This is a genomic window from Winogradskyella thalassocola (assembly GCF_900099995.1).
Taxonomy (GTDB): domain Bacteria; phylum Bacteroidota; class Bacteroidia; order Flavobacteriales; family Flavobacteriaceae; genus Winogradskyella; species Winogradskyella thalassocola.
Genome location: NZ_FNCZ01000012.1, coordinates 55653 through 113323, shown reverse-complemented (window position 1 = coordinate 113323; position 57671 = coordinate 55653). Strand labels below are relative to the sequence as shown.

Genomic DNA, 57671 nt, shown 5'->3' with positions numbered 1-57671 from the left:
TTAAACATAAATATTTGTCTTTCGTAGGATAAAAACTAAGCATGCTATTTTTTTTTATAGAATTGCAATGCTCTTTTCATATAAATAGATTTTTATAATTTGATATTTTCGTCTTTAAGTTATAAGTGTAACTTAGTCTTTTAAATTTAACTGATATAATAAAATTGTTACATATGAGTATTAATACTAAATCAAAAATTATTCAGCAGATTGCTAGAACGTTAGGTGATGTACTTGTATTTCTTCGACCAAAAAAGGCACGCGAACTATCAGAAAATAGAATAACGCTAGTACATATGAATAAAAAGAATTTGACCACTCAGGAAAGGTTAATGCGTTATGTACTTGTAAATAAACTTGAGAAAATACAAGATCATGAAACAATAGCAAAATTGAACGTTGATTTTTGGCGTAATAATAAAGCTACAGAATTATTTGTAGAAACGGAAGATTTATTTGAGACTCACTTTTTACCGAATTGTACATTTATATTTGATTTACTTAAAGAAGAGTTATCTAGTCAATCAGTAGAGTTTAATACCTTAGTAGAAATAGGAACAGGTAATGGATATGTTTTGAATTATTTATCCTCAGAATTTCCTAAAATTAATCGTTTTGTAGGTATTGACCTTAGTGAGAAACAGGTAGAAAAGAATAATAAAAAATTCAGCTCTAACAAAAAGCTCGAGTTTGTAGCTTCAGATGCATTAGATTGGATTAAAAGACACGGTCAGGGTAATACCATTTTTGTGACGAGAGATGTCTTAGAATATTTTTTAGAACCAAATTTACAGGAATTTTTTAACGAAATAAACCGATTGAACAAAACTATCTTTATAGCGATAGAACCTAATGGTAGCGATCATAATTTTGAAACAAACCCTAACTCGCAGCTTTATGGAAATGAGCCTTCATTTTCGCATAACTATCCTAAGCTTTTTAAAAACGCAGGATTTAATTTATGGCATTTCTCACAAAAGCCAGTATCTAAAGGTGGTACTCAAACTTTTATTGGAGCAAAATATTCATGTTAGAAATTCGATAATTTTGGTTTTTTTTGCTTCCAAGTTAATATAATTTCATTTCAAGTATTGAGCTCATTAAGCTTGATAAGAACAGATAATGGGCAATTCTATTCTAGTTTTAGGTTAGAAGTCATGATCTTGTATCAAAGTGTTTCTATAATGATAGCTGCTTTTTGATATCTATTATTTAACTTTAAATATTAGAATACTAATTTTAAATGTATTCAGCATGGTTTATAACCAATTAGCTTCTGTGAATGTTCGAAAATCTCTTGGATAGCTACCAAATAATCTATTTCCTTTTTTATTAATAGCAAATAATTTTCAGTTTTATATACTCTTGAAAACGTCAGAAAATATGTCTGGTTTTCTTTAAAATCATTATGAGTTATTTGTATTGATTGAAAAAATAAGAATTCGATAATGTAAGAAATTTAAAACACAATTAATTAAAATCCGTATGTAAAGTGCTGTCTGTTAACTGTTTATTTGTTAAAAAGTCAATTTAATTAAATTTAATTGACTATGTTTGAATCAGTAACGATTAGTAGCGAATCATTCTAAAGCATTACCTTATTATTAATGATGTTAATAGGGTAGTAATTATGTTAAAAGGTTAATTTTTTTGTATAATTAAAAACTTATAAAAATGAAATTTCGTACTAATATATCCAAAATAGATAGATGTAGTGGTCTGTCTAAAAAAGCATTTTATAATAATTATGTAAAATCTTCATTACCTGTTGTAATTACTGATAAAGCTGAATGGACATCATCAGAAAAGTTCACACCCGAGTATTTGAAGTCTAATTACAACCACTTATCTAAAACCATAGACGGAAAAATCTATTCATTATCAGAAATAATTGATTTATGTAAAGCGTCAACGCCAGAAAATAAAGCTCCGTATCCAATTACTTTTGATGCTCTTAAAGATTTCTCTGAAAACTTTGGCGGTTTACCAGAAATATTATTTGGCAAATCAAATAGACTAAATAGTCGTCTTTTAAGTAATTTTTTTGCCAAACACACTAATAAACATGAATTGTTTTTTGGTGGATATGGATGTTCCTTTCCAACCGTGCATTTTGATTGGCTCGGAGTACATTCTCAAATTACACAAATAAAAGGAGAGAAAGATGTTATCTTATATTCACCCGACCAGACCCCTTATTTTTATCCAGATAAAAGACACCACCATCGCAGCCCAGTCGATATAGTGAATCCTGATTATGACAAATTCCCATTATTCAAGAACGCAAAAGCTATAAAAACGACACTAAAACCCGGAGAAACCTTATTTGTACCTGCAGGTTGGTGGCATACAACTTATATGCATGATTTTAATCTTACCGTAGCAGTCTCTCATGTAAACGCATTTAATTGGAATTTCTTTATGGATGAATTATATTTAAACACGAAAATCCATTATCCTAAACTAGCATGGATGGTTAAGGTTTATAAAGTGGTCATGTCAAAAATATTCAATCTTAAGGAGTCTTTAGTTAATTGAGTCGATCATAATTTTACCACATTCTTTATAAAAAAATATGACAGTTCCTGATTTTTTTTAGGAACAGCTGTTCTTATATACAAAAAAAAAATATATTCGTTGAAACTATTTTAATTATGCGCGTTTTTATTAGAAAATATGAGATTTGGATCTTTCTAGTACTTGGCCCTCTATCCAATTTAATTTTTGTTCAGGCTAGGATCAACGATATGATGTCTCGTTCTATATACAATACAGGTCGATTTATTCTTCTATTGTTTATATTAATTTGTATAATAAAATTTACTAGAGGCAATAAGGGCATTAGAGATTTATTTAAGCCCATGCTAACTTGGAAAGTGCATCCAAAATGGATTTTTTTGTGTTTAATTTTTCCTACAACTATAGCTAGTATTACATTACTATTAAAGGCTCTTTATTTTGATGTTGAATATTCTACGTTTTTTGTTCTCATTACTACAACCTTTAGAGGTTATATGGCCAATTTAGTTTGGGCTTTCCTAGGAGAAGTTGTTTGGGTCAGTTATTGTATTCGGCAATTGTCAAAATTCGTGAAGCCATTTTATGCAAGTCAAATTATTGCTGTTTTTTGGACTTTATGGTTTATTCCCATAATACTTCTTGGGGAGGGGACATTTCCTGAAATCCCAATTTTACCTGCATTTATATTTTTTATGGGACTTGCTGGTATGTGCGCTTTTGTCTACAAACATACTAAAAGTGGCCTGTGTGTTCTTCTATTACAGACAATGGTAAATTATACTGCCGTATCACTACCAATAATGCCAACAACTGGAGGCACCCCTACATACATTACCTTTGCTATCATATATTTTCTAACGATGTTAGGAATATGGGGTATGGAGTTTCTAATTACAACAATCAAAAACAAAGAATTAATACAGGGGATTGAACACTAAAAAATTAATAACTTTTTATATATGGTATTAGCTAAAATCTAAATTCATTGAAAAACTAGCCCGTTACTTAGGATATATCGTTGTACTTCCAAGACCGAAAAAAGCTTTTCAATTATCATAAATTTGAATGACTTTAGTAGATGATTGCAGAAATTTCATTTTATGTGAGATTTTGATTTATGAATTGTTTGAAGCGAACGTAATAGATTTGTTCTTACCTCTGAAGTATACAATCGCACTGCTGTAGTATATAATATCAATCTTCATTGATGTTATAAAGCTGTAATGGTTTATAATTATTGCTTTTGACTAATTTTAGATATACTAACGGTTAGTGGAATTTTATGAATTAAAATTTCTAATAGTTTATTATTTAAGCCTTAACCAACTATTTTTCTATCGGAGACTAATCTAATAGCGATATGTACATTTATGGTGTTAGATATTGATTTTGTTTGTTTTATGAACTGTAATTTTTAATAATAAAACCTATTTGTTTTGTAAAAGAGATTATATTTTAACTTATGTTTGATGTTTTAATGGCAAAAATTCAAGAGGTTTTTGATATTGATGAATTTTATTGGTTTTGAACGACAAAAGAAACGATTTATCTAATATTTGTTATGTAGGTTTAAAAGTTTTTTTAAATTTCGAAAAATTTCCCCTCAAAATTTAACTAATTACAGTCTAGTCTTTTCCCTTGATTCTAAGACTAATAAAAGCGTAGTTAATATTAAAAATATTATATCGTACTTAAGAAACAATAAATTGCATAAAAGTGTAGTAGAAGTATTTTAATATTTACAATAATTAAATTGGAAGAAAATGAGTAACCATAGCCAAGTTTATCTACTTTTTGAAAAGGCAGCGAAATCTTATCCAGATGATATTTGTATAATAACAGAAACAGATAAGCTAACCTATAGACAAACAGAGGAAGCGGTCTCAAAAATTTATAATACAATTTTGAGTCATGCTAAAGATGAAGAAATTATTGGTGTACCTACAACACGTTGTGTTGAACAAATAATCTTCGTATTAGCAATTTTAAAATCAGGTAAAGCCTATCTACCAATTGATTTCGGATATCCTAAAAAAAGGCTTGAAGGAATTATTTCTAATTCAAAACTTTCATTTTGTTTAACAACAAAGGCGGATGAAAGTAAAGTGATAGCAATTGGACTTAAACCATTAATTAATGGACTTAAACAATCTATCGATAAAGGGGTAAATGAGTCAAGTTCTAAAAATACAGCTACTTATATATTGTATACTTCAGGTTCTACAGGTGAACCAAAAGGGGTCTGTATGGGTGAAAAAGCCATGGTTAATCTTATTAATTGGCAGAATAAAAATTCAACATGTAAAAATGGTTCACGCACCTTGCAATTTGCACCATTAAGTTTTGATGTCTCATTTCAAGAGATTATGTCAACCTTAAGCACAGGAGGAACACTTGTTTTAATTCGCGATGATCAACGATTAGATATGTTCGCTCTTATAAGATTAATAGAGAAACATGCTGTCAATCGACTTTTTCTTCCTTTTGTGGCATTACAAGCTTTAGCAGAGGCAGCAGTAAGTTTGGCGCTCTTCCCATCGTGTTTAAAAGAGATAATGACGGCTGGTGAGCAATTAAAAATCACCAATCAGTTACGTACGTTTTTTAATGCACTAGATAACTGTAAACTGTTTAACCAATATGGTCCTACAGAATGTCATGTTGTTACAGAATTAAAACTTGAAGGGGATCCTGATGATTGGCCAGCATTGCCTACAATAGGAAAACCAATTGATAATACAACTATATATATATTAGATAAAAAACAACAAGAAGTGCCAAAAGGTAAACTTGGAGAACTTTGTATCGCTGGTGTATGTTTAGCAGAAGGATATTTAGGAAATGAAGCTCTAACAAACGAAAAATTTTCATTTATAGAACTTTCAGATAAAGGTGAAACCCGAATGTACCGTACTGGGGATATCGCGCGCTACTTGCCAGATGGTAACATTGAATTTCTAGGTCGTGAAGATGAACAAGTAAAGATTAGTGGTCATAGAATAGAACTTGGCGAAGTAGAATTAGCGCTTAATAAATTACCTAATATTCAGCAAGCCGTAGTAATAGCTAGTAATCATTTGTCAGATCAATCACAGTTAATAGCATATTTGCAATCGGATAATCCACCAGAGGACAATACAAGTTTTAAAGAACAGGTTAGTGCTGTATTGCCTGATTATATGTTGCCAGCCTATTATATTTGGGTAACAGACTTTGCTAAAACATCAAGTGGTAAAATTAACAAGAAGCTATTGCCATTACCTGAATATAATAGGCCAAGCACAGCTCCATTGTTTAAGAAACCAGTAACTGAAATACAGAAAAATATAACTAAAGTTTGGGCTGATCTATTACGAATTCCTGAAATTGGCATTTTAGATAATTTTTTCGAAATGGGTGGTACGTCGTTATTAGCTCAAAAAACGGTTGCAACTTTACGACAAAATTATAATTATGAAATACCTATTATAAAGCTATATCAACATCCTACAATTTCAGAATTATCCAATTATTTAGAACCTCTAAAAGAATCTAAGTTTAAACCTAGTGTAACTAAAAAACGAAAAAATGGAACTTCTGATGTTGCAATTATTGGAATGGCAGGACGATTTCCTGGTGCCAATTCTATTCAAGAACTCTGGGAAGTTTTAAGAGATGGTAAGGAAACGATTTCATTCTTCACACCAGATGAACTAGATCCTTCTATTCCTGAAGCACTCCGTAACGATCCGCTTTATGTTGGCGCGCGTGGTGTTGTGCCTTCTGTAAAAGAGTTTGATGCTGCATTCTTCGGAATCAATCCAAAAGTTGCAGAAGCGATGGATCCTCAGCAACGATTATTCTTAGAAATAGCTTGGGAAGTATTGGAGCAATCCGGTCATTTACCGGTACATTTTGATGGAAGTATTGGTGTATATGCAGGTACAGGAATGAACACTTATTTCAAGAGTAATATACTTCCTAATAAAGACCTTATAGATAGAATAGGTGCTTTCCAAGCTAGTACAGTTAATGAGAAAGATTATATTTCAACACGAACAGCTTATCATTTAAACCTTAAAGGACCAGCAGTAAGTGTGCATTCTGCATGCTCCACATCCTTACTTGCTATTGCGGAAGCAGCAGATGCGATTAGACATGGTCGCTGTGATATCGCTTTGGCCGGAGGCTCTAGTATTACAACTCCTATTAATAGTGGACATTTGTATGAAGAAGGTTCAATGATGAGTCCAGATGGGCATTGTCGTTCTTTTGATGAAAATGCGAAAGGAACTGTTTTTAGTGATGGGGCTGGTGTTTTATTGCTTAAGAATCTAGAAGATGCAAAACGAGATGGTGATATCATTCATGGTATTATTAAAGGTGTTGGTATTAATAATGATGGTGGTGATAAAGGAAGTTTTACAGCTCCCAGCATAGAAGGGCAAGCTGGCGCAATTGCTAATGCATTATTTGATGCAGATATTGATCCATCTGATATAAGTTATATAGAAACTCATGGAACAGCAACACCTGTTGGAGATCCTATTGAAATAGAAGGACTTAAACTGGCCTTTGGAAAACAAGCTGTCAACGGTTATTGTGCTATTGGTTCTATTAAAAGTAATATGGGACATCTTACAGCAGCAGCAGGTGTTACAGGTGTAATTAAGACGGTACTATCACTTAAAAATCGCCAAATCCCTCCGTCTTTAGGTTTTGTAAAACCAAATCCTTCAATCGATTTTGAAAACAGTCCATTTTATGTCAATAATAAATTGTCTCCTTGGAACTCTAAAAGCACCAGAAAAGCAGGAATTAGTTCGTTTGGTGTTGGTGGAACAAATGTTCATATCGTAGTTGAAGAATATGAAAATCAGCAGAGAATTTCAGATGAAGGACGCCCTGTTCAGCTTTTAACGTGGTCTGCCAAAAAAGAAAATAGTTTGGTTGGCTACCAAAAAGCATTAGCGAACTATTTAGATTCATCTACTAACCTTTTGCTTGCAGATGTCGCGCACTCTTTAAGTAGTACTCGAGAAGCTTTTGCACATAGAAGTTTTGCTGTATCCAAAGATGTCGTTGAAGCTAAAGAAAAATTATTGTCTACAGATAGTAAAGGTATTAAATCTAATGTGTTGAAGTTGGTACCAAGTGAATTGGCATTTTTATTTCCAGGGCAGGGTTCACAATACCTTCAAATGGGTAAAGCGCTATATGATGGTGAAAAAGTATTTAGAGATGCTGTAGATCAATGTGCGGAATTATTAAAATCTGACTTAAAATTAGATATAAGAGCTATAATTTATCCTGAAGAAAATTCAACAGAAGCAGAAAGTAAATTAAAAGATACCCAATATACGCAACCAGCATTATTTATTATTGAATACGCACTTTCACAACTATGGATGAGTTGGGGCATAAAACCGACATTATTATGTGGTCATAGTATTGGCGAGTTTGTAGCAGCGCATTTAGCTGGTGTATTTACTTTAGAAGACGCCTTACATTTGATTACAATGCGTGGTAAACTAGTAAGTGAATTACCAGGTGGAAGTATGTTATCTGTTCGGACAACTATAAATGACCTAAAGAATTTAATTCCAGAAGAACTATCCATTGCAGCTATCAACTCAGATAATTTAATAGTAGTTTCAGGACCTGATAATGATGTTGAAAATTTCGTAAAAGTCTTAGATAAAGAGACCATTGCAAACAAGATTCTACTGACTAGTCATGCTTTTCATTCAACTATGATGGATCCTGTATTAGAGGTTTTTGAAGCCGAAGTTAATAAAGTTACATTGAATGTGCCTCGCTTACCTATAGTATCCACAGTAACTGGCGATTTTCTTACTGATGCAGAAGCAACGAGTTCTAAATACTGGACAAATCATTTAAGATCAACCGTAAATTTTTCTGGCGCAATGGAAACCGTTTTAGGTTTAGAAGATCCAGTGTTACTAGAAATAGGGCCTGGTCGTGCTTTAACAACTTTATCAATGCAGAAAAAAGGTCTAAAATCTTTGGCCTCTATTGCAAGTTTATCATATCCTAAGGAAAATGAAAGTGCATACCATACCGCATTATCAGCACTTGGTGATTTATGGTTAAACGGTGTAGAACCCGATTGGAAAACGTTTTACGGAGATCAAATTAGAGAGAAATTATGGTTGCCATCCTATGTGTTTGATCGCAAGCCATGCTGGGTAGAGCCTTTAACGGTAGAACCAACAATTAGTAACCTTATCAACAAAACAGAATATATAGAAGATCAATATATTGATCCTTTACCTAACATCAATACCAAGTTTATGAGAAAACCTATAATTCTTAATAAAATATCAGAGATCATAGAAGAGAACTCTGGAGTTGAAATTGACGCTAATGATTTTAATCTAAGTTTCTTAGAACTTGGTTTAGACTCTTTAGTGTTAACTCAAATGGCAATAACATTTAAAAAAGAATTCGATACACCTATTACATTTAGACAGCTGAATGATGAATTTGGGTCTCCAAACTTATTAGCAGATCATTTAGATAAAGTGATACCTAAAGAATTTTATGCACCTGCACCAACAGTTAACCACGTCCATACACAGGCACCTCTAAGTAATGCTTTGCCAAATAGACCTGCTCAACAATCTGTAAACGTTGTCAATAACCAGACACAAAATACGGCATTAAGCTTAATAGCTCAGCAATTACAATTATTAGGGCAACAAATGGAGTTACTTCAGGGAACAGGTAATGTTGCTGCACCAATGACTATGGCTCAGGAAAGTAAACCTATAATGGCATCAGCACCAGTTGTAGCTTCAACAGAGGATTTATCTGAAGATGAAAAGAAAGAGCATCAAAAACCATTTGGTGCATCGCCAAAAATTGAAAGAAAATCAACAGGATTAAACACTAATCAAAAAACATTTTTAGATAATTTAATTCTTACCTATAATAAGAAAACAGCAGGAAGTAAGGCTTATGCCCAAAAACATCGCTCACATATGTCAGATCCAAGAGTGGTCTCTGGTTTTAAACCTTTAACAAAAGAATTGGTATACCCTTTGGTCGTTGGTAAGTCTTCAGGAAATAAACTTTGGGATATAGATGGTAACGAATATATAGATGTATTAAATGGTTTTGGTTCTAGTTTGTTTGGTCATCAACCCGACTTCATAAAAGAAGCATTACATGAACAAATAGAAAAAGGTTATGAGGTTGGGCCTCAACACCCTTTAGCAGGTGAAGTTTGCCAATTACTTTGCGAGTCCACACAACACGATCGTGCCGCATTATGTAATACAGGATCAGAAGCCGTTTTAGGAGCGATGCGTATCGCAAGGACAGTTACTGGAAGATCTTTAATTGTTGCTTTTTCAAGATCCTATCATGGCATTACTGATGAGGTTTTAGTAAGAGGTTCTCGAATGAAGAAATCTTTCCCTGCGGCTCCAGGTATTATGCCAGAAGCGGTTAAAAATATGCTGATATTGGATTATGGAACTGAAGAAAGCTTACAGATTATACGGGATAGAGCTCACGAATTGGCAGCTGTTCTCATTGAACCTGTCCAAAGTAGAAGACCAGAATTTCAACCTGTAGAGTTTGTAAAGGAAGTTAGTAAGATTACTAGATCTTCTAATACTGCAATAATTTTTGATGAAGTTATTACAGGTTTCCGTATGGGGCCTCAAGGTATGCAAGGGATCTACGGAGTAAAGGCTGATTTAGCGACTTACGGCAAAGTTATAGGTGGTGGATTGTCTATTGGGGCCATAGTGGGTAGTTCAAAATATATGGATGCACTCGATGGTGGGCATTGGCAGTTTGGAGATGATTCCTTTCCAGAAGTTGGAGTTACGTATTTTGCTGGAACTTTTGTCCGTCATCCCTTAGCTTTAGCAGCTTCAAAAGCGTCATTAATTCATTTAAGGGAAAATGGGCCAAAACTTCAAGATGATTTGGCGGCTATGACAGATCGTTTTGCAACAGAATTGAATATTTACTTCAAAAAACAGAGTTTACCTATTCAAATCAATCATTTTAAATCGTTATGGAGATTGTCTTTTTTAGAGGAAGTTCCTTATTCTGAATTGGTTTTTGTTCTAATGAGATTAAAAGGAATTCATATCTGGGATGGTTTTCCATGTTTTATGACAACAGCGTTTAAGGATGAAGATGTTACGCATTTAATTAATACCTTTATCGAGTGTGTTGAAGAGCTTATTGGCGCAGGTATTTTTAAATCAGAAATGAATACAGATGATATTGTAGATGCAAATATAAAAGCTTCTGAAGATTTGAATCAACCTCCAGTTTCAGGAGCGCGTTTAGGTATGGATGAATCAGGTAATCCTGCTTGGTTCGTTTCAGATGCTAAACAAGCGGGTAAATTTGTAAAAATAGATTTATAAAATAAAACGTAATTATGGCTACAAAAGTTATAGAATTAGTTAACAACGGAAGCATTTCTGTAGAGAAAAAATATGGAATGTCGTATGAAGAATTTGCCAATGATCACCTTTTTGCCAATTACCCTGTCGTTATAGGAGATGCTTGTAAAGATTGGTCAGCAAAAGACAAGTTTACACCTGAATTTTTTAAATCGAAGTATGGTAATAGAATGGTTGAAATTCAGGGGAACCAATATAAACTTGGGGACTTTATTGATATGATGGAGATTGCTACACTTGACAACCCTGCTCCATATCCTTGTAAGCTGCAAATTGACAGAGATTATTCAGAATTACTACCTGATATTAATCCTCGATTCGCATTTGCAAATCCCGACTGGAGCCATAATACTTTGCTTAAGCCATTTTTAAGAGGTGCAGATACATATGAAATTTTCTTGGGTAGTCCTGGAGGGCAATTTCCTTATGTGCATTATGATTATATGGGACTTCATGCGTATATTACGCAATTGTATGGAATCAAGGAGTTTACAGTTCTTCCTCCAGATCAAACGCCATATGTTTATCCTAAGAAAAATAACACATGGGTTTCCGACATACCAGATATTAAGAACATCGATTTAGAAAAATTTCCATTAAGTGCTAAGGCCACTCCAATTACTTTTAGCGTTGGTCCAGGAGAAACATTATTCATTCCTAATGGATGGTGGCATACAGCCCATTCTTTAACCAGTACAATATCTGTTGCACAAGATTCATTAAATGCTTCTAATTGGAATAGATTTACTGCAGAGGTGTATACAAAGGTTGCGAAAAAAAGTAATGTCATTGCAAAAATGACCAAGCCTTATCTCTCAGTAGTAGGAAGTTTGTTAGGGGCTTCTCAAAGATAAAAAGAATTTTACTCTAGAGTGAATTAAATGATGATACTGCCTAATATGCAGTTTTTTGAAATCAAATTGATGAAAGACACTACTTTATTAAATACTACGGATAATTTTAACCCATTTAGCGGACCCGTAATAGAACGGGTAATTTATACCACTCAACCACAGGCAGAAATTTGGATTGCGTGTAAGCTAGGAGATAAAGATGCAAACAGAGCGTATAATGAATCCATATCCCTAATATTAACAGGCGGTTTAAATAAGTCTGCACTTGAAAACGCTATCCAAAGTTTAGTCGATCGTCACGAAGCGTTGCGAGCTGTTTTTAGTACAGATGGTAAATTTATGAGCATCTTTAAGCAACTGTCACTTACAGTTGATTATCATGATGTATCGAAATCAAATGATGTAGAAAAAGATAAATTTATAAAAGGTTATTTATCCTCAGAAGCTAATTATATTTTTGATTTATTAAAAGGTCCGCTTTTAAAAGTTGGATTAATTAAGAAGTCGGAAACGGAGCATCATTTGATCCTCACAGGACACCATATCGTTTGCGATGGTTGGTCTTTAGGGATTATGCTTCAAGAATTGGGAAGCCTCTATTCTTCAAACGTTAATAATACCGCTCACAATTTACCAAAGCCAGAAAGCTTTTCTGCTTATGCAGATGAACAACATAAATATTTAGCGAGTAATGCACATACCATCAATGAAAATTATTGGCTCAATCAGTTTCAAGATGCTGTTCCTCAACTGACTTTACCCACGGATTTTCCAAGACCTCAATTTAGAACGTTCAAAAGCGAACGTCTCGATTTGCCAATGCCAATGGATCTGGTGGATGCCCTTAAAAAAACAGGGGTAAAAGCTGGTTCTAGTTTTGTAACGACGCTATTATCGACATTTGAGATTTTTCTATACACACAAACAGAGCAAGGCAACATTGTTTTGGGATTGCCATCAGCTGACCAAGCAGCAAGTGATAAAACCCAAATGATTGGACATTGTGTAAATTTATTGCCTTTACGTAGTAAAATTGATTCAAATATTAGTTTCAGTAATTACCTTAAACAACGTAAATTTCAACTATTTGATGCCTATGAACATCAAAAATTTAGTTTTGGAGAATTATTACAAAAGCTATCTATTGCAAGAGACCCATCAAGAGTTCCATTAGTACCTGTTGTTTTTAATATTGATATGGGAATGGACAATGATGTTTCCTTTTCGGGTTTGGATTATGTCTTAAAAAGCAATCCTAGAGCTTATGAAATATTTGAGCTTTTTTTGAATGCTTCGGGATCAGAAAAAGAACTTGTTTTAGAATGGTCCTATAATTCAAATCTATTTAAATCGGAAACAATTCAAAATATGATGACTTCTTTTCAAGATATCATCGCAACTGTTGTTGACAATCCTGATATTAAAATTGGTGATATTGTAAAAGTAGATGATTCCCAGTATAATACTTTAAATAGTACTAAAGTAGATTATCCGCAATCAACTTTGCATCAACTTATATCAAGGCAAGCCCAAGCTTCACCAGAAAAACAAGCTTTAAAATATGGAGAATCTGAAATTTCTTATCACGATTTAGAAAAACAAGTTAATCAATTAGCACATCGTTTAAAAGAAGAAGGTATAAATCCTGGTCATGTTGTAGCGGTGGCTTTGCCGCGTTCTATAGAGCTTGTTGTGAGCTTACTGGCTATAATGCAGTGTGGGGCAGCCTATTTACCTTTAGATCCGAGTTATCCTCAGCAGCGATTAGATTTTATGATAGAAGATTCACAAGCTGAGGTTTTAATTTCATCTAATGAATTTACGCTATCATCAGAGTCAATTCCGAAGATACTAATGCTTGAAGATCTATTTTTAGGTCTATCAAAATACTCGTTATCACCATTAAATATTTCAATAGCTTTAGACGATATGGTCTATTTGCTTTATACTTCTGGCTCAACAGGTAAACCAAAAGGTGTTCAAGTAACTCACAAGAATCTTGTTAATTTTTTATATGGTATGTTAAAAGAGCCTGGTATAGAAGAAGCAGATAGACTTTTATCCATAACAACGATTTCTTTTGATATAGCTGGACTCGAGTTATTTTTGCCATTGTTAAAAGGAGCAACGTTGGTCGTTGCTAGGGATGAGGTAGCTAAAGATCCTCGTTTAATGTTAGATGTTCTTAAAGAAGAACGTATAACAATGTTGCAAGCAACACCAACTACGTGGCAAATGTTGCTTGATGCAGGTTGGCAAAACCGCTTACCTCTAAAAGCACTTTGTGGAGGTGAGGCACTGCCATTGAGCTTAGCCACTAAACTATTCAAAAGAGTTGATGAAGTTTGGAATATGTATGGTCCTACTGAAACTACTATTTGGTCTGCTGTAAAGCAAATTATGCCAGATGATGAGTTAATAACTATTGGGCATCCCATTGCAAATACGCAATTATACATACTTGATGAAAACGGTGCATTAGTGGTACCTGGTAAGATTGGAGAATTGTGCATAGCAGGAGATGGTGTAGCAAAGGGATATTGGAAGCGTCCGGACTTAACAGCTGAAAAATTTCTGAAAAACACTTTTAATATAGATGAAAACGCCTTTATTTATAGAACAGGAGATTTGGGTAAATTATTACCTACTGGAGAAATTCAATGTTTAGGTCGTATTGATCAACAAGTTAAAATTCGTGGTCACCGTATAGAGCTTGGAGAAATAGAAGAAGCTATAAATACAATAGACGGAATAGAGTCCTCTGTAGTAATAATAGATGAAGATCGTTTAAAAACATTTGTCATTACTAATAATTTAAAAAATGCAACTCAGGTCTTAGAACAAAATTGGAAGGCGTATTTAAAAGAACGACTTCCATTATATATGGTGCCTCAGGAAATGATTACTTTAGATAAATTTCCTACGACTTTAAATGGGAAAATAGATCGCAAAAGTTTGATCACTTCGGCATCAATAAATTCACAAAAAGCAATTTTAACTTTTGCTCAAAGTAATTCAGAACAACTTGTTGCTACGATTTGGCAAGAATCTCTTGGAATTGATAAAATAGATGTTGATAGTAACTTTTTTGAATTAGGGGGCCATTCTCTCATCGCAGTCAAAGTTATGACTCGGTTAGAAAAAGAGACTGGAAATAGGTTACCGCTTGCTGCGTTATTGGAGCAACCAACAATTAAGAAACTGGCAGCATATTTGGATAAGAAATATATTACCTGGGATTCGTTAGTACCCTTAAAAACTAATGGCCATAAAATACCAATATTTATTGTTCACGGAGCAAATCATAATGTGTTGGTTTTTAAGAATTTATCAGAAATATTAGGTGGTAAACACCCTATTTATGCCCTACAAGCTAAAGGTCTTAGCGGTGATATTGAACCTCATGATTCTGTAGAAGCAATGGCAGCTCATTATATATCAGAAATTAAGACTATAAATCCTGATGGACCTTATGCCATAGGAGGATTTTCGTTTGGAGGTATTGTAGCCTTTGAAATGGCAAAACAACTAAAGGCTGAAGGAAAAGAAGTGAAAAATTTAGCACTCTTTGATAGTTATGCTTATCCTCATTATTCCTATTCAAATCCTGCAGTAAAACGGACAATTGCTCGTCTTTATAATATGGGTCAACTTTTTTTCATGCTCTTTAACATGTTTAGTAGTGTTAAGAATTTTAAACGTAGGGTTGAATTACTTAAAATAAGTTTTTCAGGATTATATTTAAGATTAAAATATGGAAGAGAAAAACAATATCAATTACAATTCAATCGCACCTCTAAGATTGACGAGATGCACGCCGTGGCATTTCTACGTTACAATTTAATTCCACAAGATATACAAGTAGATTTGTTTAGATCAACTGAAGATATTTATTTCACTCACGATTATAAGAATTTAGGTTGGAAAAAAATCGCGAAGGGAGGAATTCGTAAGCACATGATTCCTGGAAATCATTCAGAAATGTTTTTACCACCTGCAGTTGATGAGGTGAGTGAACTATTAGAAAGCGTGTTAAGTGATGGAGAATAATAATTCCAAATGTAACATTTTTAGTAAAACTTCTGAAATCTTTGATTTTAATATAGACGAAGAAAATAATACCGATTCATATATTAAATTATTCAAAATTGAATTATCTAAGTATTATGGAATTGTCGATATTTTATTAAAAAGATTAACTATTTCTGAGATTCAAAGAGCAGAAAGATATCGAGACGTTAAAGACAAAAAGAGATTTGTCATTTGTCGTAGTATCCTAAAATATGTATTAGCTAAGGAAAAACAAATACATATTTCAGAAGTCCAATTCGAAAAGAATAGCAATCATAAACCCTATCTTAAAGCTGATAAAGCTTTGTTTTTTAACGTTTCTCATGCAGGTGATTTTGCTCTAATCGCAATTGGTAATTGTGAGTTAGGTGTTGATGTTGAGTATATAAATCCTCAATTCGAATATGAAGAAATCCTGCCAATAGTGTTTAGTGCTGAAGAAATAAATTTCATTCATAATTCTGAATTTCAAAGACATACATTTTATAAATTCTGGACAAGAAAAGAAGCTATTGTAAAGGCAACAGGAAAAGGTATTGATGACGAATTTTTGAAAATACCTGTTAGAGATGGATCCCATTTAGTATCCTCTTCATTGGTTCAAGATTTTAAAAATGTCAATGTTTATAGCTTCAATTTAAATGCTAGTTATATTGGTTCAATAGCTATTACAGAACAATATAAAATATTGCACTTTTATCCACCACCAAAACCTGAAGCATTAATAACCTTACTTAAAGTCTAGGGATTGTAACATATGTTACCTTTTATCTGAATTAATCATCTTAATTTTATTCAAACTTCGTTCCGAATGAAAAATAATATTGTATTAATTGTTTTAGCGTTAATAGTTGTGAGTTGTAACTCCAACAGTAAAGATAATACGGCTTATAGTAAAGTTAACCAAGTTACCGTTACTAAAGAGCATCCTGGCAAAAAATTAATGGAAACCAATTGTTATGTTTGTCATAGTCCTACGGCAACTCAAGCCGATAGAATTGGTCCTCCAATGATTGCCATTAAAAAACATTATATTAATAGTGAAACTAGTAAAGAAGACTTTATTGCTTCAATGCAAGCTTGGATTAAAAATCCAAATGCAGTTGATGCTAAAATGTATGGAGCTGTAAAACGATTTGGTGTGATGCCTAAACAGGCATTTGCAGAGAAAACTATAGAACAGATTGCAGATTATATGTACGATAATCATATAGAACAACCAGAATGGTTTCAAGAGCACTTCAATGAAGAAAGAGGCAAAGGCATGGGAAATGGTCAAGGTAAAAAGCATGGTATGCAACAAGCCCAAACTAATTTTGAAGACTTATCTTATGGAGAGAGAGGTTTAAAATATGCTTTAGCTACAAAAGCGGTTTTAGGTAAAAATTTGATGGGTACTATTCAGAAAAAAGGAGTGTTAGAAGCCTTAACATTTTGTAATGAACGCGCGTATCCTTTAACGGATAGTATGTCAGTGGTGCATAATGTGATTATAAAACGTGTTTCAGATAAGCCAAGAAACCCTAAAAATAATGCAAATTCAGAAGAATTAGATTATATAAATACATTTAAAAAGGTTATCGCTAATAATGAAGAGGCAAGTCCAATTGTAAAAGAATTAGATAATAAAGTAAGGGTTTATTATCCAATTACGACAAACACAATGTGTCTTCAATGCCACGGAAAACTGAATGAAACTTTAGAAAACACAACATTAACACGAATTAAGAGTCTATATCCATTAGATAAAGCTATAGGTTATAATAGTAATGAAGTAAGAGGCATTTGGAGCATTACTTTTGATAAATAAATTCAAGTCAGGTATGAGCAAATTTTCAGAAATAATAAATCAAGATCAACCCGTTTTAGTTGATTTTTTTGCAGATTGGTGTGGCCCATGTAAAATGTTGAGTCCAATTTTAAAACAAGTAAAAGAGACTATGGGTGAGGATATCAGCATCATAAAAATAGATGTTGATAAAAATCAAGCTTTAGCTTCAAAGTACCAAGTTAGAGGGGTGCCAACCATGCTGTTATTTAAAAATGGCAAACAAGTATGGAGACAGTCTGGTGTGCTCCAAAAGGATGATATTATAAATGTAATAAAATCATCTCATTAATTTTTAGAAGAATTATTTGCTATTTTTTTTAGATGACAAATATCATATTTATTAAAAATATAAGTAGCTAAATTTACACCTAGAAAAAAAACAGATAATTTATATGATTAATTCTTCAATAGCATTGTATAGTTGGACAAATGGAGTTGTAATGATTGCAATCTTCGCAGTAGTATGTATAACTTTAGTTGGCATTCTTATTAATTTTATGTCAACAGGAAAAAAGAATGATGAGTCTGATCATATAAGTGAAGATGATAATATAGAAAATTAACTTTAAATAAATTATATATTTAAAAAGAGGGTAGTCAATAATTAACTACCCTCTTTTTTTGTGTAGTGATACTAAAATTTATATTGTAAAAATGCTGAAAAATTTCTACCAGGTTCAGTAATTGGTGTGCTTCCAAAATCTGCTTGGTTGGTAAAAGAGAAGTTTAAATGATTATTGTAAGCTTCATCTAAAGCGTTAATTACAGCGACTCCTAACGTAATATTCTTAATTGGTTTAACTCCTAATCTAATATCTAAGGTTTGGTAACCATCTGTTTCTGTTTCACCGAAACTTCTTGAAATGTTATCTTGCTTAGAGACCATATTGTATTGAATATTTGCCCAATATTTGGTTTTATTTATTCCAATAGATACTCTTGTTGTAAATGGAGGTGTAAGCGGAAGCGATTCTCCTAAATCCTTGTTTTTAGCATACACATAAGAAAATTCAGATTTAAAATAATAATGATCTAAAAAATCAATTCGCGCCATGGTTTCAAATCCAGTTTTATAAGCTTCATCAAGGTTTCTAAATACTTTAGGATTTCTAGGCTCTGCCATAGGGTTAAACTTTCGTGTTAGCGTTTCATCTACAATACCAACAATATAGTTTTCGAAAAATGAATAGTAGAAAGAGGTTTCATATCTAAAACTATTAAAGCCGTTTTTTAGTGGTTCATTGCTTTTAAAGCCAATTTCGAACTGATTATTAACTTCAGCCTTTAAATCTGGGTTACCTATATATTCATAAGGATCTTGGCCTACCGTAAAGTGATTAATAAAACGTTCTATCATATTAGCAGAGCGTACCCCACGACCATAAGCAGTTTCTAAAGTGAATTTATCTGACACTCTTTTTTTAACAGAAACAGTGCCACTGATGTTATGTTCTGTTCGTTTTTCAAGGTCGTACATGGCTTCAAAATCGGCTTCAGGATCTTGTATGTCTGAAGTCACATTATCATATCGCAATCCAGCAGCAAAAAAAGTATTAGCACCTAAACTATATTTGGCTTCTGTAAATACGCCTATATCTGTAATATAAGAATCTTGCCAAACTTTATCATTAAACTCCACAGGTGTTGGTAATGGATTACCATTCATCACTTTTACTAATCGTGTTCGTTTTCCATCTCTAGCAATATACATGGCATCTAATCCAGAAAAAATATTCAATTTCTCAAAAGGTTTCCAGTTGAGTTCTATTTTTCCTCCTGCTGTTATTGCATCAACGCCAGAGGCAGCTTCCATCATTCTAAAAGAAGGTCTGTTGGTATTGGTCATTAAGTGATCTACGTAACTATAATACGCTTTAGCAGTTAATGACTTTACGGTTTTGCCAATATTATCTAATGAGTAATCTAAAGAAATAATACTGCTATTATCATATTCCGTATCCATTGGTAATGCGGCATGCAACACATCACGACCAAAAGATTGTCTCCAATGGGCTTGTAAGCGTTGGTCTTCAGAAAAATTATAACCTATTCTAACACCATAATCTGTGCTTCTAAATGACGAAGGGATTTCTATGCCATCTCCATCTTCATAATTTCCAAAATCTCTGTATCCTGCATTAGCAACAATATCGTATTTATCTTTAATGTATTGTAACTGTATAAGATTAACCAAAGAATTTCCATTGCTTTCATAGCCTCCAGAAACTTTACCATGTAAGCCATAATCCTCAAAGTCTGGTTTTTGAGTGACAAGATTTACAATACCGCCAAAAGTAGCACCATATCGTACTGTGTATGGTCCTTTTATAATTTCAATTTTTGAAATTTCTTCAGGAATAATATGTGTAGTTATAGGATCCATTCGGTTAGGACAAGCATGCATCGCTTTTGTGCCACCATCGTATTGAATATTGAGTTGCTCATATTGTGCGCCTCTAAATGATGGGTCTATAGCATAATTTCCTCTTTTTATAACCGAAAAGCCATTGATGTTGTTGAATAAATCGGCAACGTTTTTAGGTTGCACAATTTTTTCGTCATATTTATTAGAAACAATAGTAAGTACAGGGTCAGTTTTTAAATTTCCGGTAACAATGACTTCTGTAAGTTTAGTTGTTTTTTGTTTCGTAGTATCTTTTTTGGTCTCTTTTTGTTCTTGGCCATAAGATACAGCTGTGATTAGTGCACATAAAAGCACACTGTATAATGTTTTCATAGTATAGTTCTATTTTATTTAAATCAAATAATTGTGATAGCAATCGCTATCAATCAGTAAATAAAAATTAAACTCTAGGTGGATGAAAACAGTCGTTAGTATTATTAAAAGTATATAAGTTAAGGTAATGCGATGAAAAGTATTGTCTTCTAATTGGTGTGTATTGAGTTAATTGAAAAGAAGTATTAGGACTTAGGTATAAAATAAGTTCTTTAAAGTCAATTATGCTTTCTGGAGTATTTTGATCACTATTTTGAGATTCAGCAACTTTCATTAATTGGCATTTCCCGTTACACTGTAATTCGGGTTTGTCTTTGTTCTCACATAGGTTTTCTATAAATCCTATTGGGTCTAATTCGTAATAAGCATAAGTCAAGGATGCTTTAGTACTATTGAAAATAATCAATAATAAAAATAATAGAACAAAAACATGTTTGTGTATCTCCATTTATAAACTATAGAATAGCCCTTTAATTATGGTACTGATCCAAATCATTGCCTATAATTATAATAGAAACTAATTTTAGTATCTAATATCAAAGTTCACAAAAAAAAAGTCTTGATATGGTAACATAGGTTACATAGTTAAAAACTATTAAAAACTACATTTGTTATAAATTAATTAAATACTTGTAATTATGAATACTACAGAAACTATAAAAGAAGAGCAAACATTTACAATGCCAAGAATTGGTGACAAAGCACCAGAATTTAAAGCGGTAACAACACAAGGAGGCATTAATTACCCTTCAGATTATAAAGGGAAATGGTCCATACTATTTAGTCATCCAGCAGATTTTACACCAGTTTGTACATCTGAGTTTATGACATTTGCGCATTTGGAAGAAAAATTTGAAAAGGCCAATTGTAGCCTTATTGGTTTATCTATTGATGGTCTTTACAGTCATATTGCATGGTTAAGAACTATTAAGGATAAGATTGAGTTTAATGGTATGAAAAACATAGAAGTAAAGTTTCCTTTAATTGAGGATATTTCTATGGAAGTTGCCAAAAAGTATGGTATGATTCAACCAGGAGAAAGCAAAACTCAAGCCGTTAGAGCTGTCTTTTTTGTTGATCCAAATGAAATAGTTAGAGCCATTATTTATTACCCATTAAGTTTAGGTCGTAATTTCGATGAGCTATACAGAGCCTTAATTGCCATGCAAACAGCAGATAAATTTAACGTTGCAACACCTGCCGATTGGAATCCGGGAGATGATGTTATTGTTTCTCCTGCAGGATCTTGTGGTGTGGCAGAAGAACGCATGAGTTCTACAGAAGGTTTAGACTGTAAAGATTGGTTTTTCTGTACTAAAAAATTAGATAAAGATTTAGTATTAGATTCAATCTTAAAGAAGTAATATGATTTCAATTAAAAAGAGCCTCTAATTGAGGCTCTTTTTGTAATTTAAGTCATTATGGATTGTTAATTCTGGCCTAAAATTGATAAATACAAGAATGGTTCAAATTTTTAGTTTTAAATTTATAAGTGTTTTGAATAGTTTATCATAAAGTTCAATATTAAGAGAAAAATTATGAAAGTTATACAGTTTGAAGACAAACCATTAGCACATTATTCATACGCTATTATTAGTGGTAATGAAATGGCTTTAGTAGATCCAGCAAGAGACCCTAAACCTTATTATCAATTAGCAGAAAAACATAAAGCAAAAATTAAAGCCGTTTTTGAGACGCATCCGCATGCCGATTTTGTAAGTAGTCATTTGCAAATACATAAAGAAACAAGCGCAACAATTTACGTAAGTAGATTGGTAGGAGCCAATTATCCACATGAAGCTTTTGATGACGGTAACTCTGTAACAATAGGAAAGACTATATTTTCTGCCATAAATTCACCTGGACACTCGCCAGATAGTATTACAGTGATTGCTGTAGATGAAGAAAATAATCATGCCATGTTCTCAGGAGACACCTTATTTATTGGTGATGTAGGAAGACCAGATTTGAGAGAAAAAGCGGGTAACATGAAAGCGAAAAGAGAAGAATTAGCACAAAGTATGTATCATACAATGCAGCATAAATTTAATTATTTACCAAACGCAACAATCGTTTATCCAGCGCATGGTGCAGGTTCGTTATGTGGTAAAAATATGAGTACCGATTCTCAGAGCACTTTGGGAAGAGAGCGAAAAGAAAATTGGGCTTTTAAAAATCTTACAGAAGAACAGTTTGTAAACCATATATTAAAAGACCAACCTTTTATTCCTTCGTATTTTGGCTTTAATGTAGATATCAATAAAAATGGAGCAGAAAATCTTCAAACTAGTATTGCAAAACCAATATTTAAATTTAAGATAGATAATTCTAATTTAGAAAATGCTTTAGTTGTTGATACACGACCAAAAGAAGAGTTTAATAACAACCATATCCCAAACAGTATTAATATTATTGCGGAAACTGACGATGATAAATTCGAAACTTGGTTAGGGTCTATAGTAAATCCAGAGGAATCGTTTTATCTTGTTATAACATCTATTGATAATAGAGATGATATGTTAAATCGTGTTGCTAAAATAGGTTACGAAAAGCAACTGCAAGGTATAATAACTTTAGACGCTGTGAATTTTGAACAATCAGAAGAGCTTAAGCCTAATGAGTTTGAAGGTCATTTAGAGAATTATACCATTATTGATATTAGAAATAAAAGTGAAGTAGAAGAAGGGAAATTTTTTGAAACTGCGATTTCTATTCCTTTAAATGAGTTAAGAGAAAGTAAAGCGCAGATACCAACAAACAAACCTATTGTAGTGCATTGTGCTGGTGGTTATAGAAGTGCTGCAGGACGAAGTATAATTAGTAATCTAGTCGAAAACGTTCCGGTTTATGATTTAGGTGATGAGGTCACTAAATTTAAAAAATAATTATAAGTATTAACCCATTGAATAAACTCGGAAAGCCAACTATAAAGGATTATCTATATGTAAGTATTCAACTTGTGTTGTTTTTAGTTTATGCTTTACCAGTTGAATTATGGGTTTTACATTTTGCAGAATGGTTGAGGTATTCAGGTTTAGTTTTAGCAATTTTAGGTCTGGTTTTAGGAATCATGGCATTAATACAAATAAATACTAAGATTTCACCATTTCCTACACCCGTATCGAAGAGTCAATTAATAACCAATGGTGCTTTTTCAATTGCCAGACATCCCATTTACACGAGCGTTATAGCTATGACTTTAGGATACGCAGTATTCGACGCATCGCTTTTTAAATTTATAATATGCTTAGCGTTATGGTGGCTTTTTTATTTCAAATCAATCTATGAAGAGCAATTGTTAGTTGAGAAATTCCCACAGTATTCAGACTATAAACAACAAACTAGACGATTTATTTAATAGCAAATTATGAAGAACAATCCAGCAGATTTTTGGAACGAGCGTTTTGGGAGAGAAGAATTTATTTATGGCACAGAACCTAACATTTTTTTTAAAGAACAGCTAGACAAATTAGAAACAGGAACGTTGCTTTTACCTGCCGAGGGTGAAGGTCGTAATGCTGTATATGCAGCCTCTCAAGGTTGGGAAGTTTCTGCTTTTGATATCAGTGAACAAGGAAGAGAAAAAGCAATGCTTTTAGCTAAGCAGCACAAGGTTAACATCAGCTATGAAATTGCAAGTGTGTTAGATTATACAAGCCATAAACAATTTGATGTCATTGCATTTTGCTACACTCATTTTCCAATTGATACCCGAAAAACAGCGCATAAACAAATGTTACAACTATTAAAAAAAGGCGGAACAATTATTTTTGAAGCGTTTGCAAAAGCCCAATTGAATAACGATTCTGGTGGACCTAAAAATGAGGCTATGCTATTTTAATTAGATGAAGTTAAGCAAGAATTTACCGGATTAGATTTTAAAATATTAGAAGAAAAAACAATAGAACTCTCAGAAGGGAATTATCACAAAGGTAAGGCTCAAGTCATAAGATGTATTGGTGTAAAAAAATAATAGCGTAGTTAAGATTATATGATCTTAGGTATTGATTTATTTTATCCTCATTTTTTTTTAAAAAGAGTCCAAATTTGTAACTCTTGTAACATAGGGAGCTTGTCAAAAAGCATAACTTTGTAAAATCCAAAATTAGATATATGGAAGACATGATCTTTTACGATAGATTGCAATTTGCATTTACTATCACATTCCACTACATATTTCCACAATTAACCATGGGATTATCATTAATGATCGTCTATTTTAAGTGGAAATTCCTCAGAACTCAAGTTGAAAAATATAACAATGCTGCAAAGTTTTTCATGAAAATCTTTGCTATTAATTTTACTATGGGAGTGGTGACAGGAATTCCTATGGAATTTCAATTTGGTACCAATTGGGCAAAGTTCTCAGAACTTACGGGTGGCATTATTGGTCAGACTTTAGCTATGGAAGGCATGTTCTCATTCTTTCTAGAATCTTCATTTTTAGCCCTATTTATTTTTGGAGAGAAGTTAATGGGACAGAAGCTACACTTTTTAACTGGCTTTTTAGTATTCTTGGGCTCTTGGGCAAGTGGTTGGTTTATTTTAGCCACCAATGCTTGGATGCAACATCCTGTTGGCTACGAAATTTTAGATAATGGTAAATTTGTATTAGAAAACTTTTCTGCTCTTTTTACCAATCCTTGGTTACTGCCAGCTTTTTTACATAATCAAATGGCGTCTGTTGTGACCTCTGCTTTTGTGATGGCTAGTATAGGGGCGTTTTATATTTTAAGAGATAAGCATTCAGAATACGGTAAACTGTTTCTAAAAACAGGTGTGGTATTCGGATTAATTTCTAGTGTGTTAGTTGCTTTTCCGACAGGAGATTGGAATGCTAAAAACGTCGCAAAATACCAACCAGGAACATTTGCGGCTATGGAAGGTATTTTTGAAACCGAAGAAGCAGGAGCCGAAATTGTTCTAATTGGACAGCCTAACATGGTTGAAAAAAAGTTAGATAATAAGATTGCAGTTCCTAATATATTAAGCTTTTTGACCTATCAAGAATGGGACAAACAAATCCCTGGTATGGATCAGTTTGATGCCGATGAATTGCCAGATAATATTCCTGCCTTATATTATTCGTATCACATAATGGTAGGTCTAGGAACTATATTTATTGGTGTTATGGCTTTAGCGCTGTTCTTTTTATGGCGAAAAAAACTCTACAATATCAAGCCATTACTTTGGACGATTATGTTTTTAGTGCCCTTTCCATATATCGCAAACATTACGGGTTGGTACACAACAGAACTGGGCAGGCAACCGTATTTAGTTTACGGCTTATTAAGAACAAGCGATGGTATTTCGCCTACAGTATCATCTGGGAATACCCTATTTACTTTATTAGGGTTTGTGGCTTTATATATGCTACTAGGCTTATTATTTTTAATCCTAGTTGGTAAAACAATTAACCAAGGTCCAACGCCTCAAAAACATTAATTATGGAAATATTTTGGTACATCGCAATAGGAATTGTTCTAACAGTATTTTTTGTTTTAGATGGTTATGATTTTGGCACAGGAATCATTCATTTGTTTTTTGCAAAAAAGGAGAAAGATAAAGAAGTCATTACTAAATCTGCAGGTTTATTTTGGGATTCCAACGAAGTGTGGTTGGTTGCTGCTGGCGGAATGCTTTTTATGGCGTTTCCAACCTTTTATGCGTCCGTTTTTAGTGGTTTCTATTTGCCTTTAATAATCGTTTTGTGGCTAATCGTTTTTAGAGCTATTGGACTAGAATTTAGAGGGCAGTTTAAATATCAAATGTGGAAAGATATTTGGGACGTATCATTCGGAGTTTCTAGCTTATTATTAGCCTTGTTTTTTGGTATCGCTTTAGGTAATATTGTTAGAGGCGTTAATTTAGGTGGTGTAGAAAATGGAGTTTCTGCTCATGAAGGTCATTATTTTTTCTTGCCCTTATGGGATAGTAGTTTTAGTCCTTTAACTGAGCACCCTGGCGTTATAGATTGGTTTACAATTATTATAGGATTAATAGCTGTGGTAACCTTAGCAATTCACGGTGCTAATTGGGTGATATTAAAAACTAATTCATCGATAAATAGCAAGCTAAAAGGTGTAATTTTTAAATTGAATATTACGCTTGCTGTACTTACCTTATTTTCTTTATTCGTATGGCAGAAAGTGAATCCTAACTCGTTAGATAATTTTAGTGATAAACCTTATCTGATGGTATTTCCTCTTATTTATTTTACAGGATTAATCGGATTATTTTTTATAAATAAAATCAAAAAAGACAGTCATGCATTTGTATTATCAACCTTAATAATTGTTGGAGGAATTACATCGTCTTTAGCATCATTATTTCCGGTTATATTGCCTTCTGTAAATGATACTCATGAGCATTTAACTATTTACAATACAGCTGCAGAAAGCTATGGTCTATCAGTAGCTTTAAATTGGGCTATTATTGGTTTTATTCTTTTAATTGTTTACTTCATAGTTCAAAAAAGATTAATGGGAGGGAAGGTAGATCACATGGATTATGGACATTAATAAAACGATGTTACTATGACAGGCACTTTAATTTCATTAATTAGTATTCTAATAGGCATTGTTAGTGCCAATCTATTTGGCCGTTATAAGAGAGTATACACGTTTGGTTTTAAGGGGAATACTTTAGTTGGTGTTTTTGGAAGCATTTTATTAATCAAAACTTTTGGGAGATTAGGTTTTGATCCTTGGTCTATAATGAATGATGGGGATTTTGATGGACTAAGATTAATTATCAACATGATTGTGTCGGCCTTTGGTGGCGTTTTAGGACTTATAATTGCGAAAAAGATTTACATAAAAATGAATAAAGAGCGCTCATAAAATGATGCTCAAAAGTTAAAAAATAATCAAATCGAACTTCGTTTGATTATTTTTTGTAAAGTTATTAACCATTTGGTTAAACCATATAGTTGAAATGAAAAAAGCAAAAGACGAAAATACAGAAGAGCAAATATTAGTTGCCGCTAAAAACGTATTCCAAACGAAGGGAATGGATGGAGCGCGAATGCAAGAAATTGCAGATAAAGCCGGAATAAATAAAGCGATGCTTCATTATTATTACAGAAATAAGCAGCTATTGTTTGAAGCGGTTTTTAAAAATGCATTTTCATTATTAGCCCCACAATTAAATGCTGTCTTAAATGATGATTCTTCAATTGAAGATAAGATTAAAAATTTCACTTCAAATTATATAACATTCATTGTTAAGCATCCTTATTTGCCAAATTTCATTATTCAAGAACTCAATAGAAATCCGGATTTTATTTTAAAAATGAAAGACAATCCAGCGTTTCCAAATATTGAAAAGTTTAAGATTCAAGTTGATGATGAAGTTGCCAAAGGAGTTATAAAGCCGATTAGTGCAGAACAATTATTTATTAATATAATGGCTCTGAATATTTTTCCTTTTGTCGCTAAACCATTGATTATGGCATTTACAAGTGCAAATGATAAACATTATCAACAACTCATGGAAGATCGTAAAACGGAAGTTGCCAACTTTATAATTAATTCCATAAAGAATTCATAAAATGAAACAGTTCATAGTCATTTTCGCAATCTTATTAACCTTGCCAAGTGTTGCTCAAAACAGCATCACATTAGAAGAGTGTTACCAATTAGTGAAGGATAATTATCCATTAGCAAAACAATCGCAGCTATTGGGTGCTCAAAACAAATTAGATGAAGAGGTGGTAAACACTGCAAAATTACCACAGTTGAGTTTAGATGCTCAAGCCACTTATCAATCCGATGTAATAGAATTTCCGCTTGCAATGTCTGGAATAGAACCATTAAATAAAGACCAATATCGTGCGACACTTTCAGTAAATCAACTAATTTATAATGGCGGATTAACCGAGGCATCTTTAAATTTAAAATCGGCTCAACTAAAAACCAAACAGAAACAAGTAGACGTCAATTTATATCATCTTAAACAGCAAATCAACCAACTCTATTTCTCAATTTTATTGGCACAAGAATCCAAATTGTTATTAAACGCAAAACAGACTCAGTTAGAGGCTAAACTGAAAGAAGTAAAATCAGGAATTAAATATGGAGTAGTTTTACCGTCTTCAGATAAAGTTCTAGAAGCCGAATTACTGAAATTAAGTCAGCAATTCCAAGAATTAGAATCAAATAGAATAATACTTATTGAAACACTTTCGAGCTTAATAAATCAACCCTTAAATGTCGAAACCGAATTTCAGAATCCTCTTGTTGAAACGAAACTAGATTCAGAATTAACACGACCTGAGTTAGAGTTGTTTCAATTCAAAAAAGAGGAAATAGAACATTCTGAAAGTTTAATAGCGAAACAAAATTATCCTAAGCTTTTAGGTTTTGCAACTGGTGGCTATGGTAATCCAGGGTTAAATATGTTAGATAATTCCTTCCAAACATTTTATACTGCTGGTGTGAAGTTGAATTGGAATGTGTTTGATTGGGATTCCAATAAAAAACAACGTCAATCCTTAGCCATAAACAAAGATGTAATAGATACAGAGACTGAAACTTTTAAATTAAATACTAATATAGAACTGAATCAGCAACAAAAAGACATTGCTAAGATTGAAGGTTTTATGGCGTCAGATTTAGAGATTATTAACCTGAGAAAAGAAGTGCTGAAATCAGCAGATTCGCAACTTAAAAATGGTGTAATTACATCATCAGCTTACATTACAGAACTGACGAATTTATATGAAGATCAAAATGTGTTAGTAAAACATAAAATTCAGTTACAACTCGCAAAAGCAAATTATAATATCATAAAAGGGCAATAAATAAGACAGATGAAAAACTACAATTATATATTAGGAATAAGCGTCATAGTATTTGGTTTATTTTCCTGCGGTGACAATAACGGCAAAGCAGATGGTTATGGAAATTTTGAAGCTACGGAAATCACTATTTCAGCTGAAAACAATGGAAAATTAATACAGTTTAAGCTTGAAGAAGGAGACCTGCTTAAACAAGATCAATTTATAGGTTACATCGACACGATTCCATTGGCATTGCAACGAGAACAATTAGAAGTTTCTAAAGCTGTTATCAGTTCAAAATCTAAAGGGGTATTATCGCAAATAGCTGTTTTGAACTCTAGATTAAAAACTGCTAATACTAATAAATCTAGGGTTGAAAATCTGATTAAAGATAACGCAGGAACACAAAAACAATTGGACGATGTAACCGGAGAAATCGATGTGATTAGAAACCAGATGAGAAGTGTTGAAATTCAGAATGCACCTGTGGTTAACGAGCTAAAAACTATTGATGTACAGATAAAACAAATAGATGACCAAATACAAAAAAGCAAAATTATAAATCCTGTAAATGGAACAGTTTTAACCAAATATGCGGAACCAAACGAGATAACGGCTTTTGGAAAACCATTGTACAAAATTGCAGATTTAAACACCATGCAACTACGTGTTTATATCAGTGAAACAGAATTAGCAAATATCAAAATAGGACAGGAAGTAACTGTTAAAATTGATGATTCAGATAGCATGAAATCATATAAAGGAACTGTGACTTGGATAGCGTCGGAAGCTGAATTTACTCCAAAAATAATTCAAACCAAAGAAGAACGCGTAGCTTTAGTATATGCCGTAAAAGTAGACGTCATAAACGACGGAAGTTTAAAAATAGGAATGCCAGCAGAAATGTGGGTAAACAATTCAGAAGTAAATAATTAATAATTATAATAAAATGGATAAACATATTTATAACGTCGATATCAATTGGACGCAAGACAGAAAAGGAACCATGTGTTCACCAGAATTAAAAAATAATGACACACAAGAATTAAATTGTGTAGAAGTAGCAACACCGATAGAATTTCCTGGAGGAATGCCAAACATTTGGTCACCAGAACATTTGTTTACGGCAGCAGTCAGTAGTTGTTTAATGACAACATTTTTAGCGATAGCTGAATTTTCAAAATTAGAATTCATCAGTTTTAAATGTGGCTCTAAGGGTATTTTAGAAAAAGTAGATGGCAAGTTTGTAATGAGTGAAGTGTTATTATTTCCTGAAGTTGTAATCTCAGAGGAGTCCAAAAGAGAACGTACAGCGCGCATTGTTGAAAAGGCTGAAAAAGCCTGTTTAATTTCAAATTCTATTTCCTCAAAAATTACAATGGAAACAAAAATCATAGTTAAAAACTAAAGTGTAGTGAGTATTTCCGTTAGCCATATCAGTAAATCTTATAAAAAAGTTAAAGCCTTACAAGACATTTCATTTGAAGTAAAACCAAATGAAATTTTCGGACTTATTGGTCCAGATGGTGCAGGTAAAACGACGTTGTTTAGAGTTTTAACAACCTTATTATTTCCAGATGAAGGAGTGGCTAAGGTTATGGATTATGATGTGGTTAACGATTATAAAAAAATTCGAAATTGTGTTGGCTATATGCCTGGTAAATTTTCATTGTATCAAGATTTAACTGTTGAAGAAAATCTAACCTTTTTTGCGACCATTTTCGGAACAACCATTGAAGAAAACTACGATTTAATCAAGGATATTTATGTTCAGATAGCACCATTTAAAGATCGTAGAGCAGGAAAATTATCTGGCGGAATGAAGCAAAAACTCGCTTTATGTTGTGCCTTAATTCACAAACCACAAGTGTTGTTTTTAGACGAGCCTACAACAGGAGTTGACCCCGTTTCTCGGAAAGAATTTTGGGAAATGCTAAAGCGTTTGCAACAAAAAGATATCACTATTTTGGTGTCTACGCCATATATGGATGAAGCTGCTTTGTGCGATAGAATTGCATTAATTCAAGATGGTAAAATCTTAGAAATAGATACACCTGAAGCGATTGTAAAACATTATCCTAAACAAATTTATAATGTACGAGCTAACAATATGTACAAACTGATAAACAGTTTAAAAGATTACGAGTATAACCATAGTGTGTATCCTTTTGGCGAGTTTGTACATTACACAGATAGTAGAACCAATTTTAATCCCAAAGATTTAATTAGGTATTTAGAAACTAAAAATTTATCGAACATTCACATTGATAAAACAGTTGCAACTATTGAAGATACGTTTATGGAATTAGCAAAATAAAAAATATACCTCTCAGGCTTTTAGAACCTGTAGGTCTTAAAGAAAAATGAAAAATAACAACGTCATACACATAGAAGGGTTAACCAAAATGTTTGGGGATTTTGCAGCTGTAAATGCTATAACATTTGAAGTCGAAAAAGGCGAAATATTTGGTTTTTTAGGAGCCAATGGCGCAGGAAAAACTACAGCTATGAAAATGTTAATCGGTATTTCTAAACCAACTTCTGGCGATGCTAAAGTAGCAGGGTTTGATGTGTTTACTAATGCAGAAGATATCAAGAAGAACATTGGTTATATGAGCCAAAAATTTGCATTATATGATGATTTAACGGTTAAAGAAAATATTACATTTTTTGGAGGTATTTATGGTTTATCTAGACAACGAATCAAAGAAAAATCAGCAGTTTTAATTGAAGAATTAAGACTAGAAGATGTCGCAAATAAGTTAGTTGGGTCATTACCATTAGGCTGGAAACAAAAACTATCCTTTTCGGTGTCTTTACTTCACGATCCTAAGATTGTGTTTTTAGATGAGCCAACAGGTGGAGTCGATCCCATAACGAGACGTCAGTTTTGGGAAATGATTTATAAAGCAGCCAATCAAGGGACAACCGTTTTTGTAACGACTCACTACATGGACGAAGCAGAATATTGCGACCGCGTTTCCATTATGGTTAATGGGAAAATAGAAGCTTTGGATACACCGAAAAAATTAAAAGAGCAGTTTAAAGTGGATAATATGAATGATGTGTTTTTAAAATTAGCAAGAGGATGATTAAATATCCCACAGATTTCACAGATTTACGCAGAATAAACTAAAATTATAACGTTTAAAAATCTGCGATTATCAGCGTAATCTGCGGGCATAAAATTAATTAATTATGAAAGAAAAAACAGAAAATGAAATTTCATATCTAATCAGAGGAGCAATTTTTAAAGTCTATAATGAATTAGGTCCAGGTTTATTGGAATCTGTTTATGAAACTGTTTTAAGTTATGAATTAGAAAAAGAAGGGCTGTCAGTTAAACGGCAATTGGGATTGCCAATTTTTTATGATGATATTGAATTAGAAACAGGCTTTAGGTTAGATTTAGTAGTAAATAATAAAGTAATAATAGAAATTAAATCTGTTGAAACTTTAGCAAAAGTGCATCATAAACAAGTTCTAACCTATTTAAAAATGTCAGGATTAAAACTTGGCATTTTAGTAAATTTTAATGTAGATGATATTACAAAAGGAATTTTCAGAAAAGTAAACGGATTATAAAATAACTTCCCGCAGATTTCACAGATTTGCGCAAAAATGTAACAGAAAAAATCTATGATTATCTGCGGAATCCGCGGGAAACAAATAGAGATTATCTACAAAGGAAAACAAATATTAATAACTAAAAAGATTCCCGCTTTGGCAGGAATATATTATGAAAAGATTCATAGGCTTCATAAAAAAGGAATTCTACCACATTTTTAGAGATAGACGCTCATTGTTTATACTCTTCGGAATGCCTATTGCCCAAATTATGCTATTCGGTTTTGCCATTACCAATGAGATCAATAATGTAGATATTGCCATTTTTGACCATTCAAACGATGCCTCCACCAAAGAGATTATCATTAAAATTTCAGCATCAAAATATTTCAGTATTAAACAAATGATAACCTGTGAAGCAGATATTGCTTCGGTTTTTCAAAAAGGTCACGTAAAAGCAGTTTTAAATTTCGAAAAAGACTTCAGTAAAAACCTCATAAAAAGTAATAAAGCAACAATTCAAATTATCACAGATGCCACAGATCCAAATACCGCAAATACTATTAGTAATTATGTAAATGCTATTCTTCAGAAATATCAAAAAGACTTAAACAAAGACATCACAGTCGCCAATCAAATTGTACCACAAACAAGAATGGTTTATAATCCAGAATTAAAAAGTGTGTATATGTTTGTTCCTGGTGTTATGACCATTATTTTAATGTTAGTTTCTGCAATGATGACCTCCATTTCTATAACTAGAGAAAAGGAATTAGGAACTATGGAGATTCTTTTGGTCTCTCCCTTAAAGCCCATTCAAGTTATTGTAGGTAAAGTATTTCCATATATTTTTCTATCTATAATTAATGCCGTAGTTATCGTCTTGCTAAGCATATTTATTTTTAAAATGCCAGTACAAGGCAGCTTGTTTTTGTTAGGTTTAGAAAGCGTATTATTCATAATTACCTCCTTAGCTTTAGGGATATTAATTTCAACGATTTCAGCCACGCAACAAACGGCAATGATGATTTCGCTAATGGGATTAATGCTTCCTGTAATATTATTATCAGGTTTTATTTTTCCTATTTCAAGTATGCCTCAACCATTGCAAGTGATTTGCAATATTATTCCTGCTAAATGGTTTATCATCATTATTAAAGGTATTATGCTAAAAGGTGTTGGATTACAATATGTATGGAAAGAAACCTTGATTTTAGTTGGAATGACCATCTTTTTTATTGGCTTAAGTGTGAAAAAATATAAAATTAGATTAGAGTAAATAAGTTAGTCATCCTACAAGGTTTTAAAAACCTTGTAGGTATAAATCAAAAAAAGATTCCTGCCTACGCAGGAAGTGATATGAAAACAATTCTATACATCATTCAAAAAGAGTTCAAGCAAATCTTTAGAAATAAAGGCATGCTTCCTATCATTTTTGTTTTGCCATTATTACAACTCGTTATTTTATCAAACGCAGCGACTTTTGAAGTTAAGAATATTAAATTCGGGTATATAGATAACGATCATACGTCAACGTCGCGAGCATTAGTTGAAAAATTTAATGCATCGACGTATTTTAATGTATTAACCGATTTTCCATCAGAAGCATTGGCAAGTGCGTCGATGTTAAAAGGAGACGTAGATGTGCTATTAGAAATCCCACAACATTTTGAACGCGATTTACAAAAAGAAAAACACAATAGTTTAGGCATAACGATCAACGCCATAGATGGCGCAGCCGCAGGAGTATAAAATGTATATGTCACGCAAATAGTACAAAACTTCAATCAGAATTTAAAGGTCGATTTATTACAGGTTTCCGATAAACAAATTCAACCTATAATGATTGAAACCATTCCTCTATTTTGGTATAACGAAACTTTAAACTATAAAACCTTTATGGTTCCTGGTATTTTAGTTTTATTGGTTACAATGATTACGTTATTTCTTTCGGGTATGAATATCGTACGCGAAAAAGAAATAGGAACTTTAGAGCAAATCAACGTGACACCCATTAAAAAAAGTCAATTTATAATTGGGAAACTTTTTCCATTTTGGGTTATTGGTATGGCTTTATTAACGGTTGGATTGATTTTAGCCAAATTGATATTCAATATCCCTATGATTGGTAGTTTGGCTCTCATGTATTTCTATACCTCCATTTATATTTTAGTGATTTTGGGTATTGGTTTATTCATTTCTAACTTTACCGATACACAGCAACAAGCGATGTTTATCTCTTGGTTTTTTGTTGTTATTTTTATTTTAATGAGTGGTTTGTTTACACCAATAGAAAGCATGCCAAAATGGGCACAAATTGTTACAGAATTTAACCCAGTGAAATACTTTGTAGAAGTCATGCGTATGGTAATGCTTAAAGGGTCTGGCTTTAATGATATACTTCCTCAATTATATAAAACAGCACTCTATGCTTTTATTATGAATGGCTTGGCTGTTTGGAGCTACAAGAAAACGACATAAACCTTATGTAACCAAAGTTACGCTCCAGTTGTAAAAAGCGAATTACCTTTAATGAAAATTAAGGTCATGGCTAAAATTGTCATTTTAGGTGCTGGTATTTCCGGACACGTCGCTGCAACACATTTACGTAGAAAACTATCAAAAGAACACGAGGTTGTAGTCGTCTCGCCTAACAGTAATTACCAATGGATTCCGTCTAATATTTGGGTGGGAATTGGCAGAATGAAATCTGAAAAAATCTTATTTCCTTTAGCGCCGTTATATAAAAAGAAGAACATAGAATTCAAACAATCTAAAGCCATTTCGTTTTTTCCTGAAGGAGATAAAAACGAGAACAAGCCTTATGTGTTGTCTGAATATGTACTAGGCGATAACAAAGGACAACAAGAAAAAATAACTTATGATTATTTGATTAATGCCACAGGACCAAAACTAAATTTTGAAGCCACTGAAGGCTTAATTCCTGGTGAAAATAAAGCCTATTCTGTATGTACATATACTCATGCAGATCATGCTTGGGAAGGTTTAAAAGCACTAATTGAAGAAATGAAAGCTGGTAAAAAAGCTAAAATTTTAATTGGAACAGGTCATGCAAAATCAACCTGTCAAGGTGCTGCTTTTGAATATATATTAAATGTAGAACAAGAATTGTGTCGCCATAATGTGCGTGATATGGCAGAAGTCACTTGGATTGCAAACGAACATAAATTGGGCGATTTCGGAATGGATGGTATGCTATTAAGTTATGGTGGTATGACTATGAAATCGAGTGAAATGGTAGAGATGATTTTTGAAGATAGAGACATTAAATGGATCATTGGGGCAGGAGTTAACAAGATTGAAGATGGTTTAGCGCATTACGAAACTTTAGAAGGGGATTATAAAACAGAAAGTTATGATTTTGCGATGCTAATTCCTGCGTTTTCTGGACATGGGTTTAAAGCCTATGATAAAAATGAAAACGATATTACAGAAAAGCTTTTCAAAGGGTTTATGTTAGTGGATGCAGATTATACTCCAAAACCGTATGAAGAATGGTCGGTTAAAGATTGGCCAGAAACGTATCAGAATCCGACTTATAAAAACATATTTGCGCCAGGAATTGCCTTTGCACCACCACATGCCATTTCTAAACCTAGAAAAAGCAGAAACGGAACCGATATTTCACCTGCACCTCCACGTACAGGAATGCCATCTGGTATCACGGCGAAGTTAGTAGCAGATAATATTATTGATACGATTAAAAACGGTAAAGAATCTTTACACCATAAAGGTTCTATGGGAAATATGGGGGCGGCTTGTATTGCTTCCGCTGGTTACGGATTAACAAAAGGAAGTGGAGTAAGTATCACAACGTTTCCAATTGTTCCTGACTATGAGAAATACCCAAAAACACAGGGAAGACAGTTAGGGAAAACCTTTGGAGAAATAGGGTTGGCAGGTCATTGGCTAAAATTAGCCTTACACTATGCCTTCATTTATAAAGCTAAGATGCGACCATTTTGGTGGTTGATTCCAGAATAAAAACAAAATATTATGACACAAAGAATTTCAAAATATCAAAGATTTAAAATGATGAATCCTGTCATTCAGTTTTTCAAATTCATTTATTTAAGTATAAAAATAATGCTTATTGTAGCTGGAGGACATGGAGGAACAAGAAAGGTTAACTGATGTGGTTATCAGTTTTTTTTGGTTGGTTAGTAAAAAGCATTCATGTTACAGTGAATGCTTTTTTTAGTGCTATATTTTATTGGTACTAAACAGATCTAGATGTTACAATTTGAATTCCTTTAGCAATCATTTCCTTTTTAAGCGTTTCAAATTCTTTAATATCTAATGACTTTGAAGCATCATCAATAAAAAAGCAATCAAATCCTTCGTTTAAAGCATCAATTATTGAAAAATAAACACAGATATCTGCAGCTAAACCACAAACATACAATTGGGAAGTTCGTTTTTCCTTTAAATAGCCTGCTAATCCAGTTGATTTTAAATGGCCATTATCATAAAAAGCACTGTAACTATCAATAGTTTTATCTGTTCCTTTTCTAAAAATAGCTTCAAATTTTTCAGTATTTAAGTCTGGATGAAATGCTGCGCCTTCTGTGCCTTGAACACAGTGATCTGGCCATAAAGTTTGTGGTTGCCCATGAATTTCAATTTCATCAAAGACAGATTTTTCATCATGATTACTAGCAAAACTGATATGGTCTTTAGGATGCCAATCTTGTGTGCCAATGATTAAATCAAATTTATCTTGAATCTTATTAATTACTGGAATAATTTGATTGCCGTTGGGAACAGGAAGAGAACCGTTTGGTATAAAATCGTTCTGCACATCAATGATTAATAGCGTTTTCATGAGTAGAATTTAATTTTGAATCTAATTTTTAACATCGCTTAGTTTAGAATTTATGCTTATTAATTAAAGTGTCACGTTCTTTCTTAAGTGTTGAACTCAGTCCAATTTTATAGATATGTGGATTCTGAAAACGTTTGTATTCATTAGGAAGTTGTTTTAAACGTGATTGCGAATATTTCGAAATTTCAGTAACCGAACGAGAAGGAAGTACTCTTTTTCCGTTTTTCATCACCAGTTCAAGTAAAGGCTCATGCTTAAATGAATTGAGCTCTAAACTTTTTGTGGTATCAAAAGGATGTTCCATTAGCGTAACATTACCTTCAGAAAAAAGAGCAATGGCATCTGCTCCGTAGAACATTCCATTGTCGTCTACCATTCGGTAAACTTGCTTTTTAAAAGGAAGCGAGATTTTAATAATATTTTCAGAAAGTTTAATTCTTGGTGTATCATTATATTCTGCTAATTTATAAACGCCATCTAATGCAGCATCTGGTTTTCCTGTGACTAGGTTTGTACCAACACCAAAAATGTCAATGGACGCACCTTGTTCTTTCAAACTTTTTATAACATACTCGTCCAATTGGTTAGATGCTACAATTTTTACATAACTCAAATTGGCATCGTCAAGTATAGCGCGCGTTTTTTTAGATAAATAGGCTAAATCACCACTGTCTAAACGCACACCTAACAGACGGTCGCCTCGTTTTTCCATTTCTTTGGCTACAGTAATAGCATTTGGCAGTCCACTTTTAAGGGTATTGTAAGTATCTATTAAGAAGACGCAATTCTCCGGTCGCATTTTAGCAAAATCTCTAAAAGCTTGCAGTTCTTCATCATAACTTTGAATAAAAGAATGTGCCATAGTACCTGTGGAAGGAATGTCGTAATCTTCGGCAGCTTTAACATTACTTGTACTGTCAAAACCACCAATGGCTGCAGCTCTAGAGGCATAATAGCCACCTGTAGCATGTGCACGACGTAAGCCCATATCTAAGAGAATGCCGTCTTTAGCACTAAATTTTATTCTGCTTGCTTTTGTAGCAATTAAGGTCTGAAAATTAAGAATGTTTAGTAAAAGCGTCTCAATAATCTGAGCTTCTATAATATTGGCTTCTACTTGTAATATTGGTCGGTTAGGAAATACAACATCACCTTCTTTACTCGAATAAATGTTTCCTTTAAAACGGAAATTCTTTAAATACTCTAAAAAATCACTTTCAAATCCCTTTTGTTCTAAATATGAAATATCTGATGATGAGAACTCAAGAGTTTCAAGAATATCTAAGACATCTTTTAATCCTGCAAAAATGGAATAGCCACTTTTAAAGGGATTATGTCTAAAATAATAATCAAAGACCGCTCGTCCATCTGGTTTTGTACCAAAATAAACTTGAGCCATTGTGATTTGATAGAGGTCGGTATATGCAGCTGTAATATTCATTAGAATTTGGATTATATCTCTAGAAGAGATCCAAAAATAAAAAGATGTCTTGTTGAGAATTTTAAAAAAAATAAAGCCAATAAATTTAAGCATATTTTGCCACTCGGAGAACGAAGACGCAAGAAAGATTGTGTTTGTTTATTTAAAAAAAGAGCAGTTTTAATATAATTCACTTTTGTTGAGTAACATTAGTTACTGAGTGTTATTATATGTTGATTTATTTTTGTTGTAGCTAGTGTTTTTTTGTTCGACTTTAATGAGAATTTTAGAGTTGATTTCAATAATTACGAGAGCATCAATATGACGGAAAGAATTTCAAAATATCAAAGATTTAAAATGATGAATCCTGTCATTCAGTTCTTCAAGTTTATTTATTTAAGTATAAAAATAATGCTTGTTGTTGCTGGAGGGCATGGAGGCACAAGAAAGTTTAACTGATGTGGTTATCAGTTTTTTTGGTTGGTTAGTAAAAAGGCATTTATAAGTTATTATAGATGCCTTTTTTTCTCACTTTATAGAATTGAGTTTTTATTCAAAAATTTTCTAAAAAATACACAAGATTTTTTTGAGTAACATAATTTGCATAAGGTTTTAAGAATGATGCAGGTCATTGTGAAAAGTAGAATAGTTTAATACTTTCATAACATTATTAATTAAATTCTAATAAAATGAGAAAAATGGTATTAACTATAGCTTTTGTTGCTTTAGGAGCAGCGGCTATAATCGCGCAAGAGAGAGATCAAGATAGGATTCAGGATCAAGATCGCATTATGTTGGTTGATGGTGACGTACTTCAAATTAGAGACCGTGATCAAATACGTTTAAAAGACAAAGTTACTTTAAATGATGGTACAGTAGTAAATCCAAATGGGACTTATCAAACTAGAGATCGTGACCAGTTGCGTTTAAAGGATGGTGAGTGTTTAGATAAAGATGGAATAAAATATCGTAACGAATATCAATACAGATACAAAGTTCAGCAAGAGAATAAAGGTTTATCTCAAGCTCAAGCTCAAGAGAGAAACCAAAACAGAGTTCATTATATGTTGGTTGATGGTGAAATGGTACAAATTAGAAACCAGTCGCAAAATAGATTACAACAAAAACTTAATCTTAGTAATGGAACTACGATAAATTCAGATGGTACATACCAAACAAAAGATCGTAAACAATTACGACTTAAAGATGGTGAGTGTTTAAATATGGATGGTGAAATGTTTAAAAACACCTATCAACATCGTAAAATGGTGAATAAGAAAACAACATTGAAGAAAAAAAATCAAAAAAAGCCCAAAGTTCAAAAAAAGGTCAATAAAAAAGGGTAATTAATGTATTATTAAATGAGGGCTTTAAAACATAAAAGCCCTTGTTTATTTTAAAATTTAAGACCATGAAACATTCCAGTTATAATTCAATATTAAAAATAGCATTGATTTTGTTTTGTAATCTAGTTATGAGCCAAAGTGACGAAGTGATTGAAAATATTGAAAAAGTTAATGACTCATCCTATATATCATTAGACTTAAATTATATAAGTGATGCTGTTTTTATGGGACGAAAAGATTCTATTTCAAGTCCGTATTTATGTTCTTCAATTACCTACCATCATAAATCTGGGTTTTATGCTACAGGCTCGGTGTCATATCTTACTAGAGCTGACGAAGGTCGAATAGATTTGTTTGTGTTAACAGGAGGTTTTGACTTTACCTTAAAAAAACTTGATGGTGATATATCTGTAACAAAATATATTTTCAATGAAGATAGTTATAATGTGATTTCTCAAGTTGAAGCAGATATAACAGCGCAATTGATATACGATTTCAATGTTGTTAATTTAGGAATAGCAACAAGCGTTTATCTCAATTCTGATAGTAATTCTGATATCTTTTTGTCTTCAGAAATAAGTCATGATTTTGTTTCCAGAAACGAAAAATTTCAAATATCACCAACAGTAGGTGTGTATTTAGGCTCACAAAATTTTTATGAGCAATATTATATCAACAATCGTTTTGGTAATGGAAGAGGTCAACAAGGAGGACAAGGTGGTCAGACGATTATAAATATGATACAAGCTACTGATATTGAATTTGAAGAAAGTGAAAAGTTTGGACTCATGGCAATTGAATTTAGTTTACCAATGTGGTATGTTAATGAACCATGGGTGTTTTCAGTTTTGCCAACCTATGTATTGCCTCAAAATCCAGCAACATTAACAGTAGATGATGTTGTTTTTGAAGAAGATTTAGAAAATACTTTTTATTGGATGGTTGGAGTGGCGCATAGGTTTTGAAAGAAGATTTTCTTAATAATTTACTAACTACAGATTAATAGTGAATATCTAGAATAAGGATAACGTTATTTGATAAAATGTATGTATTCTTTATTTTTGAAAATAGGGTTATTTTCTTCGTTATCTGACCTAAGTCATTGTGGCACTTCTTCCTAATCGATACTTTTAATTACAATTAATTCATAAAAGTATTAATACAATGAAAAAGTCTGTCAAAGCCATGCGAAAATCCACTTGGAATTTTATACTAAATGCGACTATGACTTTATGTATGTCTGCAATTATTGGTATTGGTTTTCTAATTAAGTACACACTTTTATCTGGTCAAGACCGAAAGGAGGTTTATGGCCAGAATGTAGAATTGTATTTTCTTGATATGGACAGACATCAATGGGGGACAATTCATCTTATATTAAGTTTTGTCTTAATTGGTTTGCTGATGATACATGTTTTTCTGCATTGGAAAGTCGTCACGGCCGTTTACCAAAAAATTATTAAAGTGCAATTTACTAAGCGGATAATTGCTTTTAGTTTCGCAATAGTATGCGCTTTGTTAGTATTTGTTCCATTTTTTATCAAGCCTAAACTAGAACCAATTGAAAAAGGAAACGGACGCCAAGTAACATTGGTTACAGACTTCAATAATACATTCAATTACTTTTGTAGTATAAATTAATAATTGATGAAAAAACATATTTATATACCACTATTACTTTTAGCGTTTACGATGTTCGTGAAGGCACAAGATGCAGTGTCTATAACAAAAACAGAGGTCTTAAGTAGAGTTTCAGAAAATAATACAAGTATTAAGATTTCTGAAGAGGAGTTTAAACAAGCGAAATCCGATTTTAGACAAACCAATGCGGTGTTCTTACCAAATATTACAGCAAGTCATACAGCTATAGCAACCACAAATCCGTTAATGGCTTTTGGTTCTAAATTGAATCAAGAAATTTTAACGCAAAATGATTTTAATCCTGCATTATTAAATGATCCTTCGCAGATTGAAAATTATGCAACCAAGTTTGAAATTCAACAACCATTAATTAATATGGATGGCATGTTTCAACGAAAAGCAGCCAAATCTAAAATGGAAGCGATGGCATTAAAAACAGAACGTACACAAGACTATTTAGTTTTTGAAGTTGAAAAAGCATACATGCAATTACAATTGGCCTATAAAGCGGTTGATGTTTTAGATAAAGCATTAGAAGCGGCAAATGCCAATAAAAAATTAGCAGATAACAGTTTTAAACAAGGCTATTTGCAACGTTCAGATGTGTTGAATGTTGAAGTACGAGTAACTGAAGTTCAAAATCAATTACAATCGGCAAAAAGTAATGTGCAAAATGCCTCTAATTACTTATCGTTTTTAATGAATGATGAGACGTATGTGGTTTACACACCAACAGACGAATTAACGGTTTCAACTTTTGAAATGGAAGATAAATCTATATCTGAAAATCGTTCGGATATTAAAGCCATGGAACTCGCTTCAAATGCTTATGAAGCCATGAATAAGGCTGATAAAATGGCATTCTTACCAAGATTAAATGCTTTTGGAAGTTACGAGTTATATGATGACCAAATTTTTCAAGCAGATGCCAGTGGGTATTTGTTTGGAGCACAATTAAGCTGGGATATTTTTCAAGGGTCTAAGCGATTTGGGAAAGCACAAAAAAGTAAATCAGAATTCGAAAAATCAAAATTAGAATACAAACAATATGTGTCTCAAAGTAATTTGGAATTAAACAAAGCAAAACGTGCGTTTATTGATGCAGAGAATAAATTGAAATTAACAGCTTTAGCTTTAGAACAATCTGAAGAGTCTTTAAGAATTAGAACTAATAGATTTAAAGAAGGATTAGAAAAAACATCTGATTTATTAATGGCAGATACACAATTTGCTCAAAAACAATTAGAATATTATCAAACCATTTTCGAATACAATTACGCACAAGCATACTTACAATTTTTAACTAAAGAATAATTTTTCCTGCAAGGTTTCTAAAACCTTATAGGTATCAACATAAAACAATAAACATGAAAAAATATATTTACATACTAACGCTTACAGCAACAGCATTTTTTGTAACAAGTTGTGGAAGCGAAGACAAAAAAGTAGTTGAAGATAATTCGCCAGCAATTGTTGTGAAAACGAGTCAGGTAGAAGCTAATACTAATAGTCCATTTTTGGCGGTCAGTGGAAAAATTCAAGCTGTAAATAGTGCTGATTTAAGTACTAGAATGATGGGTTACGTTAATAAAGTTCATGTTAATGTTGGCGATAAGGTACGTAAAGGACAATTATTAGTGTCTATTAATAATACCGATTTACAAGCCAAACGTGCACAAGTAAATGCAGGCATATCAGAGGCAACTGCTGCTTTTAATAATGCACAAAAAGATTATAATCGTTTTAAAAATTTGTTTGCAGAGCAAAGTGCTTCTCAAAAAGAAATGGATGATATGACGGCTAATTTTGAAATGGCTAAAGCGCGTTTAGAATCGGCCAATCAAATGAAAAACGAAATTAATGCTCAATTTACGTATAGTAATATTACAGCGCCTTTTAGTGGAACCATTACAAGTAAAAATGTAGAAGCTGGTGATATGGCAAATCCAGGAGCACCATTAATAAGCATTGAAACGCCAGGACATTTTGAAGTGATGGCTATGGTACCAGAATCTGAAATTTCTGCAATTAAAAAAGGAACTACTGTTGATGTATTGGTTAAATCAATTAATCAAACCTTAAAAGGAAAAGTAGCCGAAGTAAGTACATCTGCTAAAAACACAGGTGGACAATATTTAGTAAAAATAGATTTAGACAAAACAGAAGCTAATATTTTATCTGGCATGTTTACAACAGTGCAATTTCCAGTAGAAAGAAAAGCAGCGACAGCAATGGTTTTAATTCCAACGGATGCTATTGTAACAAACGGACAATTGTCTGGGGTTTACACCGTAAGTCAAAGTAATACAGCATTATTAAGATGGTTGCGTTTAGGAAGAACCTTTGGAGACCAAGTAGAAGTATTATCGGGTTTAAATGCAGATGAAGCGTATATCGTATCAGCAGAAGGAAAGCTTTACAATGGTGCAAAAATTTCAATTCAATAATTAGATTATTATGAAAGAAGGAATCGCAGGTAAAATAGCCAAAGTCTTTATGCAATCTAAGCTCACCGTGCTTTTAATGATTGTGTTTATGGTGGTTGGTGTTTATAGTTCGTTTTTAATTCCACGTGAAGAAGAACCACAAATCGATGTGCCAATGGCAGACATTTTTGTAGGTTATCCTGGCGCAAGTCCTACGGAAGTAGAATCGCGTGTCATTAAACCTTTAGAGCAATTAATATCGAATATTAAAGGTGTAGAATATGTGTATTCAACGTCTATGAAGGAACAAGGCATGGTGATTGTTCAGTTTTATGTGGGCGAAGATATTGAGCGTTCGTTTGTAAAAATGTACAACGAAATCAATAAGCACATGGACCAAATGCCAGCTGGTGTAACGTTTCCGTTGGTGAAAACGCGTGCTATTGATGATGTACCTATGTTGGGTTTAACCTTGTGGAGTGAGAATTATGACGATTACCAGTTAAACCAAATGGCTCAAGAATTAGAGGCTGAAATTAAAAAGGTAAATGACGTAGCTATTACACACAAAATTGGAGGAAGAGACCGTCAATTGCGAGTAGTTTTAGATAAGGATAAATTGGCAGCGAGTGGATTAGATTTCTTGTCTGTTTCAGAAATGATTAAGGCCAACAACAGTCAATTAAGTGCTGGAAGTTTTGATAAAGGTGATACTGAATTTTTGGTAAATACAGGTAAATTCTTAGCATCTGTAACAGATGTTGAAAATTTAGTGGTTGGTGTACAACAAAATCAACCGATTTATTTGAAGCAAGTGGCGAAGATTATTGATGGTCCAGAAGTACCACAGAATTACGTGAGTTTAGGTTTTGGAAAAGGAGGAGAAAAATCAGCTGAGTACAAATCTGAATATCCTGCAGTTACTATTTCTGTTGCCAAACGAAAAGGTGCAGATGCCATGAAAATTGCGGAAGTGATTATTGATAAAGTAGACCATTTACGTAGTACGTTAATTCCAGATGATGTGCATGTAGAAATTACAAGAAACTACGGAGAAACAGCATCTCATAAAGTGTCAGAATTACTGTTACACCTTATTGGTTCTATCTTTGCAGTTACTATTGTTGTAATGCTAGCCATGGGTTGGCGAGGTGGATTGGTTGTATTTTTATCAGTACCAATTACGTTTGCGTTAACGTTGTTGAGTTATTATATGATGGATTACACGCTAAACCGAATCACACTTTTCGCGTTAGTATTCGTAACAGGAATCGTCGTCGATGACTCAATTATTATTGCCGAAAACATGCACAGGCATTTTAAAATGAAACGCTTGCCATTTAAACAAGCTGCTTTATACGCTATTAACGAAGTTGGTAACCCAACCATTTTAGCAACATTTACAGTCATTGCATCTGTATTACCAATGGCGTTTGTATCTGGATTAATGGGACCATATATGGCACCGATGCCAATTGGAGCATCTATTGCCATGATATTATCTTTATTTGTAGCCTTAACAATAACACCTTATTTAGGGTATATTTTCTTAAGAGAAAAAGACAAGAAAGGAGCAGAAGAGAAGCCTGAAAAAGCTGTTGAAGACACGCTTATTTATAGAATTTACAACAAGTTTGAAAGACCACTTTTAGAAAGTAAAGGCAAACGTTGGTTGTTTTTAGGTGGAACATTTGTGATTTTAATGGGAACCATGGTTCTGTTTTTTACCAATTCAGTAGCTGTAAAAATGTTGCCTTTTGATAACAAGAATGAGTTTCAAGTGGTAATTGATATGCCAGAAGGCACCACCCTAGAACGTACTGGTGTTGTCGCTCAAGAGATTTCACAATACTTATCAAACAGACCAGAAGTGGTCAATTATCAAAACTATGTTGGGACGTCTGCACCAATTACGTTTAATGGTTTAGTCCGTCACTACGATTTGCGTGGTGGATCTAATATGGCAGATATTCAAGTGAATTTATTAGCCAAAGAAGACCGTTCAGCGCAGAGTCATGATATCGCGAAATTAATGCGTCCAGATATTCAGAAAATTGCAGCGAAATATAATGCCAATGTGAAGTTGGTAGAAGTGCCACCAGGACCACCAGTATTATCTACTATCGTTGCCGAAATTTATGGACCTGATTATGGAGAACAAATTAAAGTTGCAAACCACGTTCAGGATATCTTAAAAAATACAGCCGATGTGGTTGATATTGATTGGATGGTTGAAGACGACCAAATTGAATATCAATTTGATATCAATAAAGAGAAAGCCATGTTGTATGGAGTGGCGCCACAGCAAATTGCGTACACTATGAATATGGCGTTATCTAATAGAGCGATTACTAATTTGTACGATGAAGATGCTGTTAACCAAATTGGTTTGGTGTTAGCTTTAGATGAAAAAGAGAAATCTACTATTACAGATATTTCACAATTGAAGGTGAAATCGAAACAAGGTAACATGGTACCAATTTCAGATTTGGTTGATATATCTCAAAATATTGCAGCAAAAAGCATTTACCATAAAAATCAAAAACGAGTGGTTTATGTGATGGCAGATATGGCTGGAGACTTAGAAAGTCCTGCGTATGCTATTCTTGGTATGGAAGAAAAATTGAAAGAAATTCCATTACCACAAGGCTTTGAGATTAATGAAATGTATTTAGGTCAGCCAGAGTTTGAAGATAATTATACCGTAAAATGGGATGGTGAATGGCAAATTACTTTAGAAGTTTTTAGAGATTTAGGTATTGCCTTTTTAGGAGCTATTATTTTGATTTATATATTAATCGTAGGATGGTTTCAAAACTTTAAAGCACCGATTGTTATGATGGTTGCGATTCCATTATCCTTAATCGGAATTATTCTGGGACATTGGCTCATGGGAGCATTCTTTACAGCAACTTCTTTTATTGGAATGATTGCTTTAGCAGGAATCATGGTGAGAAACTCAGTATTACTGATTGACTTTATCAACTTAAGAACAGCAGAAGGAGTACCGTTAAAACAAGCTTGTATTGAAGCTGGAGCTGTGAGAACAACACCAATTTTATTAACAGCAGGAACAGTTGTAATTGGAGCCTTTGTGATTTTGTTTGACCCAATTTTCCAAGGTTTAGCCATTTCATTAATGGGCGGAACGATTGTGTCAACAGTATTAACATTATTGGTGGTGCCATTAGTGTATTATATGATAGAGAAGAAGAATTATAAATAATGTTGTATGTCCTGCAAGGCTTCTAAAACCTTGCAGGTTGCAAAAAAAATGGAAATCATGAAATTAGTCATAGTTACCGTAGTGGATTACTACAAAAAGGATATTATAAAATTATTTAAGCAAGCTCAAATCAATAATTTCAGTGAATCAGACATTGAGGGGTTTAAAACCAGTGCAACTGTAAAATTGAGTTCTAATTGGTTTGCAAGTGAGCATACTGGTGCAGATTCTGAATTGTTTTTTTCCTTTACAGAAGAAGAAAATATTGATGAACTATTCACTTTAATTAAAGAATTCAATAAAAATTTAGAAACTGACAATCCGATCAAAGCGGTTGTGGTTCCGATAGAAAGATTTATATAAACTTAAAATTTAGAAGAAATGTTAAACAAGTATTTTAGAGTTATAGTGGGTACCATGGTATTATTAAGTGTGTTACTTTCGGTTTACGTGAGTCCAAATTGGATGTGGTTTACGGTATTTATTGGTGTCAACTTAATTCAGTCTGCATTCACCAAATGGTGTTTGTTAGAAACTATTTTAGTGAAATTAGGGGTTAAGAAAGAGGGTGGAAGTTGTTCGTCTTGTTAATTTTGTATAATGTAGTGTAACAAATTAAATCAATTTGCGTCTTATTAGTGTAAAATCATCAATTATGGAATCAAATTATCACACGCTTAAACGCACAGACAATCAATTATTAGTTATAACACATTTATCGCAATTATTAACTTATGTTACAGGTTTTGGAGGGCTCTTAGCACCTTTAATTATTTGGGCAACTCAAAAAGAACAAGTTGATGGTATGGATGCGCATGGAAAATCTATTTTGAATTTTCAATTAAGTATGCTTATCTATTCTATAATTAGTATTCCGTTAATCTTTGTAGTTGGATTGGGAATCTTAACTTTAATATTAGTAGCAATTTTGGCATTTGTAATGCCAATAATAAACGCTATAAAGGCTGGTAATGGAGAATTACCTAGCTATCCATTGTCTCTTAATTTTATTAGTTAATCATTAATAGTAATGGAATAGAAAAGGCTCACCTAAAACTTGGTGAGCCTTTTTTTATTGAATTAATTTGCAAAAAAAATCTTAATTGTTTAGCATTACAGGCATTACAAGCATTGTTACATGCTCACCTTCATCTAAACCATCGATTGGTGTTAAGATACCAGCTCTATTTGGTAAACTCATTTCTAACTGAACGTTATCTGAGTTTAAGTTATTTATCATTTCTGTTAAGAAGCGCGAGTTAAAACCAATTTGCATGTCGTCACCTTGGTAATCACATGTTAAACGCTCTTCAGCTTTGTTTGAGTAATCAATATCTTCTGCAGAGATGTTTAATTCTGCACCTGCAATTTTTAAACGAATTTGATGTGTTGTTTTGTTAGAGAAAATACTAACACGACGTACAGAGTTTAAAAATTGTGTTCTGTCAATTACTAATTTATTCGGGTTCTCTTTAGGAATTACCGCTTCGTAATTAGGATATTTTCCATCGATTAAACGACAGATTAATACTGAATTTTCAAATGTAAACTTGGCATTAGATTCGTTGTATTCTACTAATACATCATCATCACTTCCTGATAAAATACCTTTTAAGAGATTTAAAGGTTTCTTAGGCATAATGAATTCTGCCGTTTCAGTTGCACTCACATCATTTCTAGTATATTTTACCAATTTATGAGCATCAGTTGCTACAAAGGTTAAATTATCTTGAGAAAACTGAAAAAATACACCGCTCATTACAGGTCTTAAGTCATCATTACCAGCAGCAAAGATTGTTTTGCTAATAGCCGTTGCTAAGATGTCTCCCATAATGGTTGTTGTACTAGCATCTTCAATAGATACAGCATTTGGAAATTCTGCACCATCAGCATAAGCTAAAGCGTATTTACCATGATTAGAGCTAATTTCTACCGTATTGTTTTCTTCAACAACAAAGGTTAAAGGTTGCTCAGGAAATGTCTTTAAGGTATCTAAAAGTAATCTTGCAGGTAGTGCTATGCTGCCTTCAGAATCACTTTCAACATCTATTGTTGCAGACATCGTCGTTTCTAAATCACTAGCCGAAATCGTTAATTTTGAAAGGCTTAGTTCAAATAAGAAATTATCTAAAATAGGTAGTGTGTTACTGTTATTAATAACCCCTCCTAATACTTGGAGTTGTTTTAATAAATAGGTGCTTGAAACAATGAATTTCATGTGTTATATCTTAATTGTTTTTTATTCGACATATGTAACATCTTAAATTGAATTTTTAAGATAAAACCTAACCGTATTTGGTTAGATGTTTCATGCTGAATAGATGTGTTTTATACTTTTAATTGGTATTACAAATATATCCTAATAGAAGGGTTTTTTAAAACAAACTTATTAACAAATTATGTGCTTTGAGGTCGAAATTCAATTACGTAAATGACATAAATTTAAGAAGCATATTTGCGTTTTCTTAAATAATTAAACACAAAACCAAATAGGCCTAAAAGTATGAGTGGCAAAGCAATATTAATAAATTGCCATGTCGATTTGCTATCTTTTATTTTTTCAGCATCTAAAAAAGCCACATTTATTTCTTTAGATCTTATGTTTATAAGTCCAGAATCGTCCAATAGGTAATTCACGGAATTTAGCAGAAATTCTTTATTCCCAAATGATTTTCCGGTGAGTTGATCAAAGCCTAATTCTTGTGGTCTGTTTCTAATGACTTCGTTTTTTATAAGGTCTCCATCAGAAATTACGACCATTTTAGTAGCTGTACTTTTAGATTTAAAGTTTTTTACTTTGAAAGGTAAAACACGCTGATCATATACCGAAGAGAATTCGCCTTCTAAAAGAACGGCTAAATTTTGTGGGCCAAGATTGTAACTTTCTTCATTTGGAGAGTTGGTGACATTAGCTAACGAAATGGTGGTTGGAGCACCTTCTAGTTTCGATTTTGGTGAACTCTGTAATAAAATAGATTTTTTAATACCGTTTTTTAAAGTGTCAATCGGACTAGCAAAATCAAATTTTACCAAGTTTAAGTTTTTGGTAATCGAATGGTTAGGGTTGGATGCAGCCAAAGGCGAATATTGCCATTGTATAGGTTGCATTTGCGCCTGACTACCTTCTCCAATCGATAACATAATTGGAGCAGAGTAGAGGTCTTTTACTAAAGTTGGATTCACTCTTACACCATATTTGAAGAAGAAATCATTCATTCGTAAATCGCGCATAATTGAAACACCCGTACCAGCTTCATTTAGCAAACTGTCTTTATCCATAACTACAGATTCCGTAAGCCAAAGACTTTTTCCGCCATTCATGGTATATTGATCTAAAACTAACTTTTCATTTTCGGTGAAAGGAATACTTGGTTTTGCTGCAATAATTAAATCGTAATATGTAAGATTATCTAAAGTGCCTTGTGGATTTGTAGTGACGCTATCCAAAGTAAATTGCGCTAAATTATAATACGGTTTTACTGTTTTTAGAAAATCAGCGATATATAAATCATCTAATTCTCCATTTCCTTTTAAAATGGCAATCTTTTTTGCTTTAGCCTTTACAAGCTTGCTAAAACCATCTGCAAAAGCATATTCTAAAGCTTGTACAGAGTTATTTATTTGCTCAGGCAACCCTTGTGTAATGCTTTTTTTTAGAAGCGGAATTTTTAGTGTTTGATCTTTGTAACTCGCAAAAGCCCATGGAAAAATAATGTCTTGAGTGACTTTCCCGGTACTATTATCCGTATTAATAAATGGCTCTAAGCCTGCGTTTGTTAATTGTTCAATATATTGTTGGCGTGTGGTTTCGTCTTCAATAGGGTTAATGTAGTTGACAAATATCTGATTCGTTTCAAGTTGAAATTCATCTATAATTTGTTTCACTTCCGTTTGAAGTAATCTAAATTCCGAAGGGAAATCACCTTCCAAAAACACATCAATTATTAAAGGGGAATCTAAGTCGCTAATCAAGTTTTTGGAAACATCCGAAAGCGTATAACGATGATCTTTTGTTAAATCGAAACGTTGATATACCGAACTTGAAATCGCATTAACGATTACGAGTCCTGCAATAATAGCAACAATATATAATATGGATTTATTCTTTTTCATTCTCGAAAGTTATGTCTTCTTGATATGTTTTTAAAGCGATGACTTTATCGTTCTGAAATGTGATTTCAACACATTCTCTTTCGCTGGTAAAGGCACCTGGTTCTATGCCAAGTCCGTAATTCCATTTATTGGTGTCGTGCGCTTTTTTAGCTTCATCCCATGTTAACCATTCGGCTTTACCCAAAAGCGATGTAATCTGTTCTTTTGAAGCATCAATTAAGGTGTCAGATTTAATGGTATTGTCAATCATCTCATAACGTAGTGCTGGTTTTTCTGTCCAAGCATCACTGTCAAAATATTTCTGATGATGGTAGCTACTTATAATATTAAGGAACGGATAAAACATAAAGAAAAACACAAGAGGTGTTAATGCCAAACTGATTAAGCCAGATAGCCATTTGCGTTTATCAACTGTGTTTAAAAATAAAAACAGGAGTACAAAAACGATGATTAAGAATATGACTAATAAAGGTGTAATGATCATATTATTGTTTTTGAATTCTAAGTTTTGTGAATAATAAAAAGGCTAATGCTATACTTATAAAATAGACTAAATCTCTAGTGTCAATAACGCCACGACTCATGCTGTTATAATGAGCAGACATCCCTAGGTTTTCCATATAAACAAGGTTGTCAAAAATGTTATAATTTGAAAGACCTTCAAATCCAAAATAGAAAAAGAAGCAGATAAATACGGCAATAATGAAAGCTACAATTTGGTTATCGGAAAGGGTAGAGGCAAATACTCCAATCGCAGTATAAGCACCCACTAAAAACAGTAATCCAAAATAGGAACCGATGGTACTTCCCATATCGAGATTGCCTTCTGGACTTCCTAATTGAGAAATGCTATAAACATATAATAAAGTTGGGATTAAAGCCATTAAAATCAGCGCAAAAGCACCAAGATATTTCCCTAATACAATCTGAAAATGTGAAATAGGTTTGGTTACTAATAATTCTAGAGTCCCTTGTTTTTTCTCGTCACTAAAACTACGCATAGTCACTGCTGGTACCAAAAAAATAAGAATCCAAGGAGCTAGCAAAAAGAAGGATGCTAAACTAGCATGTCCATTATCTAAAATATTGAATTCTCCTTTAAAAACCCATAGAAATAATCCATTGAGTAATAAAAAAACACCAATAACCAAATAACCAATCGGTGAGGCGAAGAAGGTGTTTATTTCTTTTTTTAGTATTGCTAGCATAGATTAGTGTTCAGTGTAAAGTAAAACGTTTGAATTATTTAGTTTTTAATTTCATTTTCTCAGCGACTTAGCGAGGGTGTTATATCGTTGCCTCCTTGTTACAACTCGTCTTTTTGCGTGACGTAATAATTTGTTTCTTTTTTGTTTTTAAATATTATTTTTTACTCAAAAAGACTGCCAACTGCAACTGCCTACTTAAGCGAAGCGATTTTATCTACACTCCAAGCTTCAGGTTTTGCATTAAACATTGGTTTAGTTTTTGCCCAAACGCTATTAAATAAATCAGAATGTCTATAATTATTCAAATCGTCTTCAGAATTCCAATAACTATAGGTGAAAAAAATATTTGTTGTATTCTGATCGCGGTACAGTTCTAAAAAATTACAACCTTCAAAATTTCGAATCTTCTCCTTAACTGTTTCAAAATTAGCCAAGAATTCTTCAATCTTAGTAGGTTCGAAACTCATTTTTACAATTCTTACTAACAAAGCTTATGGGTTTATGAAATTAACGGTTACTGTGTCCATAGTTTTTAAGCCCATTAAAGTAGAAGCACCTCCAACTGAAGTACAGTTACTTTTATAAACGGCAATTTCTAAATATCCCGAAGAATTAAAAACGACTAAGCCTTTGCCATCAACGTTTCGTTTAGATTCTTCAATGTCAAAATCTATGATATCGCTATATTTATTATGTATTTTTTCAAATTTATAGTTACGTGCTGAAACTTCATAAGGTCTCGTTTTCTGAACATTTTCAAAAAATTTGCGCTTAATATTAGTTACGACATTTCCATAATTGTCAATGTAAATAACACTGCCAATAATTTGGTTATGCTCATCGTTAATAAATGGAACTAAATTTTTAATCGGCTTAATAGTGTTAATAACTTTTCCAACGACGTCCAAAGTTCCTCCACGTGCAATATGGCATGCTACTTTTACAAAAATGTCTAGTACAGGAAAATTAGTTTCAACCTTATCATGTATATTAATCTCCACTATTTTTTCTGCAGCAATATCATTACAAATCATACTCATAATACCGTTGTTGGCACATATAAAGTAATGGTCATCTAGCTTTATGGCAATGTGCTTATTTTCAGGACTTAATTCAGAATCAATACCTATTAAATGAATCGTTCCTTTAGGGAAACTGCTATACGCATTCTGAATAATATAAGCAGCTTCAGAAATATTAAAAGGGGATATTGAATGCGAAATATCCACAATTCTAACCTCTTCAAGCTCGCTATAAATAGCTCCTTTTATGGCGCCTGCAAAGTGGTCTTTTTCTCCAAAATCAGTCGTTAAAGTGATTATCGCCATGGATTAATTGTTGATATTTTTTTAAGATTTATGGTTGTAAAATTACTAGCTTTGTGTGTATACACAAGAATTACAAAATTAAGAAAAGAAAACAGATTAACACACTAAATAGACCTTGCTTTTGAATGAACTTATCCTAGAACTCGAAGAAATATCTCCAAAGGAATTCTTCGGAGCGCAAAATGCAAATATTGAACTTTTAAAAAAATACTTTCCTAAACTTAAAATAGTTGCTAGAGGCAATAAATTGAAAGCTTATGGCGATGAAGATTTACTCGAAGAGTTTGATCGACGAATGACCATGCTAATGAAGCATTTTGCAAAATATAATAAGCTTGATGAAAATGTTATAGAACGCGTATTAACAAGTCAAAGTAGCGATGATTACTCAACATCGGCTAAAAGTGATGAAGTTTTAGTTCATGGTGTTGGAGGCAAACTAATTAAGGCGCAAACCGCAAACCAACGCAAGTTGGTAGAAAGTATGCGAAAAAATGATATGGTTTTTGCTATTGGTCCAGCAGGGACAGGAAAAACCTATACAGGAGTCGCATTGGCCGTTAGAGCATTGAAAAATAAGGAAGTTAAACGTATTATCTTAACACGTCCTGCAGTTGAGGCAGGTGAGAATTTAGGGTTTTTACCAGGAGATTTAAAGGAGAAATTAGATCCTTATATGCAACCGTTGTATGATGCGTTGCGAGATATGATTCCACATGAAAAATTAGAAAGCTACGTAGAAAAAGGCGTCATACAAATCGCTCCTTTAGCGTTTATGCGTGGTCGTACTTTAGATAATGCCTTTGTGATTTTAGATGAGGGACAGAACACGACACATGCCCAAATGAAAATGTTCTTAACCCGAATGGGAAAGAATGCAAAGTTCCTTTTAACAGGTGATCCTGGGCAAGTGGATTTGCCGCGTCGTACGATTTCTGGATTGAAAGAAGCACTTTTAGTATTGCAAAATGTGGAAGGTATTGGTATGATATATTTAGATGAAAAAGATGTGATTCGCCATAAGTTAGTGAAGAAGGTCATCGCAGCGTATAAAAGTATTGAAAATAGAGAGTAATGTTGAAAGTCCTGTAGGTTAGGTTTTTAGGTGTTTTTGGCTTTAAATTATATAAGATTAAAGCGAAATCATATAAATATTTTAGGCGCAATACTGTATAAATTTGCCGGTATAACTAAAACTTACAACATTATGAAAAAAGTATTTTTGATTATCGGAATATCATTAGGATTAAGTCCATTATTTGCTCAAGAAGATGACATAGATTTAAATGCAGACAATTCTTGGCTAAAAGCAGGTTTAACAGCGGGTATACCAGTTGGGGATGCCGATGATGCGTCATCTTTTGCTTTAGGTTTAGATTTGAGAGGACAATACTTGTTTAACCCTAATTTAGGAATTGGTTTAGCTTCTGGTTATACCAATTATTTTGGGAAAGATGAAAATGATGATTTCGGGATCGTTCCTCTTGCAGGATTTATTCGTTATTATTTTACGCCTGATGGTTTGTTCTTCGGAACAGATTTAGGTTACGGATTTTTAACTGGAGTAGATGACAACGAAGGTGGACTTTATGTTAATCCACAAATAGGTTACCATAATCGCGATTGGAATATTTATGCTTACTATCAAAACACTTTTGCAGAGAACGATATAGATGTTCAGTCTGTAGGTGTTGGTGCAACTTATAACATTAGGTTTAAATAAGTTAAAAGAATATAATTTAATTTAAAGAAGGAGAAATTTTATTTCTCCTTTTTTATTGAGTTTATTGTTTGACCCAAGTAAAGAAATTACATTTGTAGTTCACAATAAATGATTATCAAATGAACACCATAATAGACACCAATTTCAATTTTCCAAACCAAAAGAGTTTTTATAAAGGAAAAGTAAGAGCCGTTTATAATATTAACGATGAGCAATTGGTTATGGTTGCTACAGATCGTTTAAGTGCTTTTGATGTGGTGATGCCAAAAGGGATTCCGTATAAAGGCCAAATCTTAAATCAGATTGCGACCAAAATGATGAAGGAGACGGAAGATTTGGTACCTAATTGGTTGGTGGCTACACCAGATCCTAATGTTGCTGTTGGTCATTTGTGTGAGCCTTTTAAAGTGGAAATGGTAATTCGTGGTTATATGTCTGGCCATGCTGCTAGAGAATATAAAGCAGGAAAACGTATGTTGTGTGGAGTTGAAATGCCAGACGGCATGAAGGAAAACGATAAGTTTCCAGCTCCAATTATTACACCTGCAACAAAAGCTGAAATGGGAGATCATGATGAAGATATCTCTAGAGAAGATATTCTTAAAAAGGGAATCGTTTCAGAAGACGATTATATAGTTCTTGAAGATTATACGCGAAAATTATTTCAACGCGGGACAGAAATTGCTGCTGATCGTGGGTTAATTTTAGTAGATACAAAATACGAGTTTGGAAAAACTAAAGACGGTAAAATTGTTTTAATAGATGAAATTCATACTCCAGACTCTTCACGTTATTTTTATGCAGATGGTTATCAAGAACGTCAGGATAGAGGAGAGGCTCAAAAGCAATTGTCTAAGGAATTTGTGAGACAATGGCTGATTGCTAATGATTTTCAAGGCCTAGAAGGACAAACCGTTCCTATTATGACTGATGAGTATATTCAATCTGTAAGCGAACGTTACATTGAGTTGTATGAGAATATTACAGGAGATACGTTTGTAAAAGGTGATGTTAGTGATATTCAAAATAGGATTGAGGCTAATGTTTTGGAGTATTTGAAATCTTAAAGTTGAAATTTTAAAGTTTATTATATAAATGAAAAAGATGTATAGTTTTAGGCTATACATCTTTTTTTTAGTGTGGTTTAGAGATTGAATGCTAGATTATAAAGCATACCATGAGTTTGTAACGTAAACCAGATGAAGACCTGATCCTCCAGATAGAGTAATTGGACTTGTAATTGTATTGCTTCCAGCTTTTAAGTTTTTGCCATTGGGATCTAAGGTTGTACCGTTTTCATAATAAATATATAAAATTTGTCCATGCACAGGCGCAGGAGGTAAACGCAATGTCATTGTGCCAGTTGTTATAACGACTTGATTTGTTGTGTTCAATGTTGCGGTTGAGTTTAAGACAGTTATTGCTAAACCTCCTCCATCGGCACCAGCAGGTCCAGTTGCTCCATTAATACCATTAGCTCCCGCAGGTCCCATTGGTCCCGCAGGTCCAGTTTCACCAGCAGGTCCCGCAGGTCCAGTTTCACCAGTAGGTCCAGTAGCTCCAGTTTCGCCAGCAGGTCCCGCAGGTCCAGTTTCACCAG

General features: G+C 33.0%; 48 protein-coding genes and 2 pseudogenes. 39 read left to right on the top strand and 11 right to left on the bottom strand.

Annotated elements, in window-relative coordinates; translation table 11 throughout:
* The first annotated feature begins 173 nt into the window (after positions 1-173).
* The 10 genes from BLT80_RS18850 (at position 174) to BLT80_RS20420 (ending at position 18271) form a co-directional block, all read left to right on the top strand.
* Complete coding sequence (locus BLT80_RS18850; RefSeq protein WP_092470918.1) at positions 174-1034, top strand: methyltransferase domain-containing protein; 861 nt, start codon at positions 174-176, stop codon at positions 1032-1034.
* 640 nt (positions 1035-1674) lie between these two features.
* Positions 1675-2538: a cupin-like domain-containing protein gene (locus BLT80_RS18845; RefSeq protein ID WP_092470916.1), complete on the top strand. Its 864-nt coding sequence runs from the start codon at positions 1675-1677 to the stop codon at positions 2536-2538.
* A 116-nt stretch (positions 2539-2654) separates the two neighbouring features.
* Positions 2655-3458: a hypothetical protein gene (locus BLT80_RS18840; RefSeq protein ID WP_092470914.1), complete on the top strand. Its 804-nt coding sequence runs from the start codon at positions 2655-2657 to the stop codon at positions 3456-3458.
* A gap of 825 nt (positions 3459-4283) precedes the next feature.
* On the top strand, positions 4284-10913 hold the full coding sequence (locus BLT80_RS18835; RefSeq protein WP_092470912.1) for a type I polyketide synthase: 6630 nt from the start codon (positions 4284-4286) through the stop codon (positions 10911-10913).
* 14 nt (positions 10914-10927) lie between these two features.
* Positions 10928-11806, top strand: a complete 879-nt coding sequence (locus BLT80_RS18830; protein ID WP_092470910.1) for a cupin-like domain-containing protein — start codon at positions 10928-10930, stop codon at positions 11804-11806.
* Positions 11807-11875: 69 nt separating this feature from the next.
* Positions 11876-15856 carry a non-ribosomal peptide synthetase gene (locus BLT80_RS18825; RefSeq protein ID WP_175455650.1) on the top strand — a complete coding sequence of 1327 codons (3981 nt, stop codon included), beginning with the start codon at positions 11876-11878 and terminating at the stop codon, positions 15854-15856.
* Positions 15846-16622: a 4'-phosphopantetheinyl transferase family protein gene (locus BLT80_RS18820; RefSeq protein ID WP_092470907.1), complete on the top strand. Its 777-nt coding sequence runs from the start codon at positions 15846-15848 to the stop codon at positions 16620-16622. The genes BLT80_RS18825 and BLT80_RS18820 overlap by 11 nt, the downstream gene beginning before the upstream one ends.
* A 66-nt stretch (positions 16623-16688) precedes the next feature.
* Positions 16689-17687: a c-type heme family protein gene (locus BLT80_RS18815; protein ID WP_092470905.1), complete on the top strand. Its 999-nt coding sequence runs from the start codon at positions 16689-16691 to the stop codon at positions 17685-17687.
* Between the two features lie 13 nt (positions 17688-17700).
* Complete coding sequence (trxA, locus tag BLT80_RS18810; protein ID WP_092470957.1) at positions 17701-17997, top strand: thioredoxin; 297 nt, start codon at positions 17701-17703, stop codon at positions 17995-17997.
* A 151-nt stretch (positions 17998-18148) separates the two neighbouring features.
* Positions 18149-18271: a hypothetical protein gene (locus BLT80_RS20420; protein WP_262508041.1), complete on the top strand. Its 123-nt coding sequence runs from the start codon at positions 18149-18151 to the stop codon at positions 18269-18271.
* 71 nt (positions 18272-18342) lie between these two features.
* On the opposite strand, the gene BLT80_RS18805 is transcribed toward BLT80_RS20420, so the two are convergent.
* Together BLT80_RS18805 and BLT80_RS18800 are read right to left on the bottom strand one after the other, a co-directional pair.
* The gene (locus BLT80_RS18805) at positions 18343-20445 is read right to left on the bottom strand and encodes a TonB-dependent receptor domain-containing protein (protein ID WP_092470903.1); all 2103 of its coding nucleotides are present in this window, start codon (positions 20443-20445) and stop codon (positions 18343-18345) included.
* Between the two features lie 67 nt (positions 20446-20512).
* Positions 20513-20893 carry a hypothetical protein gene (locus tag BLT80_RS18800; protein WP_092470900.1) on the bottom strand — a complete coding sequence of 127 codons (381 nt, stop codon included), beginning with the start codon at positions 20891-20893 and terminating at the stop codon, positions 20513-20515.
* A 190-nt stretch (positions 20894-21083) separates the two neighbouring features.
* Between BLT80_RS18800 and BLT80_RS18795 the strand changes: the two genes are divergently transcribed.
* The 17 genes and pseudogenes from BLT80_RS18795 to BLT80_RS18715 all read left to right on the top strand — a co-directional run bounded on the left by BLT80_RS18795 (position 21084) and on the right by BLT80_RS18715 (position 36799).
* Complete coding sequence (locus tag BLT80_RS18795; RefSeq protein ID WP_092470897.1) at positions 21084-21809, top strand: peroxiredoxin; 726 nt, start codon at positions 21084-21086, stop codon at positions 21807-21809.
* A gap of 174 nt (positions 21810-21983) precedes the next feature.
* Positions 21984-23330, top strand: coding sequence for an MBL fold metallo-hydrolase (locus BLT80_RS18790; protein WP_092470895.1), 1347 nt, complete (start codon positions 21984-21986; stop codon positions 23328-23330).
* Positions 23331-23347: 17 nt separating this feature from the next.
* Positions 23348-23803 (top strand): methyltransferase family protein, encoded by a 456-nt coding sequence (locus BLT80_RS18785; protein ID WP_092470893.1) that lies wholly within the window; start codon positions 23348-23350, stop codon positions 23801-23803.
* Positions 23804-23812: 9 nt separating this feature from the next.
* Positions 23813-24286, top strand: a complete 474-nt coding sequence (locus tag BLT80_RS18780) for a class I SAM-dependent methyltransferase (protein ID WP_317041782.1) — start codon at positions 23813-23815, stop codon at positions 24284-24286.
* 272 nt (positions 24287-24558) lie between these two features.
* Positions 24559-25890 (top strand): cytochrome ubiquinol oxidase subunit I, encoded by a 1332-nt coding sequence (locus BLT80_RS18775; protein ID WP_092470891.1) that lies wholly within the window; start codon positions 24559-24561, stop codon positions 25888-25890.
* Positions 25891-25892: 2 nt separating this feature from the next.
* Positions 25893-26966, top strand: coding sequence for a cytochrome d ubiquinol oxidase subunit II (gene cydB / locus BLT80_RS18770; RefSeq protein WP_092470889.1), 1074 nt, complete (start codon positions 25893-25895; stop codon positions 26964-26966).
* Positions 26967-26981: 15 nt separating this feature from the next.
* Positions 26982-27287: a hypothetical protein gene (locus tag BLT80_RS18765; protein ID WP_092470887.1), complete on the top strand. Its 306-nt coding sequence runs from the start codon at positions 26982-26984 to the stop codon at positions 27285-27287.
* Positions 27288-27381: 94 nt separating this feature from the next.
* On the top strand, positions 27382-27996 hold the full coding sequence (locus tag BLT80_RS18760; RefSeq protein WP_092470885.1) for a TetR/AcrR family transcriptional regulator: 615 nt from the start codon (positions 27382-27384) through the stop codon (positions 27994-27996).
* A gap of 1 nt (position 27997) precedes the next feature.
* Positions 27998-29248: a TolC family protein gene (locus BLT80_RS18755; protein WP_092470883.1), complete on the top strand. Its 1251-nt coding sequence runs from the start codon at positions 27998-28000 to the stop codon at positions 29246-29248.
* Between the two features lie 9 nt (positions 29249-29257).
* Positions 29258-30163 (top strand): HlyD family secretion protein, encoded by a 906-nt coding sequence (locus tag BLT80_RS18750; protein ID WP_092470881.1) that lies wholly within the window; start codon positions 29258-29260, stop codon positions 30161-30163.
* A 13-nt stretch (positions 30164-30176) separates the two neighbouring features.
* Positions 30177-30635 carry an OsmC family protein gene (locus BLT80_RS18745; protein WP_092470879.1) on the top strand — a complete coding sequence of 153 codons (459 nt, stop codon included), beginning with the start codon at positions 30177-30179 and terminating at the stop codon, positions 30633-30635.
* 6 nt (positions 30636-30641) lie between these two features.
* Positions 30642-31544, top strand: a complete 903-nt coding sequence (locus BLT80_RS18740; protein WP_092470877.1) for an ABC transporter ATP-binding protein — start codon at positions 30642-30644, stop codon at positions 31542-31544.
* A gap of 46 nt (positions 31545-31590) precedes the next feature.
* Positions 31591-32319 carry an ABC transporter ATP-binding protein gene (locus BLT80_RS18735; RefSeq protein ID WP_092470874.1) on the top strand — a complete coding sequence of 243 codons (729 nt, stop codon included), beginning with the start codon at positions 31591-31593 and terminating at the stop codon, positions 32317-32319.
* Between the two features lie 106 nt (positions 32320-32425).
* A complete protein-coding gene (locus tag BLT80_RS18730) occupies positions 32426-32812 on the top strand; it encodes a GxxExxY protein (RefSeq protein WP_092470872.1) in 387 nt (128 codons plus the stop codon).
* 154 nt (positions 32813-32966) lie between these two features.
* Complete coding sequence (locus BLT80_RS18725; RefSeq protein WP_092470869.1) at positions 32967-34073, top strand: ABC transporter permease; 1107 nt, start codon at positions 32967-32969, stop codon at positions 34071-34073.
* An 80-nt stretch (positions 34074-34153) separates the two neighbouring features.
* Positions 34154-35275 (top strand): annotated as a pseudogene (locus BLT80_RS18720) (ABC transporter permease).
* Between the two features lie 51 nt (positions 35276-35326).
* Positions 35327-36799, top strand: coding sequence for an NAD(P)/FAD-dependent oxidoreductase (locus BLT80_RS18715; protein WP_317041781.1), 1473 nt, complete (start codon positions 35327-35329; stop codon positions 36797-36799).
* Positions 36800-37034: 235 nt separating this feature from the next.
* Here BLT80_RS18715 and pncA read toward each other — a convergent pair whose 3' ends face one another.
* Together pncA and BLT80_RS18705 are read right to left on the bottom strand one after the other, a co-directional pair.
* Positions 37035-37640 carry a bifunctional nicotinamidase/pyrazinamidase gene (gene pncA, locus BLT80_RS18710; protein WP_092470867.1) on the bottom strand — a complete coding sequence of 202 codons (606 nt, stop codon included), beginning with the start codon at positions 37638-37640 and terminating at the stop codon, positions 37035-37037.
* Positions 37641-37683: 43 nt separating this feature from the next.
* Positions 37684-39081, bottom strand: coding sequence for a nicotinate phosphoribosyltransferase (locus BLT80_RS18705; RefSeq protein WP_092470953.1), 1398 nt, complete (start codon positions 39079-39081; stop codon positions 37684-37686).
* A gap of 668 nt (positions 39082-39749) precedes the next feature.
* Here BLT80_RS18705 and BLT80_RS18700 point away from each other — a divergent pair.
* From BLT80_RS18700 to BLT80_RS18660, 9 genes are all read left to right on the top strand, one after another.
* Entirely contained in the window at positions 39750-40406 is a 657-nt protein-coding gene (locus BLT80_RS18700; protein WP_092470865.1) for a DUF6799 domain-containing protein, read from the top strand.
* A gap of 65 nt (positions 40407-40471) precedes the next feature.
* The gene (locus BLT80_RS18695; RefSeq protein WP_139181108.1) at positions 40472-41371 is read left to right on the top strand and encodes a TorF family putative porin; all 900 of its coding nucleotides are present in this window, start codon (positions 40472-40474) and stop codon (positions 41369-41371) included.
* Between the two features lie 199 nt (positions 41372-41570).
* Positions 41571-42047, top strand: coding sequence for a DUF4405 domain-containing protein (locus tag BLT80_RS18690; protein ID WP_092470861.1), 477 nt, complete (start codon positions 41571-41573; stop codon positions 42045-42047).
* A gap of 6 nt (positions 42048-42053) precedes the next feature.
* Positions 42054-43361: a TolC family protein gene (locus tag BLT80_RS18685; protein WP_092470860.1), complete on the top strand. Its 1308-nt coding sequence runs from the start codon at positions 42054-42056 to the stop codon at positions 43359-43361.
* A gap of 53 nt (positions 43362-43414) precedes the next feature.
* Positions 43415-44494 (top strand): efflux RND transporter periplasmic adaptor subunit, encoded by a 1080-nt coding sequence (locus BLT80_RS18680; RefSeq protein ID WP_092470858.1) that lies wholly within the window; start codon positions 43415-43417, stop codon positions 44492-44494.
* A 10-nt stretch (positions 44495-44504) separates the two neighbouring features.
* The gene (locus tag BLT80_RS18675) at positions 44505-47699 is read left to right on the top strand and encodes an efflux RND transporter permease subunit (protein WP_092470856.1); all 3195 of its coding nucleotides are present in this window, start codon (positions 44505-44507) and stop codon (positions 47697-47699) included.
* Positions 47700-47756: 57 nt separating this feature from the next.
* Entirely contained in the window at positions 47757-48062 is a 306-nt protein-coding gene (locus BLT80_RS18670; RefSeq protein WP_092470854.1) for a hypothetical protein, read from the top strand.
* Between the two features lie 18 nt (positions 48063-48080).
* Positions 48081-48290, top strand: a complete 210-nt coding sequence (locus BLT80_RS18665) for a YgaP family membrane protein (protein WP_092470852.1) — start codon at positions 48081-48083, stop codon at positions 48288-48290.
* 64 nt (positions 48291-48354) lie between these two features.
* On the top strand, positions 48355-48717 hold the full coding sequence (locus BLT80_RS18660; RefSeq protein WP_092470850.1) for a DUF4870 domain-containing protein: 363 nt from the start codon (positions 48355-48357) through the stop codon (positions 48715-48717).
* An 81-nt stretch (positions 48718-48798) separates the two neighbouring features.
* On the opposite strand, the gene dnaN is transcribed toward BLT80_RS18660, so the two are convergent.
* The 6 genes from dnaN to BLT80_RS18630 all read right to left on the bottom strand — a co-directional run bounded on the left by dnaN (position 48799) and on the right by BLT80_RS18630 (position 54348).
* Positions 48799-49917, bottom strand: coding sequence for a DNA polymerase III subunit beta (gene dnaN, locus BLT80_RS18655; RefSeq protein WP_020896601.1), 1119 nt, complete (start codon positions 49915-49917; stop codon positions 48799-48801).
* Between the two features lie 224 nt (positions 49918-50141).
* Positions 50142-51812 carry a gliding motility-associated ABC transporter substrate-binding protein GldG gene (gene gldG / locus BLT80_RS18650; RefSeq protein WP_092470848.1) on the bottom strand — a complete coding sequence of 557 codons (1671 nt, stop codon included), beginning with the start codon at positions 51810-51812 and terminating at the stop codon, positions 50142-50144.
* Complete coding sequence (locus tag BLT80_RS18645; RefSeq protein WP_092470846.1) at positions 51799-52296, bottom strand: hypothetical protein; 498 nt, start codon at positions 52294-52296, stop codon at positions 51799-51801. The genes gldG and BLT80_RS18645 overlap by 14 nt, the downstream gene beginning before the upstream one ends.
* 1 nt (position 52297) lies before the next feature.
* On the bottom strand, positions 52298-53020 hold the full coding sequence (gene gldF, locus BLT80_RS18640; RefSeq protein ID WP_092470844.1) for a gliding motility-associated ABC transporter permease subunit GldF: 723 nt from the start codon (positions 53018-53020) through the stop codon (positions 52298-52300).
* Positions 53021-53211: 191 nt separating this feature from the next.
* Positions 53212-53508, bottom strand: coding sequence for a putative quinol monooxygenase (locus BLT80_RS18635; RefSeq protein WP_092470842.1), 297 nt, complete (start codon positions 53506-53508; stop codon positions 53212-53214).
* Between the two features lie 3 nt (positions 53509-53511).
* Positions 53512-54348, bottom strand: a complete 837-nt coding sequence (locus BLT80_RS18630; RefSeq protein ID WP_092470840.1) for an SAM hydrolase/SAM-dependent halogenase family protein — start codon at positions 54346-54348, stop codon at positions 53512-53514.
* A gap of 121 nt (positions 54349-54469) precedes the next feature.
* Here BLT80_RS18630 and BLT80_RS18625 point away from each other — a divergent pair, with 121 nt between their 5' ends.
* The 3 genes from BLT80_RS18625 (at position 54470) to BLT80_RS18615 (ending at position 57138) form a co-directional block, all read left to right on the top strand.
* The gene (locus tag BLT80_RS18625; protein WP_092470838.1) at positions 54470-55423 is read left to right on the top strand and encodes a PhoH family protein; all 954 of its coding nucleotides are present in this window, start codon (positions 54470-54472) and stop codon (positions 55421-55423) included.
* A gap of 132 nt (positions 55424-55555) precedes the next feature.
* The gene (locus BLT80_RS18620; protein ID WP_092470836.1) at positions 55556-56071 is read left to right on the top strand and encodes a hypothetical protein; all 516 of its coding nucleotides are present in this window, start codon (positions 55556-55558) and stop codon (positions 56069-56071) included.
* A 119-nt stretch (positions 56072-56190) separates the two neighbouring features.
* Positions 56191-57138 carry a phosphoribosylaminoimidazolesuccinocarboxamide synthase gene (locus tag BLT80_RS18615; RefSeq protein ID WP_092470834.1) on the top strand — a complete coding sequence of 316 codons (948 nt, stop codon included), beginning with the start codon at positions 56191-56193 and terminating at the stop codon, positions 57136-57138.
* Positions 57139-57234: 96 nt separating this feature from the next.
* Here BLT80_RS18615 and BLT80_RS20450 read toward each other — a convergent pair.
* Positions 57235-57671 (bottom strand): annotated as a pseudogene (locus BLT80_RS20450) (collagen-like protein); the annotation flags it as partial.

Bases quoted from the DNA above. Each gene is read 5' to 3' on its own strand.
- BLT80_RS18850 (WP_092470918.1), top strand. From the start codon at position 174: ATGAGTATTAATACTAAATCAAAAATTATTCAGCAGATTGCTAGAACG.
- BLT80_RS18845 (WP_092470916.1), top strand. From the start codon at position 1,675: ATGAAATTTCGTACTAATATATCCAAAATAGATAGATGTAGTGGTCTG.
- BLT80_RS18840 (WP_092470914.1), top strand. From the start codon at position 2,655: ATGCGCGTTTTTATTAGAAAATATGAGATTTGGATCTTTCTAGTACTT.
- BLT80_RS18835 (WP_092470912.1), top strand. From the start codon at position 4,284: ATGAGTAACCATAGCCAAGTTTATCTACTTTTTGAAAAGGCAGCGAAA.
- BLT80_RS18830 (WP_092470910.1), top strand. From the start codon at position 10,928: ATGGCTACAAAAGTTATAGAATTAGTTAACAACGGAAGCATTTCTGTA.
- BLT80_RS18825 (WP_175455650.1), top strand. From the start codon at position 11,876: ATGAAAGACACTACTTTATTAAATACTACGGATAATTTTAACCCATTT.
- BLT80_RS18820 (WP_092470907.1), top strand. From the start codon at position 15,846: ATGGAGAATAATAATTCCAAATGTAACATTTTTAGTAAAACTTCTGAA.
- BLT80_RS18815 (WP_092470905.1), top strand. From the start codon at position 16,689: ATGAAAAATAATATTGTATTAATTGTTTTAGCGTTAATAGTTGTGAGT.
- trxA (WP_092470957.1), top strand. From the start codon at position 17,701: ATGAGCAAATTTTCAGAAATAATAAATCAAGATCAACCCGTTTTAGTT.
- BLT80_RS20420 (WP_262508041.1), top strand. From the start codon at position 18,149: ATGATTGCAATCTTCGCAGTAGTATGTATAACTTTAGTTGGCATTCTT.
- BLT80_RS18805 (WP_092470903.1), bottom strand. From the start codon at position 20,445: ATGAAAACATTATACAGTGTGCTTTTATGTGCACTAATCACAGCTGTA.
- BLT80_RS18800 (WP_092470900.1), bottom strand. From the start codon at position 20,893: ATGGAGATACACAAACATGTTTTTGTTCTATTATTTTTATTATTGATT.
- BLT80_RS18795 (WP_092470897.1), top strand. From the start codon at position 21,084: ATGAATACTACAGAAACTATAAAAGAAGAGCAAACATTTACAATGCCA.
- BLT80_RS18790 (WP_092470895.1), top strand. From the start codon at position 21,984: ATGAAAGTTATACAGTTTGAAGACAAACCATTAGCACATTATTCATAC.
- BLT80_RS18780 (WP_317041782.1), top strand. From the start codon at position 23,813: ATGAAGAACAATCCAGCAGATTTTTGGAACGAGCGTTTTGGGAGAGAA.
- BLT80_RS18775 (WP_092470891.1), top strand. From the start codon at position 24,559: ATGGAAGACATGATCTTTTACGATAGATTGCAATTTGCATTTACTATC.
- cydB (WP_092470889.1), top strand. From the start codon at position 25,893: ATGGAAATATTTTGGTACATCGCAATAGGAATTGTTCTAACAGTATTT.
- BLT80_RS18765 (WP_092470887.1), top strand. From the start codon at position 26,982: ATGACAGGCACTTTAATTTCATTAATTAGTATTCTAATAGGCATTGTT.
- BLT80_RS18760 (WP_092470885.1), top strand. From the start codon at position 27,382: ATGAAAAAAGCAAAAGACGAAAATACAGAAGAGCAAATATTAGTTGCC.
- BLT80_RS18755 (WP_092470883.1), top strand. From the start codon at position 27,998: ATGAAACAGTTCATAGTCATTTTCGCAATCTTATTAACCTTGCCAAGT.
- BLT80_RS18750 (WP_092470881.1), top strand. From the start codon at position 29,258: ATGAAAAACTACAATTATATATTAGGAATAAGCGTCATAGTATTTGGT.
- BLT80_RS18745 (WP_092470879.1), top strand. From the start codon at position 30,177: ATGGATAAACATATTTATAACGTCGATATCAATTGGACGCAAGACAGA.
- BLT80_RS18735 (WP_092470874.1), top strand. From the start codon at position 31,591: ATGAAAAATAACAACGTCATACACATAGAAGGGTTAACCAAAATGTTT.
- BLT80_RS18730 (WP_092470872.1), top strand. From the start codon at position 32,426: ATGAAAGAAAAAACAGAAAATGAAATTTCATATCTAATCAGAGGAGCA.
- BLT80_RS18725 (WP_092470869.1), top strand. From the start codon at position 32,967: ATGAAAAGATTCATAGGCTTCATAAAAAAGGAATTCTACCACATTTTT.
- BLT80_RS18715 (WP_317041781.1), top strand. From the start codon at position 35,327: ATGAAAATTAAGGTCATGGCTAAAATTGTCATTTTAGGTGCTGGTATT.
- pncA (WP_092470867.1), bottom strand. From the start codon at position 37,640: ATGAAAACGCTATTAATCATTGATGTGCAGAACGATTTTATACCAAAC.
- BLT80_RS18705 (WP_092470953.1), bottom strand. From the start codon at position 39,081: ATGAATATTACAGCTGCATATACCGACCTCTATCAAATCACAATGGCT.
- BLT80_RS18700 (WP_092470865.1), top strand. From the start codon at position 39,750: ATGAGAAAAATGGTATTAACTATAGCTTTTGTTGCTTTAGGAGCAGCG.
- BLT80_RS18695 (WP_139181108.1), top strand. From the start codon at position 40,472: ATGAAACATTCCAGTTATAATTCAATATTAAAAATAGCATTGATTTTG.
- BLT80_RS18690 (WP_092470861.1), top strand. From the start codon at position 41,571: ATGAAAAAGTCTGTCAAAGCCATGCGAAAATCCACTTGGAATTTTATA.
- BLT80_RS18685 (WP_092470860.1), top strand. From the start codon at position 42,054: ATGAAAAAACATATTTATATACCACTATTACTTTTAGCGTTTACGATG.
- BLT80_RS18680 (WP_092470858.1), top strand. From the start codon at position 43,415: ATGAAAAAATATATTTACATACTAACGCTTACAGCAACAGCATTTTTT.
- BLT80_RS18675 (WP_092470856.1), top strand. From the start codon at position 44,505: ATGAAAGAAGGAATCGCAGGTAAAATAGCCAAAGTCTTTATGCAATCT.
- BLT80_RS18670 (WP_092470854.1), top strand. From the start codon at position 47,757: ATGAAATTAGTCATAGTTACCGTAGTGGATTACTACAAAAAGGATATT.
- BLT80_RS18665 (WP_092470852.1), top strand. From the start codon at position 48,081: ATGTTAAACAAGTATTTTAGAGTTATAGTGGGTACCATGGTATTATTA.
- BLT80_RS18660 (WP_092470850.1), top strand. From the start codon at position 48,355: ATGGAATCAAATTATCACACGCTTAAACGCACAGACAATCAATTATTA.
- dnaN (WP_020896601.1), bottom strand. From the start codon at position 49,917: ATGAAATTCATTGTTTCAAGCACCTATTTATTAAAACAACTCCAAGTA.
- gldG (WP_092470848.1), bottom strand. From the start codon at position 51,812: ATGAAAAAGAATAAATCCATATTATATATTGTTGCTATTATTGCAGGA.
- BLT80_RS18645 (WP_092470846.1), bottom strand. From the start codon at position 52,296: ATGATCATTACACCTTTATTAGTCATATTCTTAATCATCGTTTTTGTA.
- gldF (WP_092470844.1), bottom strand. From the start codon at position 53,020: ATGCTAGCAATACTAAAAAAAGAAATAAACACCTTCTTCGCCTCACCG.
- BLT80_RS18630 (WP_092470840.1), bottom strand. From the start codon at position 54,348: ATGGCGATAATCACTTTAACGACTGATTTTGGAGAAAAAGACCACTTT.
- BLT80_RS18620 (WP_092470836.1), top strand. From the start codon at position 55,556: ATGAAAAAAGTATTTTTGATTATCGGAATATCATTAGGATTAAGTCCA.
- BLT80_RS18615 (WP_092470834.1), top strand. From the start codon at position 56,191: ATGAACACCATAATAGACACCAATTTCAATTTTCCAAACCAAAAGAGT.